Here is a 55100-nt window from a genome sequence, read left to right as displayed (position 1 = left end):
GGCGAAGGTGATGCGTATTGGCAGCATGATCCGCCAGCTGCTGGAAGAGGTTCGCGCGGCGCCGCTGGACGTGCCGAGCCGCAAACGGCTCAAAGAGATCCATTCCAGCTCCATCAAGGAGCTGGAGGACGGTCTCGCGCCGGAGCTCGTGGATGAGCTGGAGCGGCTCTCGCTGCCGTTCACCGATGACGAGAAGGGCGAGCCGCCGAGCGAGGCCGAGCTTCGGGTCGCGCATGCCCAGCTGGTCGGCTGGCTGGAAGGCTTGTTCCACGGCATCCAGACCACCCTGTTCGCGCAGCAAATGGCCGCTCGCGCTCAACTTGAACAAATGCGACGTGCTCTGCCCGGTGGCCTCAACCAGGGCCAACCCGACGATCACGGGCAGCGCGCGTCCGGCCCGTACCTCTAAATCCGCCCAGATACGGCCGCAGTCGCGGCCGTATCTGGCTTTAGTTTCGGTACAGGCGCTCCAGCACCTGGGCCACTCCGTCGTCGTTGTTCGTGCTGGTCACGTGGTCCACGGCCGCCAGGACGTCGGGATGGGCGTTGGCGACGGCATAGGAGGTTCCGGCCCAGGTCAGCATCGGCAGGTCGTTGGGCATGTCCCCGAATGCCACCACCTCTTCGGCTTTGATCTGGTTGCGTACGGTGAGCCCGGCCAATGCGGAGGCCTTTGTGATGCCGTGGGCGCTGATCTCCATCAACGCGCGTCCGCTCGAATGGGTCGCAGTTACCAAATCCCCCACAAGCGCATGAACACGCCGATAAAGCTCGTCTGGTCCCATCGATGGATGGAGTGCGAGCAATTTCGCGCAGGGGCGGGAGATCAGCGTGGGGGCGCGTACGCTCGCGACGCCGATGCGGTCCGCGTCCCAGCTGCCCAATCGAAAGGCTGATTCGTGCGCGAATCCGCCCTCGTACTCCACGGCGAACGTTAATTCGGGTATCTCGAATCGCAGCCGCCGTACCGTTTCGGCGAGGGTCGGCTGGTCGATCAGGTGGGACTCGACGATGGTCTCGGTGTGCAGGTCGTAGACGAGTGCGCCGTTCGCGCAGATGGCCAGGCCACGGTGGCGGAGCACGTCGGCGACGGCGTGCATCCAGCGGGGTGGGCGGCCGGTGACGAAGACGAGGGTGGAACCGGCTTGTTCGACGGTGGCGAAGGCGGCGGCGGTGCGCGGGGAGATGGTTCCGTCGGAGCGCAGGGCGGTGCCGTCCAGGTCTGTCGCGATCAGACGAGGAAGCTGGGATGGGCGGTGATGGAGATGCGGGCTAGCCATAACACGTTCCAGTTTGCACTGTGATGCGTCCGCGCCGTACAAGGGGATGTCAGGAGAAGAATTCTCCCCCGGACATGGAACACCCCGGGTCCGCCATAGTGTTAGATGGCATGGCGTTGTATTAGCTGTTCCCGCAAGCGCGAAACCAGTTCGACTGATATGAGCCACCCGGGGAGCTGTGCGACACACCGGGGTGCGCGAGGTGTGTACCCCAAGATTCACTTCCTTAGGGAGAGCGTTAATGGCTCAGGGAACCGTCAAGTGGTTCAACGCTGAAAAGGGCTTCGGCTTCATCGCCCCGGACGGCGGCGCGCCGGACGTGTTCGTCCACTTCTCCGCGATCTCGGGTAACGGCTACCGGAACCTGGAAGACGGCCAGCGCGTGGAGTTCGAGGTCACCGAGGGCCCCAAGGGCCCGCAGGCGTCGCAGGTACGCGCCCTCTAGAAGCCGATATTTCGCGCATTCCGGGTTTTATCGGACGCGATCGGGTGACGCTCGGTCGCCCCGACCAGGCCGTGGGGTCGCGAAATAGCGATCTAGACCACTGACACACCGAAGGCGGGCCCCCACAAGGAGCCCGCCTTCGGCGTCTAGATCGGGTACGGCAAGCGTCACGTCTTGCGCAAGCCCCGCAACAACCCGCAAGCGCCGCAACCCCCATGCAACGACCGCAAGTGGCCAACACGCAAATGGCGGCAAGCGATGTGGCGCAAGCCCCGCGAGTAGCGGCGAGCCCCGCCGCCGCAAGCCCTGCAAGATGGGAGCAAAAGCCACGTGGCTGCAACCCCACAGGTAGCCGTGCGGAGTGCTTGCCCCTACTTGAGCGGTTCCAGCACGTCCAGCCCCACATACGGCCGTAGCGCCTTGGGCACGACGACCGAACCGTCCGCCTGCTGGTGATTCTCCAGGATCGCCACGATCCAGCGTGTGGTCGCCAGCGTGCCGTTCAGTGTCGCCACATGCTGCGGACGGCCGTCGTCGTCGCGATAGCGCACTTTCAGGCGGCGCGCCTGGAACTGCGTGCAGTTGGACGTCGAAGTGAGCTCCCGGTACCGGCCCTGGGTCGGAATCCACGCCTCGCAGTCGAACTTCCTGGCTGCCGACATCCCCAGATCACCGGCCGCCGTGTCGATCACCCGGTACGGCAGTTCGACCTTGTCCAGCATCTCCTTCTCCCATGCCAGCAGCCGCCGATGTTCCTCGGACGCCTCCTCGGGACGGCAGAAGGAGAACATCTCCACCTTGTCGAACTGGTGGACGCGGATGATGCCACGGGTGTCCTTGCCGTACGACCCGGCTTCGCGGCGGAAGCAGGACGACCAGCCCGCATAGCGCGACGGAAGGGAGGTCTGATCCAGGATCTCGTCCGCGTGGTAGGCGGCGAGCGGGACCTCGGAGGTGCCGACCAGGTAGAGATCGTCCTCGGGGAGCCGGTAGATCTCGCTGTCGTGGGCGATCGTGAACCCGGTGCCCTGCATCGACTCCGGCTTGACCAGCACCGGCGTGATCATCGGCGTGAAGCCCACCTCGATGGCCTGCTGCATCGCCATGTTGAGCAGCCCGAGCTGCAGCCTGGCGCCGGCCCCGCGCAGGAAGAAGAACCGCGATCCGGAGACCTTGGCGCCACGCTCCATGTCGATGGCGCCCAGCATCTCGCCGAGTTCCAGGTGGTCGCGCGGGGTGAAATCGAACACGCGTGGCGTGCCGACCTCCTCCAGGACCACATAGTCGTCCTCGCCGCCGTGCGGGGCGCCGTCCTCGACGAGGTTGGGCACCTGCATGACCAGCTCGTCGAGCTCGCCACCGAGCTGCTCGGAGGCCACCTCGGCGGCCTTCACCTGCGCCGCCAGCTCCTTGGCCCGATCGAGCAGCGCCTGCCGCTCACCCCCCGACGCCTTGGACACCGACTTGCCGATGCTCTTCTGCTCTGCGCGCAGCGATTCGAACGAGGTCAGCGCGGCACGTCGGCGCTCGTCGAGCGAGAGCAGCGCGTCCACGATCGAGTCATCCTCGCCACGGGCACGCTGCGACGCCCGGAGCCGGTCCGGATCATCACGGAGGGTTCGCAGGTCAATCACAATCAAAGGCTACCGAGATACGGCTACCGCCCGCGCCCCATATAGACACCGCAGGCGATCTCCAAACCCGGGTCCAGACAGCTCACCGGCGCCATTTGCCTTCGTGTCAGTTCTCACCGCGGCTGCGCCAAACCAGCCGCCGTGTTTCCCATCACATGGCAGCCAGAAGATCGTCGACAGCATGAGCGGCCCGATGGCCGACTTCCACCGCGACGGCGTGACCCCGATGTCGTGGCCGGCCACCTCCAGCACGCCAGCCACGCGGGCGACCCGTGGGCGCCGTCGGCCTCCGGCGCGGTCATCGCCCTGGCCAGTTTGGCGCACAGCTCGGGATCGACGACGGGCCCCACGGACCGAGACGGGAGAAACGGAAGCGGCGGACCTCCTCGGTAGTGGAGGGCCGCCGCAGGGCGGACTTCTCGTGGACGCCTTCACCGACGATGTAGAAATCATCCCGTTTGTGCCTGTGCATCGAAGCAACTCCCCGAATCCGCGCCGATGACCGCAGCGATGAATCCGGCAATAGCCCCGTTGGCCCGGGAAATCCAAGGAAATCCGGGTAATCGAATACCCACTATCGTCGCCTTACGAGGCGACGATAGGGGTATTCAACGGCATGTCGAGTGAATACATGTTCACTGTACTTACGGAACTCGATAAATCTAGACTTGTCCGGCGCGCATTCGTGTCAGCCAGTCAGCGGCCTCGGCGAATTCGGCGTCGCCGGTGCCGGTCCTGATCTGTGTGGGGACTTGGTCGGCCCGAGGATAGCTGCCCAAGAAGCGCAGATCCCCGCAAATTCGATGCAATCCGCTAAGCGCCTCTCCGACTCGGGCGTCCGCGACATGCCCTTCACAGTCGAAATGGAAGAAATAACGGCCGATTCCATCACCAGTCGGGCGGGACTCGATCCGGCTCAGGTTGACTCCGCGCACCGCGAACTCGCTCAACATTTCCAGCAGCGCACCGGCGTGGTCATCCTTCAGAAAAGCGACCATCGACGTGCGATCCGCACCGGTCGGCTCAGGCAGCGGCCCACACGGAGAGACCTGCACGAAACGGGTGACCGTATCCGTGCGGTCCCCCACCCCCGAGGCGACCTCGGAAAGGCCGTAAAGCTCACCGGCGATGGCCGGACTGATCGCCGCGTCGTACGGAGATTCGGGGTTGGACACCTCCTGCGCGGCGGCGGCAGTCGACGAGGCGTGGATGACCACCGCTCCCGGCAGTTCGCGCTCGATGAAGTTGCGGCACTGGGTGTGCGCGGCCGGATGGGTGACCAAGCGCTTGATCTGCCGCATCTCCGTGCCCGGCCGGACCAGCAGGGAGAACTCGACCGGCAGCAGCAGTTCAGCGACGATCAGCAGCGGTTCGCCCCACGCGAACTCGTCGAGGGTCTGCGTGATGGCACCCTCCAGCGAGTTCTCCAGCGGCACGACCGCGCCATCGGCCTCTCCCCGGCGAACGGCGTCAAGTGCGGCGCCGACGTTGGCGCACGGCAGGCGCTCGGCGTCGGGCGCCAGGATTCGCAGGGCGGCCTCACAGAAGGTGCCCTCTGGGCCCAGGTACGCGAGCTTCGACATACGACCAGGTTAGCGACTCACGCAAGTGGTGTATGTGAATACTTACCGAGTCCCACGAAAAGCCTCACCCGTGTCGCGAGCCACCACCGATGCCGGTACCTGGGAGTCCTCACGAACCAGAGAGCCGGAAGGTGCTCGCGATGCCTAACCGGAGGCGCTGGCCATGACCGCGTCGAACAGCGGCGTCATAAGAATCGCGCGCTCCGGCGGACAGCATCCGCTAGCGTTCGGCGCGTCAGCGATTTCCTGGGCGTAACCAGGACCCTCCGGACGCGAGGCTGGCTTCGATCTCTGGGCCTAAACCCAGGCGGGCCGCCCGCACGGCCTGTTCCTCTTCGGGGGACAGCGGCTGCTGGCCTTTGCCGCCGCGAACCGGACGGACATAGGTCCGTGTCTCGGTACGGCCGTTGATCGAGGTCAGCACGATGCCGTCGCCCAGGCTGTTGATCAGCGCGACCGAGAACGACAGCCGCCCGGTCATCTCCTCCAGGGCGTCGTAGCGGTAGACCGCGACATCGCGGATGGCCTTGGTGTCGACGACCCCCTCCACCGCCGACCGCCGGGCCAGCACGTCGAGACACTCCTCGACCGCACCGCGCGCGTTCCGCAACGCCAGCAGGCCGATCACCACCCCGGTGACCCCGGCGACGACCCCGACAACAACCAGAACGGTAACCAGCACGCCACTGAGCGTAATGGCACGGTCAAGCCTTCGCCAACTTTCCCGCCTTCCGGTGCACGAGCACCCAGACGAGCGGGCATGATCAGGCGTTCGCGGGCTTTCCTGCCTTCCACCGCGCGATGCGCCTGACGAGTGGGCATGGTCAGGCCTTCGCGGACTCTCTCGGAGTCCGCTGCGCGAGCAGCCAGGCGGGCGGGGATAGTCAAACCGACTCATCCACCTTCCACTGCGCGATGCCCTGATGAGCGAGCATGGTCAGGCCTTCGCGAACTTTCCCGGATCCCGCGCGAGCAGCCAGACGGGCGGGACGGTCAAACCTTTGCCGACTTTTCCGATTTCTGTCGCGCGAGCACCCAGACGAGCGCGATCGCCCCCAGGCCGAACGCATTCTGGACGATCTTCCCGAGCGTAGGGCTGAGCACGGGGATCTCCCAGAGTTTGATGTAGGCCCCCCACCAGGGGATCGGGAGTACGTAGTACGCCCACACCCCCGCCGCTAGGAGTGGCCTGCGGGTGGCGAGTGCGGCGATGACGATGATGATCCAGGCGAGGTGGTGGATCCAGGCGACCGGGGAGAGTAGCACCGCCATCAGGCCGGTCAGTGCGACCGCTGTCAGGGTGTCTCCGTCGCGGTGGGCGCGGTAGGCGGCGCGGAAGCCGTACCAGCCGATGAGAGCGACGGCGGCTAGCCAGAGGATGGTGGTGAGGGTGTCGGGCCAGTACAGGCGTAGGAGCATGCCGCGGATGGACTGGTTTGTGGTGGCGGTGTTGGCGCCTAGGCGTTCGGAGTCGAGCAGGGCGGAGAACCAGAAGTCGGTGGCGTCCGACGGGATCACGATAAATGGCAGCAAAGTGAGGGCGGCCGTGGTGCCTGCCGCCGTGAAGAAGGGCTTGCGCTGCGTGGGGTCGCGCCAGGCGGTGATAGCGAGATAGATCAGGAAAACGCCGGGGGTGAGTTTCACCGCCGTCGCGATGCCGATCAGCATGCCCCGAGGCCACCATGGTCGCCGGACCACGCAGTCGAGCAGGCAGAGCGCCACCAGGAAAAGATCTACCTGGCCGAACCTGATCTGATCGCGGATCGGCATCAGATACAGGCAGGCGACGGTGACGACGCCGAACATGATCGGCACGACAACGGCAGGTGGTTTAGCACGGGTGAGCGGCGACATGACCGCCGCGCCCGTGCCAGCTGCCCCTGATGGAGGCGGGTCACCACCCGCCGATCGCATCGGAATGCCTGGTCCGAGCGAGTCCCGAAAGGCATACCAGACGGTGACCGCGAGCGTGAGGATGATCGCGACAATCCACACCCACTGCACCATCTCCCAGGAGATCAGCGCCAGCGGCACGGCCAGCATCGCCGCGACCGGCGGATAGGTGAACGGCAGCAACTGCGGCGCAGGCGTGATCACGTCATAGACCGGAAGCCCCTGCAGCAGCGCCCAGCCCCCGGTCCGATACACATCAAGATCGACCAGGCGTTGATCTTCCGGATTGCCCAGCCAGTACGCCACCAGCGGCCACGCGGCGACCACAATGATCAGTAGCGACAACGCCCAACCCCACCAGGGCCGCCGCACGCTCAGCGTTACCGGTTCGCCAGTGCTCACGACCAGGCAGGCTACCGTGGACGCTGTTCATCCGGCCCGCACCACCAGAAGAGGACCCGGCCACCGTGCCATCACCCCAGGTCACCCGAGCCCTCACCCGGCTCGCCCTCGTGGTCGCCTTCCTCCTGCTCGGTACGGCCCCCGCCACCGCCTCCACCGAACGAGCCCCAACTCCCACCTCGACACCTATCAGCGCACATACCTCAGCCTCCACCGAACGAGGTCCGACTCCCACTTCAAGCTCCACGGCACCCATCGCCGCCCTCGGCAGCGCACGTGCCGCAGGCTCCACCGAGCACGCAACCCTCAACCCCACAGCTCAGGCCACCATTTCCACTGGAGAGGGGGCTCTCACCAGCTCGCGAATCGCGGTGCCTCTCGCTGGACCCGCATTCTCTGGCGGAAAGGCGGCCGCTCCCACAGGACGTGTCGTCCTTATCGGAGTTCCCGGGCTGCAGTGGAGCGACCTGGACGAAACGCGAACACCGCGTTTGTGGGACCTGGTCGGACGTGGCGCGTCTGCCTCCCTGTCCACCCGTGCGATCCCCCCGGAGGGCCGGGGAATCACGTGCTCCGTCGCCGGATGGCTCACCGTCTCAGCCGGTCAACGCGCAGGATCGGACAACTGCGGCCTTCCGGAACCACCGACCATCGCACCCGACGGTTCCGCGAAAATCCCTGCCTGGGATGAATACCTGGCATTCCAAGAAGCAAGCTCATTCCAAGCGGAAATCGGCCTGCTCGCCCAAACAATCACCGACGCCGGCGGAACGGTCGCCGCGATCGGCCCAGGAGCCGCCCTAGCCGCCGCCGACAAATCCGGAAATATCCAGAAATATGCGCCAACGCCCGCAGACCTCCCCGACCTAACCCCTTACTCCCTCATCGCCGCAGAAGCCAACGAACTATCCCGCGCCTGGACCCAATCCCAAACCGCCACAACCCCCGAAATGTCGAGCGACCTCGACGACAACACCCGCCAAGCAGCCGCCACCGAAGCCGACAAAACAATCGGCACCATCCTCGACCGAGTCCCCCCAGACTCCACCGTCCTCATTGTCGGCCTAGCCGACGCCAGCACCACCGCCCACCTTCACGTCGCCCTCGCCCAAGGCCCGAAATTTCCCCACAAATTCCTAACCGCCACCTCCACCCGCCAAAACGCCCTAGTAACGATCACCGACACCACCGCCACCATCCTCACCGAACTCACCCTCCCCACCCCCAAGATCGGCCGCACCTGGACCACCAACGGCGACACCCCCGACACCACCGCCCAAACCATCACCCAACTCTCCGACGCCGACCTAGCCAGCCAAGTCCTCCGAGACGTCCGAGAACCGTTCTTCCTCACCCTCGTCGCCCTCCAACTGATCTTCTACGCCCTAGCGGCCATCGCCATCCGCCGCCAATCCACCCCCCACCGCCGCCGCACCCTGATCGCCACCCAAACCGTCGCCGTCCTCAGCGGCGCCATCCCGATCTCCACCTTCCTGGCCCAACTCATCCCGTGGTGGAGCGCGAGCACCCCCATGCCCGCCCTAATCACCACAATCCTCGCCACCGCCGCCCTGATCACCGCCGCCGCCTTCGCCGGCCCCTGGCGCAAGGACGTGCTCGGCCCTCTCACGACCGTCGCCGCCGTCTCCTCCCTCGCGTTGCTCATCGACGTCATGACCGGCTCCCACCTCCAGGTCAACGCCGTCACCGGCTACGAACCCGTCACCGGCGGCCGCTTCTACGGCTTCGGCAACATGGCCTTCGCCATCTACTCCACCGGCACGATTCTGGCCCTCGCTGGCCTGGCCCACGCCCTGCGCCGCCGCCCCCGCCTGGCCATCACCCTCTGCCTCGCCTACGGCCTGCTAGCGATCTTCGCCGACGGCTGGCCCAGCTGGGGCGCCGACTTCGGCGGAGTGCCCTCGTTCGTGCTCGGTTTCGCCGTCTTCATGCTGATGCTCTCCGGCCACCGCGTCTCGATCGCCAGGCTGGCCGTCATCGGCGCCGCCGGAGCCGCCCTGATCGCCGCGATCGCGACCGCCGACTGGCTCCGCCCGCCCAACCAGCGCACCCACCTCGGCGCCTTCGTCCAGCAGGTCATGGACGGCGACGGCGGCTCGGTCATCGGCCGCAAGCTGGGCGCGATGCTGAGCACCCTCGGCAACCTCCCGCTGACCCTGCTCTCCCTGGTCGCGCTGGCGTTCCTCTACCTGGTCCTGGCCCGCCCGTCCAGGGTGGGCGCGGCCGCGCTCAGCCTTGCGTACGGCTATGCCCCGGCCCTGCGCGCGGGCCTGTTCGGCGCACTCACCGCAGCTCTGGCCGGCTTCCTGATCAACGACTCGGGGATCGCGATTCCGGCGATGGCGCTGACGGTCGCGGTGCCGCTGACCCTGGCGGCGTCGGTACGCGCCCTGCGCCTCGCCACGCCCACACCCCCAGCGCCACCGTCAGCGCCAGCAGTGTCCACGGCACCAGCTGCGCCCTGACGACGTCCACGAGCCAGCCCAGATCGGGCGGTTGTTGTGCTTGCCGGGCCGGAAGGTAGGCGAAGGAGAGCACGGCCAGCCGTACCGCCATGAAGCCATCCAGAGCGGAGGCCGGTATCAGGGCGAGCAGCGCGAAGGCGAGTCCGTCATACCAGGGCAGCACATAGGGGCTCGCGAACAGCCAGGCCACCACGAAGGCCAGCGAAACCGCCACCGCGTCCTGGCCGAGCTTGCGCACCAAACCCCAAGCCAGAGCCACGAACAGGAGCAAGGAGGCGATCTGGATCCAGATGCGGTACGCGCCCGGCCCGAACAGCCCCTGCAGGCCGTACTGCACGAGTTTCCAGGGGGTCGCCAGGGAGATCGACTTGCTGGCGTTGAGGACCTGGTCGAACGCGTGCGGCCCGGCCAGCCAGTACGCGACCCCGACCGTCGCCGTCGCCACCCCGGCGAGGAGGGCAAGCCTGGGCAGGTTCCGGCGAGACTCCCACGCGGGGCCGAGCGCGACCAGTCCTACGGTGACCTTCACCGCGATGCCCAGGCCGAGCAGGATCCCTCGCCGTACGGCGAAACGCGAGCCGACCACCAGAGCGGCGACCATGAAGACGATGGCGAAGGTGTCCACGTGCATTCCGGCCGCCAGCTGGTAGACGACCAGGGGGTTGACCGTCCAGAGCAGGGCGGCGCGGCGTTGCCGTACCTGGTCTGAGCGGGTGGCGTGGTGGAGGAGCAGGGCCGTGACGATGAACGCGGCGGCGTTGATCAGGGCCAGGACGAAGACCGTCAGGCGGACGGAGCCGCCGATCCAGCTGGCGAGGGCCTGGGCGGCGGTGGCGAGCGGGCCGTAGACGCTGGGGGTGTGCGTCCATTCTTCGACCCAGGAGAGTGGGATGTCCGAAGGGACGGTTACGTAGGGGTCGAAGCCGTGGGTGACCAGATATCCGGATGCGGCGTAGTTGAGGTGGTCGGCGGAGCCGAAGGGCGGGAGGAAGGCCAGGATCGCGGCGACCGTACAGCCGGTGATCACGAGCAGGCGGGGGTGCGGGCCGTCGGCGCGCAGGCCGGTGAGGAGGCCGATCGCGCCGAGCGCGAGCGCGGCGGCGGCCAGCGCGATGACCAGGTGGCCGTCCGGGTGAATCCCCAGCGAGTACGGCGGCTGCCCGGCCGACCCCGGGAGCTCGGGAACCATGGCCGACGGGCCCAGCAGAGCGACGGTGATCGTCAGCAGCAGCGAGCCGCCGATGCACCCAAGCGAGAATTTCACTTCGGTTTGAGGGAATCCAGCGCCTTGATGACCGTGGGCTCCCTGCTGGCGAGGGCGCGGGAGACGTCGCGCAGCTGTTTGGCGCGGTGCAGCTGGGCACGCCAGTCGGTGCCGGTGGCCCGGTGCGCCATCTCGACCTCGACCTCCACCACCCGGAATCCCCGGCGCAGCAGGTCGATGGTGAGGCCGGTCTCGACGCCGAACCCCTGGGCCAACGGCCGGGCCGCCTCGAACGCGCTGCGGGTCAGGCAGCGCTGCCCGTTGAGCGGCTGGGTGGCGTCCCAGCCGGTCGCGCGTTTGATGCCTTCCTTGGCGAGCTTGACCACGATGCCATGACCGCCCAGTTTCACCCGGGTCGCGAAGATCGCGATGGTCATGTCGGCTTCGCCCGTACGGACCGGTGTGATCAGCGGGGCGGCGGCCAGCGCGGTCTCGGCCAGGTCGCCGTCCAGGAACAGCAGGTGCCGGTGCGAGGGCCGCCCTTCCGGATCGGACCGGCCCTCCTCCAGCAGGCGCACGGCCTCCGCGCCGGTCTCCATCGCGGCGGCCTTGCCGCGGTTGCGGCTGTGCCGGACCACGGTGGCGCCCGCCGCCCTGGCCAGCCGCCCGGTCTGGTCGGCCGAGCCGTCGTCGACGACCAGCACCAGATCGACTCCGGGCAGCTCGCGGGCGGCGGTCACCGTGGCGGCGATCCGTTCGCCCTCGTCCCGCGCCGAGATGATCACCGCGGTATCCGGACTTGGGACCACCTCGGTCATCCGGTCTTTTCCGCCAGGTCCGCCGGGACACTCTCGTGCACGGTGAAGACCGAGTCCAGGCCGGTCACCTGAAGGATCTTGCGGACCGCCGGGCGGGGCGCGGCGACTTCGAGCACGCCGCCCCGTTCCTTGAGCCGTTTGAGCGCGGAGAGCAGCACGTTCATGCCCGTGGAGTCGCAGAACTCGACTCCGGACATGTCGATGACCACCCGGTCGGGACCGGTCTCCTCCAGCAGTCGGGTGAACTCCGACTGCAGGCGAGGCGCGGTATATAGGTCGATTTCGCCAGCGATGGCCATGACGGCGTGGCCGGCGTGGGATCGCGTCGAGACTTTGAGCTCCACAGCGCGCACACTAGCGCCGTCCCCGCCCTGGGTCACGTTTCCTGGGAATTACCGAAGAGTCGTCCGCCCTTTGTCCCCGATTTCGGCCCCACGTAAACGCGGAGTGCGCGAAGCTTGACGCTACGACACCGGCCCGGCCGGAAGGGGGGAGGGCCCTCGCTGTTGCCGGGGCCCACATCACGCATGAACACGGAACTTCCGGAAGACCCGCTGCGCCGCCGCCTGCGGGAACGGCTGGAGCTCATCCAGGTCAGAACCGACAAGGCGACCTCGTGGCGGGAGTCGTCGGCGACGTTGCGCGCGCTCGTCAATCGTGAGGGGTATGTGCCGATCAAGGCGAAGCTGGCGGTCGAGGATCTGGATTTCCTGGCCGGGGCGCGGGAGGAAGTGCTCAGCTTCGTCGAACTCGGGCTGCGCCTGCTTGACCTGCACCAGCCTCGCGACGCGGGCGGCATCACCAGCGATACCGCGCATCCGATCCTGCGCTGCCGCAGCTGCATGTGGCGCTGGCCCTGCCCGACATTTCGCGCCATGTCGGACGCGTTCTGATCGTCAGAGTCGTGCTGTCGGCAGGCGGATCTCGAAGCGGCAGCCCGGACCCTCGTTCGCCACGGTGACCGTGCCGCCGTGCGCCTCGACCAAGCCTTTCGTGATCGCCAGACCGAGCCCGCCGCCATCGGGCCCAGGCGTGCGGGCCAGCTCGCCACGAAAGGCCACATCGAAGACCCGCGCCAGATCGTCCGCCGGAATACCCCCACACGCATCCAGGACCGACAAACTCACCATTTCCCCATCCGTCACGGCCCTGATCGATACAGAACCATCCGACGGGGTATGCCGGATCGCATTGACCAGCAGGTTGCGCAGTGCCCGCCCGATCGCCCCCGGATCGGCGTGCACCGGCAGCACGGGCTCCACCTCCGTCATCAAGTGCACACCCCGGGCCAGCGGCTCCACTCCCGCCAGCACGTCGGCGACCACGTCCCCCAGCCCCACCCGCGCCTTCGCTAGCCGGAATGAACCCGCATGGATCCGGGACAACTCGAACAGGTCGTCCACCATCCCGGACAGTCGGTCCACCTCCAGCCTGATCTGTGCGTGATAGCGCCGGATTGTGGCTGGATCGTCGACCACGCCGTCCTCCAGCGCCTCGGCCATCGCCCGCATGCCCGCCAGCGGCGTACGCAGATCGTGGCTCACCCACGAGACCAGCTCGCGCCGCGCGCTCTCCAGGGTCCGCTCCCGCTCCCGGCCGTTGCGAATTCGCGCGTACGCCTGGTCGAGCGCCTGGCTGACCTTCTCCAGCTCGGCGGGGAGCGCGATCCGGTCGGGGGCCACGTACTCGCCGGTCTCGGTGACCTCCTCGACGGCGTTGACCAGCGCCTTGCTGGCCGCCACCAGCCGCCGCGCGGTGACCAGCGCGACCCCGACGCCGACGATCGCCCCAATCGCGATGATGGTGAGCACGATGTCCCGCGGCCGCCCGTCGATGACCATCGCCATCGTGATCGCCACGACCCCCGCCAGCGTGGCCAGCACGGTGATCACCGCGACCACGCTCAGCATCACGCCGATCGACCGCCGCCGCAGCAGGCGCAGCACGCCCACCCCGAGCAGCGCGATGATCAGGCCGAACCCGGCGCTGACGGCGAGCGCCTGGAAGATCACGACAATGGCTCGTAACGGTAGCCGACACCCCAGACCGTGACGATCCTGCGCGGATCTGTGGGATCAGCCTCGATCTTCTCCCGCAACCTGCGCACATGTACGGTCACCGTGGACGAATCCCCGAACGACCAGCCCCAGACCCGGTCCAGCAGCGCGGTCCGGCTGAACGCCTGGCGGGGGTTGCGCAGCAGGTAGGCGAGCAGGTCGAACTCACGCGCGGTGAGGGTGATCTCGGCGCCGCCGAGCCGCACCTCGTGGGCACCCACGTCCACCACCAGGTCGCCGTCCCTGAGCACGCCGGTGCCGGTCGGAACCAGCGCGCCACGCGCCCGGCGCAGCACCGACTGCACTCGTAACGCCAGCTCGCGCGGGCTGAACGGCTTGGTCACGTAGTCGTCGGCACCGGTCTCCAGACCGATCACCCGGTCGATCTCCTCACCCAGCGCGGTCAGCATGATCACCGGAACCGGCCAGCGCTCACGCAGCTTCCGGCACACTTGCAGTCCGTCCATCTTCGGCAACATCAGGTCGAGCACCAGCAGATCGGGCGGATTGGCCAGCGCCCGCCGCAACGCCTCAGCGCCATCCCCGACGCATTCGACCTCATGCCCGTCCCGCTCCAGATACCGGGCCACCACCTCGGCCACAGTCGGGTCATCGTCCACAACGAGGATGCGCGCGGCGGGATTGGTGGTCACCCTCCCAGACTAGGGCTCGCTGCTTGCACCCCCGCGAACCCGTTAGAAGGCCGTAATTGATTCACGTGAAACCTCTGATCTTCTCGCGACTGTCGGTGGCAGCGCGTATTTTGAGGTCATGGCCCGAACCGCGCTGACCGTCGTCGGCATCCTTCTCGCAATCTGGCTGGTGGTCAGCTTCCTGATCCCCGCCCTGTTCGCGACGCTGAAATTCCTGCTGATCTTCGCGCTGATCGCGCTCGCCGTCGTCGTGACGATCACCCTGGTGGGCAAGAGCTCACGATGATCCTCCAGGCCCTGCTCGGACTGCTCGCCCTGCCTGCCGGCGTGGGCGTGCTGGCCGCCGTGGGCCTGCTGCTCCTCTCCTGGGCGCTCGGCCGGCTGGCCGCCGCGCCCAGGATCGTGTCCGCGTTGCTCGGGGAGAGCGTTGAAGCCGTTGTCGTACGGCTTCGCGACCCGGGCACCGCCGGACGCCCCCGCCCGAGAGCCCCATCGGGAAGCCCGGCGCTCGCCTGACCACGAGCGCCTTCGTCATGTTCAAACCCTGACGAAAGGCTTCCCACCCATGTTCGACTTCGTGCTCTCCCCTGCCTACGACCTGCTCACCGCGCTCACCGGCCTGACCGGCGCCACGCTCGCCATCATCCTGCTCACCGTCGGCGTCCGGCTGCTGCTGCTCCCGCTCGGCCTGCGCCAGGCCCGCGCCCAGCGGGCGAAGGCCCGGCTCGCCCCGGACGTGGCGAAACTCCGCAAAAAGTTCGCCCGCGATCCGCAACGTTTCCAGCGGGAACTCGGCGCCCTCTACGCCCGCGAGGGCACGTCCATGTTCGCGGGGTTCGGCGCCGGGCTCGCGCAACTCCCGTTCTTCCTGGTGATGTACCGGTTGTTCGTCTCCGCGACGATCGCCGGACAGCCGAATCTCCTACTGGCGCAAAGTACGCTTGGGGTACCACTAGGTGAACATTTCGGTGCGGTCGTCGCACATTCGGGACTGTTCGGCGTGCCTTCGCTGATCTTCCTCGGGCTGTTCGTGCTGCTCGCGCTGGTCGCCTGGCAGTCGACGCGCCTGATTCCCGAAATGCCGGACGTGCCAATGTCGAGGCTGTTTCGACTGTTGCCTTATGGAAGCGTGATCGCCGCCGGATTCCTCCCGCTCGCCGCGGGTATCTATCTCGTGATCAGCACGGCTTGGACGACCGCCGAACGTTCCCTACGGACGGTTTAGACGACCTCACGCAGCGCGCACATTCCGGTCGTCCGCGTCTGCGTATTTCGGGCAGGCTGAGGCGCGTGCAGGATCGCCCAGACCGTCGTGGACTCGCCCTCGTGCCGTACGCCCCAGCGCTCGGCCAGGTATTCCACGATGCCGAGCCCGCGGCCCCCGAGGGACGACAGCGTCGGGCGGCCGGCCCGCGGTTCCGTGGCCGCGCCGCCGTCGCTGACGGAGATCTCCACGTGGCCTTCCGCACAGGCCCACGCCACTCTGAGCTGCCCGGATGCGAGCGGGTGCGCATGCCTCAGGGCGTTGCTGAGGAGCTCGCTCATCACCAGCACGGTGTCGTCGACCGCTCCCGCGTACACCCCGGATTCGAGCAGATCGGCGCTGAGGCGTTGTCGCGCGACGGCGACACTCGCCAGTGCATACGGCAACATGATGACGCTCGACGCACTCACCTCCCCGTATTCCCGTACCGCTGAGGGCCGCTAGGGACCGCGCACCCCAGTACGACCGAAATGCCCGCTTAGCTGAGAGCGGAAACCGATCGACCATTACAGCTTGTGAACATTGGAGGATAGGTCATACGTACCGTTACCCGTCCGTTACCGCGCCGGTGAGTCCGCTCCTGTAATGGGGTTCCCCGGCGTCCACCCGGAGCACGAAACGCATCCGGGTGCCGCCGCCGGGACGGGCCAGCGCGGTCACCTCGCCGCCCTGGGCCCGGGCCAAACTCCGCACGATGTAAAGCCCGAGGCCGACCCCGCCGAACCGGCGGCGATCGCCGCTGTCGCCCTGGACGAAACGCTCGAACACCCGCTCCCGGTCGGCCGGGCGGATGCCGATGCCCTCGTCGTCCACGACCAGCACCACGCTGTCGGCCTCCGGCCAGGCCTCGACCCGGATCAGACCGCCGTCCGGGGAGTACTTGAAGGCGTTCTCCAGCAGCTGGCCGAGCAGGATGTCGGTGGCCAGCGCGTCGCCGTGCACGGCTGGCAGGTCCTCCGGGATCGTCACCTCGACCCGGTGCCGGTCGGACAGCACGGGCAGGCCGAGGGTGGCCGCGTGCACCCGTTCGGCCAGGTCGAAACGTTCCGAGCGGACCGGGGGCTCGGCCGCGCCGGCCCGGGCGCCGAGCAGCAGGTGGTCGATGAGCTGGCCGAGGGATTTGGCGCGTTCCGCGATGGTGTGCACGGCGGAGCGGCGCTCGGTGTCGGACATCTTGTCCCAGCGGGCGTCCAGGGTGCTGGCGAACCCGCGCACCACCGTGATCGGGGTGCGCAGCTCGTGGCTGGTGGTGGCCAGGAACAGGTCCTTGGCCTCCTCCAGCTCCTTGGCCCTGGTGATGTCGCGGAAGTCGACCACGATCTCGCCGGTCTCATCGATCTCGGCGCAGAGCACGTCCAGCCAGCGGCCCGAGGGGAGCTGGATGGTCAGCTTCTCGCCGGGGAGCGGCAGCGCGAACGGGGGCGGGCCGCCGATGACCTCGTCCGCGGGGAACCCGGTGAGCTCGGCGGCGGACGGGTTCCACTGGATCACGCTGCCGGTTCCGTCCAGTACGGCGATGCCGTCCGCGCTGGCGTCGAAGACCGCGCGCTCGTGGGCGCGTTGCCGTACCGCGTCCTGGTAGGCGGTGGCATTGGCCACCGCGATGCCGGCGTGGCCGGCCAGGAGTTCCAGCAGTTCGAGCTCGAGATGGCCGGGTTTGCGCTTGGCGAACAGGGCGTAGAGCGCTCCATAGGGGCGACCGCCGACGGCCGCGATGCCGACCGCGATGGTGTGCAGACCGTCGAGCTTGGCCCAGATGAGGTCCTGAAGCCCCTCGTGCCCGGTTTCCAGCATGACCGGCTTGCCGGTGCGCAGGAGCTTGCCGACCAGGCTGGATCCCAGGTCGGCGGTGGCGCCGCGGATCGAGTCGGGCAACTGGTGCGAGCCGACCAGTCTCAGCCGGTCCCCCTCGATCAGGACGAAGCCGCCCGCGTCCGCGCCGGTCAGCTCGGTGAGGCTGGCGGCGATCCGGTCCAGCACGACCGGAAGGTCCAGCTCGGCGTTGATGTCGCCGACCACGTCGGTGAGGCGGCGGACCAGACGCGCCCGGCGAACCACCCGGCTGCGCGCGGCCTCGTCCTCCTCGGTGAGGTGATAAACGCTGACATATCCGAGTAGCGTGCCGGATTCGGTACGGAGCGCGCTCGTGTCGACCTGGACGTCCAGCAGCTGGCCGTCGCGGCGGAAACGTTTGGTCCTGAGCGAGACCTGGCCGCCGTTGCGCACCCGTTCCAGCACGGCGTTGTGCTCGGCCATCAGCTCGCTCGGCACCAGCGGCGCGCGGCGGCCGAGCAGCTCCGCGGCGGGCCAGCCGAACAGCCGCTCGGCGGCCGGATTCCAGCTGAGCACGGAGAGGTCGCGGTCCAGGGCGACGATGGCGTTGGCGGCCGCGGCCACCACGGCCTTGGCCAGACCATCGTCCTCGGTGTCCCATTCGTCCCTGTGATCACTCTCCATCCCTCCATCGTGCCTGTTTTCAGGTCGTGATCTTGGTGTTTTTCATGGCTCCGCTACGCTGCTCAGGAGAGCGAGAGGAAGTGGGGCCATGTCTCAAGGGGTGTCCACGGGGGACCTCGAAGCCCTGCTTCGCGTGACCGCGCCCAACTACGTCGGGGAGACCCCGCCGGATGTCGCGTTCGGCACGGCGGAAACGCCCGTCGGCGGCGTGGTCCTGGCGGTGACGTCCCGCGGTGTCGTGGCGTGCAGCTTCGAATCAGAGCACACGGTGTTCGCCCGGATTTATCGTGACGTGGGTAGGTTCATCGGGCCTGACCCGCGTCGCCTGGATCCGGTGCGGCGCGAGCTCGACGCGTACTTCGCCGGGCGGTTGCGGGCCTTCACCGTGCCGTTCGACCTGCGCTTGGCGACACCTTTCGCGCGTACGGTGCTGCCGATGATGGTGGCCGTCGGATACGGGAGCGTCACCACGTACCAGGAGATCGCCGGGCGGATCGGGCGCCCGCAGGCGCTGCGGGCGGTGGCCAACGCGATCACCGCCAATCCGGTCTGCCTGGTCGTGCCCTGCCATCGGGCGATCGACTCCTCCGGCTCGATCGGGTCGTACGCGGGGGGCGCGCCCGCCAAAGAGCATCTTCTTCGTATGGAAGGCGTGCTGAACTAGTCACCTTGGGTTTGCGATCGTCACTTAATGTGATAGCTATGTCACGGCATGCAATCAGCAAAGTGACGAGGGGTGGCCATGGTGGCCTGCGTTTTCGCGATCGCGACGGCGATCGGCGTGGTGGCCTTGGCCGCCTTCCTTTTCCGCAAGCTCGACCGCGGATCCGACGACCGGGACCCGGGCGGCCCCACCGTCGGCCACGCCGGGGCGATGTTGTCGGCCCTGTTCCTGCTGGTCTTCGCGATCGCGATCATCGTGCCGTGGACGACGGCGGACTCGGCCCGGCAGAACACCTACACGGAGAGCCAGGCGGCTGTGGAGGCGTACTGGGCGGCCAGCGCGCTGCCGTTCCCGACCGCCGGTCTGGTCCAGACCGAGCTGCGGGACTATGTCGGGTTCGTGATCGACGAGGAGTGGCGGGTGATGGCCAAGGGCAACCTCAGCCCCGAGGGCTCCACCCGGCTGAACACGCTCCGCACCCAGGTGGCGAGCCTGGAAACGACCGCGGGTGCCACCGAGGACGCCAAGATGGCGGTGCTGGAGCAGGTGCAGAACCTGACCTCGGCGCGACGCCAGCGGGCTGCCGACGCGCAGGCCACCCCGCCCACCGGGATCCTGGTGCTGACCGTGGTGACCGGCCTGCTGGTGTTGCTGTTCCCGTTCATGGCGGGGGCCCGGCCGCGGGGGGCCACGCTGGTGCCGTTGCTGGCGATGGCGGCTTTGCTCGGGGTCGGGGTGTTCCTGACCTTTGACATCGTCCGGGTCTTCGACGGCGGCCTCGCGGTGCGGCCGGACGCGTTCTCGGCGGCGCTGCAGGAGTTCCAGCGGATCTCCGGGATCGGCTGAGATGCGGCTTCCTGTGGTGCTGGCGGGGGTGCTCGTCGGGTTGAGCGTCGCGGCGGGGCCCGCGGCTGCTTCCTCGCTGGATGGCGGGGATGAGCATGGGCTGATCGAGGTCTGCCTCGATGTGAACCTTGTGGTCAGCCTCCAGGTCGGCATCGGGATCGGGGGCTATCCCTGCCCGCCCGATCCGCACCCTCCATACCAGCCGCCCACGCCGACGCCGGAACCTTCACCGGAGCCCTCGCCGGAGTCGTATCCGACGCCCGCGCCGGAGCCGAGTCCCACCCCGGCGCGGTCGCCCGCGCCCCGGCCGTCCCCCTCTCGGACGGTCACCCCGCGGGTGGTGATCCCCGTGGTCCGGACGAGTTCGGCGACGCCGAGCCCGTCGCCGTCGAGCACTCCGACGCCTCCGAGGATCAGGAGGCAGCTGGCGGAGCCGCCGCTGAAGCGGCCCAACCCGCTGAAGTCGCCGCTCGTGCTGGTGGTGCTGGCGACCGTGATCGCCTCCGCCGCCGGTGTCGCGTTCGCGTCGATTCGCTGATGGTCTCCCGTCGCCGTACCCCGATCAGGTGCGGCGGCGGCCCACCAGCAGCGTGACCACCGCCGCGACCAGGAAGGACCCGAGCGCGGCGCTCATCCACGGCGCGGGAGTGAACCCGAGACCGGTCCTGATGCCCATCCACAGCGACTCCCACCAGGGCACCTGCGGCAACGCGCCGAGCAGCCACCAGGCGCAGAACCCGAGAGCCCACGGCAGCACCATCAGCCACCGCGACGGCGCCCGCTCCGAGACGTCCCACCGCGTGGCCCCGCCGAGCAGGAAGTAGTCGACCACCAGCACCGCGAACATCGGCACGAACACCGCGCCTATGATCCCGAGAAACGCCGCGTACGTGTCCGCGTTCACGAAGATCGCCAGCAGCGTGACGAACGCCCCGACTATCCCGGAGATGATCCGCCGGTCCACCCGGGGCATCAGGTTCTGCACCGACATCGTGGTCGAATACACGTTCACGAACGACTGATCGGTCTCCCGCAGCACCAGGATCCCGAAGAAGACGGCCCCGAACGAGGCCGCCACGAACGGATCCCAGACCTTCGCCGGATCGTTGCCGACCAGCGCCATCGCCGCGATCCCCAGGGTCAGGCAGGCCACCTGCGCGATCGTGTATCCGCCCACCACCCCGCCGAACGCGGCCCGGCCCGACCGCGAGAACCGCGAGAAGTCCGCGGCCAGCGGCACCCACGACACCGACAGCGCGATCACGTAGTCCACCGAGGGCGCGAACGCCTCCCACGACCCGCTGCCCAACTCGGGCCCGCGCTGCCAGAACACGTACCCGAAGTAGACCATCGAAACGATCACCCCGACCGTCACGTACCGCCGCAACAGCCGGACCGCCCCCAGCGGCCGGATCGTCAACGCCGTGGTGATCACGCCCCCGATGATCACCCACACCGTATCCGGCACGGTGACCCCCATCGTCCCCGCGATGGCCTGCGCCCCCTGCGCGATCACCCACAGCTCGAACGCGCCCCACCCGAGCATCTGCACGATGTTCAGCACGGTCGGCAGATACGAGAGCTTCGCCCCGAACAGCCCCCGCAGCAGGACCATCGCCGGAGCCCCCGTCCGCGTCCCCGGAACCGCCGCGAGCCCCACCATCGCCGTCCCGACCAGGCTCCCCACCACCGCCGCAGTCAACGCCGCGACAAAACTCAACGGCCGATCACCCAGCGGATTGACCAGCGCCACAGCCCCCGAGAACCCCAGCAGACTGACCCCGAGATTGGCCCAGAGCGCCCCCTGATCGAGCACCCCCAACGCCTTCGGCGGCGCCTCATCCAGAGTGAGCGGAGCCTCAACCGACTCCACGACGACACGCGCCATTGACACACGCTCCCTACGCCGGCATTACCCGGACAGGTTCATGCGGTCGGTAGCGCTGGCTACCCTCTCAGCCCGGTTACGCCCGAGCTCCCGCGGTCTGAAGTTGAAGGCACACCCGGCATCGGCCCAGCGTGCGGACCCCATGATGCCTCATAATCGGACAAAGATCTACCACGGGTTTGGGTTCGCAGATTTCGAACAACCGTCCGTAGACGTCCATGGCAGTACAGCTATGTACGGGGCGGTAGCTGTACTTTGCAGCTGTACGGGGCGACCCGTCGCACCTGGTCAGAGCGTAGGTCGAACTGCTCTGCATCGTACAGCCACAAGGTGCGCCGCGAGGGTCGGCGTAGACGCCATCCGTCTTGGACAGGTGCTTGCCGGCCGCCGCGGGGCGGCCAAATGACTGCCGCGACGGCCATCGACCCAGCAGCCGCTGCGACGGCCCCCCGCACGCCCCCCCCGAAGCCTTATCCGCGTGGTCGCATCCAGATGCCCGCCAGCCTGCTGCGCTCTCCCGATCACGCAGGCCTCGCTGTGGCGGCGTGGGCGGTCTACGAGACCTTGATGCCGCGCAAGCTGGGCGGCGGTCGCGCGGCCGCGCGCGCTCGCCGCTGCTGGGTCGGCGACGCACTAGGCGTCAGCGAGAAGACGCTCGACAGGGCGCGGCGCTCCCTGCTGGCCGATGGGGCAGGCGGGCCGTGGCTGGCCCGGTCGGCTCCGCTGGGTGCCAAGCGCGCGGTCCGGCACATGGCGCTACGGCTGCCCCGCGACACCGGCGAAGCCCACGCCGCGGTCCCGGCCTGGACGCTGGAACTGATTTCGCCCGCCTGCGATCCAGGCCGGCGCATCTCGCCGAACGTGTGGCGGCTGTACGGCTTGATCCTGCTGGTCCACCCGAGCAAGGCCGATCACCCGTTGGAAACCTCGAATCGCCACCTGGGGCAGCTGCTGAACGCCTCCGCCGACACCGGCCGTCGACGGCTTGGAGATCTCGAACGGGCGGGCCTGGTCGAGGTGACCGAACGAGCTGGAGGCCAGCTCTTGGTTCGCCCGGTTCACACCCCCAAGCAGGCCGCTGTGGCGGCTGCCACTTACGCCACACAAGGGCGCAAACGCATCATCGATCCCACGCAACCCAGGGCACTCACCCCCCGCAGATCCGGGCACTCACCCTTGGCAGATCCGGGCACTCCACAGGAGACACCTGAACTTAAGTCACCTGAACTGGAGGCACCCGGACCTCCCGCCGTAGGCGACGTGCAGGTGGATAGCCCGCTTTGAGGCCACGGCTGACGCCGGAGGATCTCCACCCGCGACGACACCGAGAACCACTCGCCAAGCCCGGGTACGCGATATGCGGCTCGCGGCACAGGTGTACCGCGCGGCGATCCCACCGGCGTTGAGGGAGCTGCTCTCCGAGCACGGCACCCGGCGGGTGCTCGCGGCCATCACCGCCGAACTCGCGGCCCGCACGCCTGCCGAGCTGGCCGACCGCATCGGCGCCCGATGGCAGCACTGGCGCTACCGCATCGAGGACATCACCGACCCCGTCGCCGTCGCGATCACGCTAACCCGCCGCGGCTACCACTGCCCCGACCTGCGCTGCGAGGACCATGTCCGCCTCGACACCGGCCAGTCCTGCCAAGCCTGCGCCGACATCGGCGCGCAGATCACGCGGAACCGGCTCACGGCGGTCCACGCAACCGACCCCGCCCTCTCCGGCAGCACCGCCCCCGTGGGCCGGCCGGCCTGCCTGCCCGACCTCGCCGACCCAGGGACATTCCTGCCCGCAGACCCCGGCGACCCGCCACGCCTGCACGTCGTCCGCGACCGGCCGCCCTGGTGCGGCAGGTGCGGCGAGACCGATCGCATGACGGAACTGCCGGACGGCATGGTCGCCCGCTGCCCGGCATGCCACCCGAACCCGCCCAATCCTCACCGGAGGATTCCATGACCGCGGCCGCCGGACGCGCCGCCCTCGACGCCGCCGACGCCACCCTCAAGCAGGCACGGCGCACCTTCGACACGGCCAGCAGCGCCTACGACCACGCCCGCCGCCAGACCCCGGACAAGCTCGCCGCCGCCCACCCCGCCTGGGCGCTGGCCGGCCACGACTGGCTCCGCGCCCTCATCGACCACGCCAAGGCCCGCGACGCCCTGATCGAGGCCCGCAGACCCGGCCTTCACCCGGAGGAACCCGCATGAAGATCCGCATCGTCGGCCTGCCCGACGCGGCCGACCACGCCGTCGAACTGCTCGGTCAGGTCTTCGACGTGATCGAGGTATCCGCGCCGTACCCGTCCCGAGGCACTGGCCGCAACGTGCGGATCTACGTCGAAGTCCGGATGCGATGAACGCCCGCCGATACACCCTCGCCGAGATCCGGCTCATGGTCACCCACATGGAGGCCTGCGAGCTGTGCGCCAAGGGCGACCAGGAGCTGCTGACCGGCCTGGCCGACGAGTCCCTGCCGCCACACGAGCTCGACGACGCGATCACCACCGCGCACTATCCGGCCTGGCTGCGCTTCGCCGGGACCGAACACCTGGCCGCCGGCTACCCCAACCCGCTGCCCTGGAGACAGGGAGAAGAGGCCACCAATGGACACCGAGGACCTGCGCAAGTTCGGCGAGTTGCTCCAGGCGGTGCGCGAGCGCCGCGAGCTGGCCGTGCCCGAGCTGTATGAGGCCGGATGGCTGCTGGGCGAGATGACCCGCTACACCGCCGCCCTGGCCGACCACATGCGCGCCCAAGTCGAGGAACTGCCGGGCCGGTACATCCTGCGTGCCGACGATGACCGCGCTCCCGAGGACCACACAGAAGACGCCCGCTATCACCTGGCGGCGATGGCCTCCGAGCTGGGCCAGGCTGGCACGCGCGAGCCTGTACCACAGCGAGATCGGACACATCGGGGTCCAGGTGAACCCCGCCGCCGGATGAAGAACCGCTCCCATCACCTCCGCGTAGAGGCCACTCAATAGCCTGAGGTCGGAATCGACGGCCAGAGAGCGGCAGATGTGACCTCACCGCAACTCGATTCACTCGGAAAACGTCAGTCTCTACCTGTATAAATAATAGAACGAAAGGCGAACGCAAAAAAGGGGATCTCAAGGCAAGTCTGGCAAAAATTTTGAAAGGAGGGCGTGATGGCTGATCGCAGCGCCATTGAATGGACTGAGGCCACATGGAATCCAACGACTGGGTGTGATCGGATATCGCTCGGTTGTGACCATTGTTACGCGCTCACTCTGGCTAAACGCTTGAAGGCGATGGGCAATCCGAAATATCAGGCAGATGGCGATCCCCGTACATCTGGCCCGGGATTCGGCCTGACGATTCACTCCGATGCGCTCCTTTTGCCGTACCGTTGGCGAACACCACGCGTAGTCTTCGTCAACTCCATGTCCGACCTATTCCACGCCCGCGTCCCCCGAGACTTCATCCATCAAGCATTCAGCGTAATGGCCGACACTCCCCGCCACACATACCAAATCCTCACCAAACGGTCCCGGCGGCTGCGGCTACTCGCCCCTGACCTACTCTGGCCAGACAATGTGTGGATGGGCGTATCGGTCGAGACGGCCGATCAGGCATTCCGGGTAGATGATTTGCGGCGGGTTCCCGCCCACATCCGATTCCTGTCGTGCGAGCCCATGCTCGGGCCGCTGGACGGACTAAACCTAGACGGGATCGGCTGGGTGATCGCTGGAGGAGAGAGCGGCCCGAGGCATCGTCGCGTCGATCCAAGTTGGATACGGAACCTGCGCGATCACTGTTTGACCCGCGGTGTGCCCTTCTTCTTCAAGCAATGGGGCGGCTACACCCCCAAGGCAGGCGGACGCGAACTCGACGGGCGAACCTGGGACGAACTTCCTTCTCTCATCGCCGGTGACGATGAGCGCAGGCGTCAGGGAACCTTGTCTGTGTCCTCTTCGGGTGTGGGGACGTAGAAGCGAATCAGGGACGCTGCTGGCCAAGGTGTCTTGGATTTGACAGGGCTCTCCCGTATCGCCAGTCCGTCTTCGGCCATTTCGTTCAGCGTGGTTCGTACCTGGGGCTCGGTGAAGCCCAGGCGCTGCGCCAGGTTCACCAGGGACTCAAACGTGCGGGCGTGACCGGCAAATGACTCGAACCCGCGGCGAAGCCGGGACAGATCGGGCTCAGGGTCGAAAAGGGTCGGCCGCTCGTATGTCCACTCGTTCGCGCTCTGCCCTCGGTGCGGATCCGTACGCCATTTGGCCTGGTTGAAGCAGGCCATGCCACGCATGTCGTGAGTGGCGAACATCAGCGAGTAGCGGGCGTGAGCGTTCTTGCTGGCGACTGAGAACGACTCGGTGAAGGTGTTTCCGGGAAGGCTCTCAATGCCTTGCCGGTAGGCCTTCAGCAGGGCCTCCTTTCGCGGACCTTCGCCGCGCACCTTCCGGGCCTCCCGCCACGCGCCGTGGCCGAAGTGGCGGTCAAGCGCGGCCTCTTTAGACGGGTCTTCGCAGAATCGATAGATCTCATCAGCGAACCAGGTGATCAGCACTTCGTCACGTGGGCGCCGCAGGCACGCTCGCACCAGTTCGAATGGGACTCCGCCCCAGTTGAACGGGTCGAGGATCCACAGGGTCGGTGTCTGCGGGTGGTACTGGTGAGCGATCGCATCCAGTTGCGCGTGCCGGGCCAGCGCTTCGCCAGCCTCCAGGACATCTAGTCGTAACTTAGTTGGTCTAGAGATCCCCTTTAGGAGGCTTTCGAGATGATCGCGTCGATCCTTACGCTTCTCGACGCAGAGCACAGACAGGTTGTTGAACCGCTCCGAGTGGAGATGTTCCAGGAACGCCTTGGCGATGACCACCGGCGACCCGTCCAGCCCGTCCTTATAGACTCCGGGTCCTGCGAACGCGTCGACGATGGTGGCGTGCTGGAAACTCTGACAAATTTTCCCCATCCAACAGTCGAGGTACCGACGGTAGATGCGGTGTTTGATGACTGTTCTGGGTTCACTGTCCCATAGCAATTCATCGGGCTGACCCACTGCCAGGCACCTCCCTCGCCATATGCTTTCTTACACAGCGATGGCTATTTGTCTAGAGGTGGGCCGGGGCAACGGGTAGTTTGAGACTAAAAGGACCCAATGGGGCAAGCTGTGCTCTTGGTCATTTTAACGGGAGCGAGGCCTGATTGCCCGTGAACAAGCTTTCGATATATGGCATCCCACTTCGAGCCCATCTGGCTCTACCTGAGGGCGGACAAGTTGTTTCGGACGATCTTTGTTGTGGGGTGGTCGGAACCGAGCACGCGTTCGCAGTCTGCGAGGGTCTGCTCGTAAAGAGAGATGGCCCGACCCAGATCTCCCGCCGACGCGTAGGCGTGGGCGAGGTTATTGCAGGTGCTCAGGGTGTGGGGGTGGTCCATGCCTAACACCCGCTCGGAGTCGGACAGTGTCTGCTCGAACAGGGGGATGGCCCGGCCCAGATCCCCCACCGCGTGGTAGGCGCCAGCCAGGTTGTTGCGGGAGAGCACGGTGTCGGGGTGCTCGCCGCCCAGCACACGCTCCCGCTCGGACAGTGTCTGCTCGTGCAGGGGGATGGCCCGGCCCAGATCCCCCGCCGCTCGGTAGGCGGTGGCCAGGTTGTTGCGGGTGTTCAGGGTGTGGGGGTGGTCACTGCCCAAAATCCGTTCGTAGTCGGACAGCGTCTGCTCATATAGGGGAATGGCCCGATTCAGATCACCCGCCACCCGGTAGGCGCCAGCCAGGTCGTTGCGGGAGGTCAGGGTTTCGAGGTGGTCGCCGCCCAGCAGGCGCTCCCGTTCGGCCAGCGTCGTCTCATACAGGGGGATGGCCTGCTCTAGCTTCCCCGCGGACTCATACGCGCCGGCCAGGTTGTTACGGGAGATCAAGGTGTCGGGGTGCTCGCCACCCAGCAGACGCTCCCGCTCGGCCAGGGCTTGCTCGAACAGGGGGATAGCCCTGGCCAGATCTCCCGCCGATTCGTAGACACTGGCGAGGTTGTTGCGGGAGGCCAGGGTGTCGGAATGGTCGCGGCCCAGTACGCGTTCACTGTCGGTCATTGTCTGCTCAAGCAGCGAGAGAGCCTGGCCCAGATCGCCCGCCGCTCGGTAGGCGTAGGCCAGATAGGTGCGGGAGTTCAGGGTATTGGGGTGGTCGCTGCCCTGCACTCGCTCACTGTCGGCCACGGTCTGGGTTAGTACCACAGCGGCGCGGGAGAGGTCGGCCAGGTCGATCAGGTATCGGCCGCACCAGCCGCGCAGGTTGATCAGGTCAGCGGGCGGATGGCCGAGTTCAGCGTTGGTGAGTTCGTGCAGGGTAGCGGTCTGTTCGATGAGCATCTCCACGGCGGAGCGGGCGGTCCAAGTGGCGGGCCCAACGGGTATCTGAGCATTGAACTGGCGTAGCAGGGCGATGGCCCGGGCCAGAATGGCGACCATCCGGTCATCGTGCGGAATGTCGTCGTGCGGGTGGCTGAGCTGGCCGGTGGGTCGGCTAGTGTGACGGGCGCGTTCGCGCAGGACCCGCTGGATGAGGCGGTGCATGAAGACAGTGCTGCCGTCCTCGCTGAAGCTGATCAGCGAGGTGTCGGCCAGATCGGCCAGCAACCGGTCCAGTTCCGCGGTGGCGGCCGGATCGGGGTCGGGGGTGCCGTACAAGATCGCACGAGGCACCCCGGCCGCACACAGCACCGACAGCAGTTCCAGCATCTCCCGGGCGCGGGGGATGTTCTCCTCGCAGGAGATGATCGACAGCAGGATCGCCTGGGCGGTCCCGTGCGGATAGCCGTCACCCGCGCTCGGCAGGTAGCCGGGCAGGGGGAACTCACGCAGCAGGGTCAGGTAGCCGGAATAGGTGAGGCGGCGGCGGGCGATGAGCGCCCCGGCCTGGGCCACCGCCAGCGGCAGGCATCCAAGTTCCTGGGCCACTGCGTCCGCGCCGGGCCCGGTGTCGCCAGTGCGCTGATGCAGAAAGGCCACCGCCTGCCCGGCCGGAAACACATCGACCTCGACAGGCGCGAACAGAGCGTGGAAGGCGCGGTTGCGGGTGGTGATCAGGATGCGGGTGGCACCGGTGGCCGGACACCACCCCCTCACGGCCTCCACGTCGACGGCGTTGTCGAAGACCAGCAGACCCGGCTGGGCGGAGGCGGCCAGGTGGTTGCGCGCCTTGAGGGCTGCGGCGCGCGCGTCATCCTCCTCGGCGTGCAGGTTCAGGCGGCGGGCCAGGGCTGCCAGGCCGGTGATGATCTGGTCCTCGCCCTGGGCGTTGATCCAGGCGATGACCGGCCATCCAGCCTGCTGGCGCTCCCAGGCGTAGGAGGCGGCCAGCATGCTCTTGCCCACCCCCGGCGTACCGGTCACCGCGTCGATCACCGCCTCTCCCTCGGCGCGAATCCGCCTCTTCAACGCCTCCAGCAGGACCGGCCGCTGCTGGAAAGCGCGCGGCCGCTGGGGGATGTCGCCCTCCACGATCTGCCCGCTACCCGGCTCAGGATCCGGCCCAGACGTCGAACCCGAGGTGGGTGTGGAAGTCTGCGGCCCGCCACGGCGGGCCTTGTGGTCGGCCTCGGCCCGGACGTAGGCCTCACGCCAGGCCGGTAATCGGTTGGAGCGGATGTCCCAGGCCCTTAGCACGGCCTGCAGGGTGCGCCAGCGGGGAAAGCTCTTGCCGTTGACCATGTCGTTCAAGGTGGCTACCGCCACACCGGTCGCCTCGGCCAACTCCAGGTAAGAGCGGCCATCGGCTCGGTGCAGGCGTTGCAGGGCTGCGTGCAGGTCAGCCCGGGTCCGGATCGCGGAAGGGTCGGCCATCACTCCTCCTCCCGCGCCCGCCGCCAGGCCGGTGTCGCGCCGCGGCCTGTTCGTTTTCGTTCGGAGCATAGATCCCGGCACGCCAGGTGACCGGCCAGCACGCCCAACTTGATCCCACCGGATGCACCCGAACGCCCGACGGTCCGATGGTTGCGCCATGACCACGACGATCCTGGCCGCCATCGGCGGCGCCACGCTGATCCTGCACACCGCCACCCGCCTGCCCGCCGCACTGACCGACCTTGTGCGCGCCTGCCTGCCCCTACTGACCGCCATCAGCGACCTGCGCGCCGCCCTACCCCGTCGCCGCCGCCCTCCGCGAGGGCGCCGCCGTTGAAGAGCTCCGCTCTCCCCCAACCCGCCCGGGCGGCAGCGCAGCCGCCACCGGCCTACTGACTCTCGACCGAGATCCTGCTCACGATGAAGGGCATGGAGATCTTGGCCCCTCTGCCGAACCGACCTTGAGAGAAGGCAGGACCCGGCATTGATCCACACAGGACTCCGGCAGTCTTCAATAAACGATCGTTTATTGAAGGTGGTCCTAGGCACAGCACCCTCCTGAGTGCTCCCACAACCGGTGGCAATGACGACTGTCTGGGTGCCACTTGATCTCTAACTCGGCAGCGCGCCAGCTGAGAGGCATGTGAAGCATGTGCATGCAGTCGCTTAATTGCCTCGCGAGAAGGGCCGGTGAGAGAGGAGACTGCTGGTTGTGACCGGGAACATCAGTTCGGAGCAGACCGAGGCAGAGGCGGACAGGTATCCGCAGGCCACTAGCCATCGTTACTACTGCCCTCATCCGGATTGCAGCGCTTTCGCCCACCAGATCAGCGGTGACCTTTGGTTCCGCCTGGAAGGCGGAGGAGACCATCCTCAGATGGAGCAGAATTGGATCGTTCATCGCTGCCAAGCTTGTCGCCAAGCAATCCTGTGGCGGTTCGAGAAGGCGGCGACCTGGGGAACAGAGGGTACCTGGACGCTGATCTTTCCGTTCAGGTCCGTAGGTCCACTAGCCAACCCTGACATGCCGACAAAGGCCCTTGAGGTCTATCTGGAGGCCCAGCGGGTGGCGCCAGTGTCTCGCCGAAGCGCGGCTGCGTTGCTGAGGCTCGCCCTTCAGATCGTTGTCGACGATCTCGTTCCAGGAAACGAGGCCATCAACAACAAGATTGGCCGCCTGGTGGAGCAGGGTCTGTTGCCGCAGATCCAGCAGTCCATGGACGTGCTTCGAGTCGTCGGCAACAACGCTGTCCATCCTGGCCAGATCGATCTGGAAGAAGACCCGGACCTCGTGGAGGCATTGTTCATGCTCGTGAATCTGGTCGTTGACCAGGTGATCAGCAGGCCTAAGCAGGCTCAGGCACTCTTTGACGCTCTCCCAGAGCAGAATCGAAGGCAGATCGCGCGCCGAGATGGCACCAATGCCTGAAGTCGTCTGGTGCCACTAGTCCAAGTTGCCCATGGCGTTGCGGTCGGCCAAGTCCGCGTTGCGTTCGGCCAGGTAGGCAGTGATGTGCGCGGCGTGTTCCTGGTGGCGCTGGCGGCGAAAAGCCAACATGAAGGTGATCACCGCGCCCACGCCGGCACCGGTGGCCAGGGCGGTCTGCAACGCGCCCTGCGTGGCGGTGGCCTGGGCCGCGGTCCATCCGGCGGAAAGCAGCCACCAGGCCACCCCGCCGCCGACCACAAGGGTGATCGGGACGATCCACCAGGCTGCGGCCTTCGGGTCCGCAGCTGCGGAGGGAGCATCACCTCTGCGGGGAGTTCGGGTAACCCCACCAGGGGATTTGCCTTGCGGCGACGGCGCGGCAGTAACGGCATGCTCTCCATTCCAGCCGCCCGCCTGGCCGCGCGAGGTCGTCGTCACCGAACCGTCCTCATAATGCGCGCCGACGCCGAACACTCCTTGATCCGGTTCACGGTGGCGTCACCCGATCGAGATGGAGATCTTGTACGTGAATCAGCGTGCACTTATTGACGTACGGATATTCAGCGGAACCTCGATGGACCATACAGTTCACGATTCCTGAAGATCCTTCACAGCGAGCACGGCAAGATCAAGATCACTTCAGAGTGCTAAGGTATCGCGATACGTCCGGGACGAAAAGGCGGCCGTGATGAGCGCTGAGGACGGTGGCCAGCGATGGACGGGGGACCGGGTCGTCGTACGCCTGGAGAGCCGTACGTGCGGCTGGTGCGGGCTCACGATGCCCTATTCCGGCCGTGGTCGGCCTCGCGAGTACTGCTCGAAGTCGTGCCGGAACCGCGCCTGGGAGGTGCGCTCAGCTCTGCGCCGGCAGCAGCGCGACGTCGCGGCCGGGACCGCCACGGTCGGCCCGGTGCGCGAGGTGGTACGCGAATTCGTCGTCGACCCGGTCGCCGATCGGGCCGGTCCGGCGCGCGTGCCGGGCACCACGGTGGAGTGGCTCACCATGCTGGGCGCGCGCGCCGAACAGTTGCACGGCGGGGAGCTGCGCCACCGCCACTGGGATCACCGCCGCCTGTGGCGGGCGCTGAGTGAAGTCGCGGCCGCGCTGGGCCAGGCCCATCCGGGGGGCCTGGAGGCTCTGGAACGCCGTCGCTGACTGGCACCCGCCAGCTCGACCGGCGGGTGTTCTCACGGGTCGCGACGCGTGTCGCCGGCCTCGTTCTTGTCGGCCGCAGACTGCGCGCGGCGGTCGAAGGCCGTGTCCGCGGAAGCGCAGTCCCGGTCCTTGTCGGCCGCGGATTGGATGCGGGCGGCTGCTTCCTTGTCCATCGGTGTGGCCTGTTTGCTGCCCATGCAGAAGGCCGTACCCAGAACGCCTGGGTGAACACGGCCACGCGTGGCCCTGACGTCCAGGTGCGCTGGTAAGGCGGACTTACCCACTATCTTGCTCCGCGGTTCCCCGTGGGTTCAGCGTGAATGAAAGTCTTCACGATGAAACCCACGGGGTTTCGATAGCTCAGGATCAAGATCAGGTTGAGTTCAACTCAACACGCCCTCGATAGGTCGCTCCAGCAGGCTTCGGGCGATGTCCGTGTTGAGCGCGGCGAGAATGTCAGTGGATGCGCGGACCTAATGTCAGTGCTCCGGCGGCTGGCGCAGATCTAATGTCAGTGGCTGGCGCCGCCCGCGGCGTGGTCTCAGAAGCCGTCGTCGGCCTCGCCGTACAACACCTCCTGGACGTGCTCCTCATCGGTGCGCGTTGGCCGTCGCCACCAGGGCGGCTCAGCGAAAGGACTTTCGGGGTCGTTGAGGTGGTCTCCGCGAGTCAGGCGCAGGCTGTACGGATACCTACTGTCGAAGGTCGGTCGTCGCGGGACCGGCTGGGACGGCGGGGGTTCGAGGCCATGTCCAGGCGGAGCGCAGGATGAAGGCCAGGAGCAGCACCTCGATTCCGATGGAGAGGCCGTAAAAGGAGGCCCAGTCCCAAGACTCCCCTACCGCGTTGACCACCGAGTAGGGGATGTAGAGCGATGCCACGACGAGGTTCGTGGCGCGGTTCACCCGGGCGGGCAGCGTCATGGAGAGCATCACCATCAGGGCCGGGATCGCCACGGACGCGAGCATCATGGTCAACAACGTCGGGCTGATGTCGAACTCAAAGACGACGCCAGCCAGGATGTCGCCGACGGCGCCAGGCTTGTAGAGGTGGAAGTAGTCGACGTAGATGTAGAGGAACATGAAGCTGGTCCATGCGGCGGCGAGCTTGGCCTGCACGGGGATCGGCGGGTTGTCGAGCAGGTTCGGCGATTTCGTTCGGATGGTCATCGGTTCTTCTTTCGAGAGGAGCGGTCCGTCCGCCGGTGTGGCGGCAGGTTTGGGCGTGCATACGCACGGGTTGGGTCGTTCTCGTCGGTCCGATCGTCAGACGGTGACGACGACCTTCCCTCGGGTATGGCCGGCCGCGACGTAGCGGAGGGCGTCGGCTGCTTCGTCGAGGGGGTAGGTGCGGTCGATGACGGGCGTGATCTGCCCGGTCGTGAGCAGTTCGGCCAGGGTGAGCAGGTCCTGGCGCTTCTCGACCGACGTGAAGGGCTTCAGCTGCTGATGGGTGATCCCGGACAGCACGCGCGCTTTGACGATCCGGCCGAGGGGGCCGAGCCAGCGGCCGCCGCGTCCGCTGTTGGGGATGAGGGTGCCGGTGGGTGTCAGCGCTCGGCGGACAGCCGCCAGCGGCTTCGCTTCCACGTTGTCGAGGATGACGTCGTAGCGCTTCTCGGTGCGGGTGAAGTCGGTTCTCGTGTAGTCAACGACGTGGTCGGCACCGAGCGACCGGACCAAGTCGACGTTGCGGGTGCTGCACACACCCGTCACCTCGGCGCCCAACGCCTTGGCGATCTGCACGGCGAAGGAGCCCACGCCGCCCGATGCTCCCGTGACCAGCACCGTCTGGCCCGGTCGAACGTTCGCGGTGTCGCGCAGTGCCTGCAACGCCGTCATGGCGGCCCGCATCGTCGCCGCCCCGGCCGGACTCGCCCCCGGCACCAGGCGTGCTCCGGCATTCGATCGCTGTTCGATTCCCACCGAAGCCTCCTCATGTCCGAGCTGCGACTCTCGCAGGCTCGTACACCGTACGTCGTACACCGTACTTCGTACGCTGTACTATGATAGTACGCTGTACGATTGTCAAGCCGTTCGAGAGCGAGGAGAACCGTGTCTGCGAGGAAACAACGCCAGGTCGCGTCAGACGCGGGGCTGAGCAAGCAGCGGGTGGTGGTCGAGGCGGTCCAACTCGCCGACCGCGAGGGGGTCGACGGGCTGAGCATGCGCCGGCTGGCTGGCGCGCTCGGCGCGGGCGCGATGTCGCTCTACTACTACGTGGCGAGCAAGGAGGAGTTGCTGGACGCCATGATCGACATCGTGTTCGAGGAGATCGAGCCCCCGCCCGAAGAGACCGACTGGCAGTCGGCGATGCGACGGCGGGCGGTATCCGCCCGACAGGTTCTCGCACGCCACCCGTGGGCGATCGGCCTGATGGAGTCGCGGACATCGCCGGGGCCCGCGACCCTCCGCCACCGCGAGGCGGTCACTGCCTGCTTGCGGAGGGCTGGCTTCCCGGTCCTGATGGCGACGCACGCCAACTGGTTGCTCGACAGCTATGTTTACGGGTTCGCCCTGCAGGAAGCCAGCCTGCCGTTCGACACCGCCGATGAGCTCGCGGACATGGCCGAGAACGTCTTCCTGCCCCAGCTTCCTCCTGACGAGTTCCCCTACCTCAACGAGTCCGCCGCGGCGCTCGTCGCTGCCGGCTACGACCCAGCGGAGGAGTTCATCTTCGGCCTCGACCTCGTCCTAGCCGCCCTCGAGCCCCTGAGAGCCTCCGCATAGCGACGCTCACGGACCGTCGCGCGGCCCTCTGCACCGCAGTTCCGATCCATAAGGGGGTTTCCTAAGACGGACGAGCAGTTTCATCACTCTCGATCCGTAGGTGCTGACCGCCATGGGTTCACCTGCACCAACGTAAAGATCAACAGCTAATCGTTGTTTTTACGCTGGAAACTACGTGCGCCTCCCAGCTCACCGGTGGTCCACTCCGGCGCTGTCCAGGGTCTGGCGTAGTGCGTCGATCAGTGCGTCTGGCGCGTCGACGAGGAGGTCGTGGGCGGCGTCGGGCACGACCCGTAGTTCGCCCCCGAACGCCGCGGCGGTCGCCGCCGCCGATTCTGCGGGCACCAGCGGGTCGAACTCGCCGACCATCACTAACCCCGAGTGCGGGTACGAGCGGAGTTCCTCGGTGAGGTCCAGGCGCTGGAACTGTGGGGTGAAATGCTCGTTGACCTCGGCGTGGTACGCCTGTCCGGCACGGACCGCGGCCAGGTCGGGCCGAGGGGCGCGCCGGCTCATGAGTGGTCCGCCCTCTCACGTCCCGCAGAGGCCGCACCACCGCCAGCGTCAACTCGCCCCGTCGATGTTCACTGTGGCTGAAACGGCTTCAACCGAGACATGATCTCTTCACCCAAGATCGTCTCTCTTCAAGTCGATCTAGAGACCATCTCGTATCGGTGCACGTGGGGGTGCAGGTACGGTGATGCCTCGTCCGGCCACGCATCAGCCCGAGGGAACCGATCGTCTATTGCTTAGGAATACGGTCCGGCGTCGCGCGCCGTGGCAGATCGACCGGGAACGACGAAGCCCGGCAAAAACGATCATCTCGATGACGTCAGGGGCCCGTCGCCTGGAGAGGAAGCGGCGGCGCTGGAGCTGGCCGATGCCGCCCGGGCTTCGCTGGGCGCTGACGGTTGCGGGAGACTGCGTCAGTACGCCCTAGGGCTTCTTGTCGGGCAGGGCTGCGTACCACGTGCCGTTATGTTCCGGTCCGGGTAGCCATGCCGGAGGATCGGACAAGCCGAGCGCCTCCTCAGCCCAGGCCAGTATGTACGCGTCCGTGGCCGCATGTGGCCGGGGTGCCCGGACGATCCCGCCCAGCAGGATCCAGTCGTGGTCGGGGAAGAGAGCGTACTGGTGGATGAGCAGGTCACTGGTGGTGTGCCAGACGTCCTCTTCGATTTGCTTCCAGGGCAACAGCCGCGTCCGCAGGAGGCTGGTGGCCCAGGCTCTCGCATGGTTCGAGCTCAGCGTGCGAGGAGCACGGCCGAGGAGGGTGCCCGCGATCATGGTCTCTCGGCCACACCACACGACCTGGCGACCTGTGCCCGGCGGAACGGTTTGCCTGCTGACAGGCGGGAAACCGGAGATCTGCGTTTCGGCATGCCGGATGTCAGCCACGGGAGTCAAGCCCTGCGCGCCGGCTGCTGAGGTGATGGAGACTTGGGTGTCGGCGGTGCGGGGATCATCACCTGAGATCACGTCCCCAGGATAACGACGGCTGTTCTCGAGGTTCAGGAACCGGCGGACAGCCGTTATCGATCAAAGGCCTGGGCGTGCTCAGCCTGACATCCCGGAGGAGGTGTAACCCTCGACGAAGCGGCGTTGCAGGGCGAGGAACAGCGCGAGCGGCGGCAGAACCATGATCAGACCGGCTGCGCTGACGAGTGCCCAGTCGGGAGAGAAGCCCTGCTGGAAGGAGTAGAGCGACAGCGAGACCGGCAGGCTCTCGCTGTCCTGGATAAACGTCACGGCCAGCAGGAACTCGTTGTACGCCTGCAGCCCCGCGATCAGACCCGCCGTGAGCACCCCCGGCCAGATCAAGGGGAAGACGATACGGATGAACAGCCGCAGCTCTCCCGCGCCGTCGAGACGCGCTGCGGCTTCGTACTCCCTGGGGACGGCGAGCAGGAAAGAGCGGATCAGCAACGTGGCGAACGGACTGTAGATGGCCCAGTAGATGACGATCAGACCGAACCTGCTGTCGTACAGCCCGAGTTTCGTCCACAGGGACAGCAGCGGCACGAGGAACAGCTGGATGGGCAGGGAACTGGCGACCAGCAGGTAGAGGATGAACAGCCCGGGTTTGGGCAGGTCGAGCCGGCCGAGCGCGTAGGCCGCGCAGCCCGAGATGACGCAGACCCCCGCCGCGGTCGATACCGCGATGATCGCGCTGTTGACCAGCCCCGCGCCCATGTTCGCGTCGGCCCAGGCCGTCGCGAAGTTCTCCCAGCGGAACTCGCCGGGCAGGCCGAGGGGATTCTCGCTGATCTCGCTCGGAGTCTTCAGCGAGGCCAGGACGAAGACCAGCATCGGGCCGAGCGCGTAGACGGCCAGGACGGTCAGGGTCAGGTAGGCGAACGGACGCCGGGTCATATCTCCCACCTCAGGCGGCGGCGCAGGTAGAGGTAGCCGCCGACGGTGGCCGCGCTGATCAGGGCCAGGATGACACCGATCGCCGAGGCGTAGCCGGCCTGCTGTTCGCTGAACGCGGCGCGGTACATCACGGTGCTGAGCACGTCGGTCGCGCCGGCGGGACCTCCTTGGGTCAGGATGTAGATGTAGTCGAAGACCAGGAACGACCAGATGACGGTCATCAGCGAGAGGAACATGAAGGTCGGGCGGATCGACGGCAGGGTGATATGCCAGAACTCCCGCCAGCTGCCCGCGCCGTCCATCTGGGCGGCCTCGTAGAGTGACGGCTCGATCGACTGCATGGCCGCCAGGAAGATCACGACCAGGAAGCCCCACCACTGCCAGTTGTTGATGAAGGCCACCGCGCCGAGGGCGAGCCGGCCGTCACCGAGGAAGTTCACGTCCTCGAGCCACGGGATGCCGAGGCCGGCGAGGGCGGGCGCGAGACCGCTGGTCGGGCTGAGGATCTGCCGCCAGATGGCGGCCGATACGACGGTCGCGATCACGTACGGGATGAAGTAGAGCAGCCGGAACAGCATCTGGCCGCGCCGGATCCTGCGACAGCAGGAACGCGCCCAGCAGCCCCATCGACATCGGCACGACCAGGAAGAAGGCCGTCCAGAGCAGGTTGTGCAGCAGGGCCCCGCGGAAGTCGGGGCTGCCGAACAGCGCCAGGTAGTTGGCGAGCCCGACGAAGTGCGCCTCGTCGAGGCCGTCCCAGTCGGTGAAGGAGTAGTAGACCGACATCAGGCCGGGCCCGGCGACGACGAGCAGGTTCACGAGCAGCAGAGGGGCGATGAACAGCCAGGCTGTCAGCCGAGCGCGGGCACGGGGCGCGCTCACGACTCGGGGGCGAACGGCTTGGGCACCGCGCCCGCCGCGAGCTCGGCGGCGAAGGTCTTCTGCAGTCCGGCGCAGAAGTCGGCCGGTGCCATCGCACCCGTGACGACCTTGTCGAACTCGGTGTAGAGATAGGTGTCCGTCTTCGGCGGGACGAAGCTCCAGCTCGCGTAGCCCAGGTTCGTGGTTTCGGGGATGGCCTTGTACAGCCGCGCGACCCGCTCGTCCATGCCGGCCGGGTAGGCGTCGGCGGAGACCTTGAGCGGCGGGGGGTTGGTGCCGGTCGTGGCGAGGAAACCGAGCATGCGCTTGGGATCGGCGATGACGTAGTCGATGAACTCGGCCGCCCCCGCCTGGTTCTCCGAACGCGCGTTGATCGACAGCGTGGTGCCGATCGCCAGCGGGAAGACCCCCGGGAGCACGCCGTCACCGAGCGAGGGCAGTGGCGCCCAGTCCCATTTCTTGCCGCCGGTGAAGAACGTGTCGGCCGAGTCGAAGCTCCACGTCCCCGTCATGTACATGGCGACCTTGCCGCTGGCCAGACCGGTGAACATGTCGGTGTCGGTGTTGGTGAAGTAGCGGTCGGCGCCGCCGCCCCACCAGCCCTTGTCGATCTGTGCCTTGAACATGGTGATGGCGTCGACGAAGACCTTGTCGTCCCACGGTCGTGCGCCGGTGAGCGCTTCGTGGATGGCCTTCGGGCCCACGGCGGCGTTGAGCACGCAGGTCAGGTACCACTCGCTCTGCGCCTTGTAGCCGCTGTTGCCCGCACCGACGGGGATCAGGCCCGCGCTCTTGGCGGCGGCGCACACGGTCTCGAATTCGGCCAGCGTGGTCGGCACCTTCCAGCCGTGCGTGGCGAAGGTGTCGGGGTTGTAGTAGAGCACCAGCGAGCCGTAGCCGACGGGCACGGAGTGGAGCTTGCCGTCGATCTTGCTGACTTCGTAGGCCCACGGCAGCAGCTTGTCCTGCCAGCCGTACTTCGTGGCGTATTCGTCGAGCGCCACGGTCTTGGAGCTCTTGGCGAAGGACAGGGCGGCCGAGGGGCCGTCGGCGTAGACGACGTCAGGGCCTTTGCCCGCCGCCACCGCGGTGTTGGTCAGGTTGCCCAGCGTCATGAGTTGCTTGACGTCCATCTTGACGCGGACGCCCTTCGCGCTCTTGTTGAAGGCGTCGACGAGGTTCTGGCGGAAGTACTTCTCGCTGTCGGGCGTGGCGAAGGCGGCCCAGTAGGTGACGTTCTTGGCGCTGGAGGACGGGGACGAGCCGCCGCACGCGGCGAGCGCCCAACCGGCGGCCACCGTGGTGCCGCTCAGCTTGAGGAAGTCACGGCGGGCGAGATTGACGGGCATGGGGGATCTCCTTACGAACGGCTAGGACGAGTCGCGGACGATGAGCCGGTGAGCGAGGACGATCTCGCGTGCCGTGTCGTCGTACTCGCCGGCCAGCCGGTCGAGAAGAAGACGCGCGCAGGTCCTGCCGATCTCGCGGGCCGGGTTGAGCACTGTGGTCAGGGCCGGGGTGATGAGGGAGGCGGCCTCGATGTCGTCATAGCCGGTGATGGCCACGTCGCCGGGGACGGACAGGCCGAGTTGCCTGGTCACGTCGAGCGCTCCGACGGCGATCAGGTCGTTGCCGCAGACCAGGGCGTCGGGGCGGGGCGAGCGGGAGAGCAGGGCTCTGGCCCCTTCCGCGCCGCCCGCCCGGGTGAACGTGCCCGAGTGGATCAGGTCGGGCAGGATCGGCCGGTCGGCCTCGCGTAGCGCCCGTTCGTAGCCCTCGAGCCTGATCTGGCTCGGGTGCGCGTGGGGCTCGCCGTTGAGGAACGCGATGCGCTGGTATCCGCGGTCGATGAGGTGGCTGACCACGTCGTGCACGCCGCTGGCGTCGTCGGCCCTGACGATGTCGCCGAACTCGGCGCGGAACCGGCCGCCCAGCCGTACGAGCTTGGTGCCGGACTTTCTGATCTTGTCGATGTCGTTGTCGGTGGCTCCGTACGTGGCCAGCACGATGCCGTCGACCCTGCGGGCCAGCACGTGCCGTACGACCTCGGGCAGGGCCCGGCTGGGCAGCGCCGCGTCGGTGACGGACAGCAGGTAGCCGCTCGACATCAGCACGTCCTGCAGCCCCGCGGCGACCAGCGGGTAGAACGGGTTGGTCAGATCGGGGACGATCAGCGCGATCGACTCGCTGCGGGCCGTGCGCAGGCTGCGGGCCGACGGGTTCGGCCGGTAGCCGAGCTCCTCGATGACCGCCTCCACCTTGGCCTTGGTACGGGCGCTTACCGGTTTGCGGCCGCTCAGCACGTGCGACACGGTCGTCACGCTGACTCCGGCAGCCGCGGCGACGGCGGCAATGTTGGGGCGCCCGCCTGCTTCCTTCATCTCGCTCCCAGAATCCAAATCGATTTGTGTCGTAGCATGGGGTTCACTACATTCTCCGGTCAAGAGGACGGTGTAACGATCCTGTTTCCAGAGGTTGTCGCAGGCAGGATCATTTTTAGGAGAAGGCGTGCGCTGCTAGCGTGTACGGCATTATGCAAAACGATGCGACTTCTGGAGCGTGAGTGACCACTCTGGACCGGTGCCGAGGCGCGCTCCTCGGCCTCGCGGTCGGCGATGCCCTCGGCGCGCCCACCGAAGGCATGACACCCGCTGAGATCCGAGCGCGCCACGGCAGGGTCACTGACTTCCTCACCGAGGACGCGGCCGGCACCGACGACACCGAGTACGCGGTCGTCTGCGCCCGGGGCCTGCTCGCCCACGGCAAGGGCATCACCCCCGATGACGTGGCCGGCGTCTGGCTGGACACGGTCGCGGCGCAGCAGGGCGGCTTCCACGGCGCCGGCTTCAGCGAGATGGTCGCCCTCGCCAATCTGCGTTCGGGGCTGCGGCCGCCGCAGAGCGGGAGCGACAGCTACGAGATGTGGAGCGACGGCGCCGCGATGCGGGTCGCCCCCGTCGGCATCCTCTGCATGGGCGACCCCGACGAGGCCGCCAGGATCGCGGCCATCGACGCGTCGGTCAGCCACGCCCGCGACGGCGTCTTCTGCGCCCAGGCGGTCGCCGCGGGCGTCGCCGCCGCGATGACCGCTCACCACCACCGCGACGTGATCAACGCGGGCGTGCGCGCGCTGCCGCCGGACTCGTGGTCGGCACGGCTGGTGGGCCGGGCACTCGACGTGACCGCAGCGGCGGGCTCACCAGACGCGGCGGAGGAAGCGCTGTACGCGGAGATCCCGCTGTTCCACTACCCCTGGGCCGATGCCGCCCCCGAGGCGGTCGCGCTGGCTTTCGGCCTGTTCGCCGCCCATCAGGGGGATTTCACCCGGGTGGTGCTGGCGGGAGTCAACATCGGCCGCGACTCCGACACCATCGCCGCCATCGCCGGCGCCATGGCGGGCGCCCTGCACGGCGCGCAGGCCATCCCCGAACGGTGGCGGGCTCAAGTGACACACGTGAGCGGACGATGCATCACCGCCACCGCTGGCACGGACCTCGTCGAACTGGCCGATCGGCTGCATGCCGCCGGCCAATCGGGTCCGGCGCTCAGAGAGGCGGCCGTCGATGCGCACTGACTTCGCCGGCACCCGGGACGCGCGGGAGGAACGTGCGGTCGGCGCCCTGCTCGGGCTGGCCGCGGGCGACGCCGCGGGACTCCCCGCGCAGTTCCACCGCAGGGCCAGATCGGCGTGGACGAGATCCGCCGGCTGGCGGCTCTCGGCCGCGCTGGACGAACAGCGGGTCTCGCGCCCGTTGCTCCCGTTCACGCTCAGCATCGGTGACGACATCCCGCTGTCTCCCACGGACGACGCCGAGACCGCGGCCGTGGCCGCGCTGGTGCTTCTCGAGGAGCCGCGACACGATTCGGCCGCGCTCTTCGCCGGATGGCGCACGCGCATGTCGGACGACGTCTGGACCGGGATGGCCGAACGCTCCGCGATCATCAACAGCGCCAGAGGTCTCACGCCGCCCGCCACCGGCAACGACAATCCCGTTCACTACTCTGACAGCGCCGTACCCGCCGCAGTGTCGATCGGCCTCTACTACGCCGGTGACCCGGCCAATGCCGCCGAGGTCGCGTGCCGCTACGCCGAGATCACCCACGCCGAGGACGGGGTCTGGGCCGCTCAGGCCATGGCTGTGGCCATCGCGTCGCTGGTCGGTGGCGCCCACCTCAGCGACGCGCTGCGAGCGGCGGCCGGCGCGATCCCTGAGGGGAGCTGGACCGCCCGCAACCTCGCCAAGGCGGCCCACGTCCGCGAGTTGGCACGTTCGGCCTTCGACGCCGTCCCCGGCCTGGTCGAGCAGCTCAGCCCGGCCGTGTACAGCCATGGAGGAGTGGCCGCCGAAACCCTGCCCGCGGCCTTCGTCCTGGCCGAACTGGCCGACGGCGACCTCGCCACGGCCCTCGGCTCGGCCGCGCTGGTCGCACGGCAGTCCGACAGCATGCCCGCCATGGTGGGCGCACTGTGCGGCGCGGCGTCCGGAGCTGCCGCCGTGCCCGACACGTGGCGCCGGCATGTCGACAAGATCGCGGGCGTCCTGATCCCCGACCTGAAGGGGCTCAGCCTCACCGCTCTCGCGGGTCGCCTGCTGGACGCGCCTGACATCGTCCGCTGACGCCCACGGCCGTACAGCTGGAGCCCCGCGTCGTGCAACGGACGCGGCCCTCTCATGCTCTAAGAGACATGCGGGACGAGGAACAGTTCGAGAAGTTCGTGGCCGGACGCGCCGATGCGCTGCTGCGCTTCGGGTACGTCCTGTCCGGTGACCCGCACGACGCCGCCGACCTCGTCCAGGAGGCGCGCTGACCTACCGCAAGGGCGACCGCATGGTGATCGTCGACCTCACGGCGATCGACTGACCAAACGCATGCTTGACGATCAGGTCGTGAGGGCGTCCAGGTAGTGGCGGACTGGGCCGAAGCTGAGTAGGCCCGTTGCGCCGCCGGCCAGTTCCGCCGCAGCGGGGAGGAGCTCTCGCCTGATCCGGCCCATCGCGGCGTGGTCTCGGACGCCGATCGCGACCTCGGCTTCGAGTGCCAGGCGGGCCTCGTAGAGCAGGTCGCGCGGCGAAGCCGGCAGTGCGTGCAGCGCGGTGGCGGCCTCCTCGGAGCTGCCTGAGGCCAGGAGCCGGAGCGCGTGCGCCCATTCGCGGCAGGTGCCCCAGTCGGCGTTCCAGTCCACCCGGTCCCGGTTGATGGAGAGCAGCGCGAGAGGCAGCAGGCCCTGCGCCATCCCGTGCATGCCGGTGGCGTTCAGGCGGGATGACGCGGAGCGGTAGGAGGCCTCGGCTTCGGCCGTACGGCCTTCGACCGCGAGGCGCAGCGCCGCGTACCACTGGGTGAAGACGCCGACCAGGGGGATTTCGTGCCATTCGGCGAAGGCGTCGGCCGCGGCGGCGTGCCGGTCGGCGGTCTCGAAGTCGGCCAGGGCGGAGTGGGCCTGCAGCAGGATCAGGTGTCCGGTGACCTCGAACCTGGGCAGGTCATGGTGGATGGCCAGCTCCAGCAGTTCCGTCCCTATGCCGATCCGTTCGGGGGCCAGCCCGGTGCGGTGGAAGGACTGCATGTAGCGGCCGTCGAGCGCGAAGGCGAGCAGCACCGGGTCCCCGGTGCGGCGGGCGAGCGCCTCGGCCTCCGCCGCCGCGTCGTTTGCTCTCGTGCTGCCGTGACCTCGGGATTCGAGGGCGATGGTGCTCTGCAGTCGGCTCCGCTCGGCGATCCTTTCCGGCGGAAGGGCGGCGAGGGTGTGCTCGGCCGCGGCCACGATCCGGCGGGAGAGGGGTTCGTCGTCGTTGGTCGTCCAGACGGCGGGGATGTCGAAGGCGCCGAGCACCTGCGCGGACAGATCCTGGTCATCCAGTTCGCCTATCGCGGTGAGGGCCTGGGCGCGGTAGGTCCTGGCGTCGTCCAGGTTCCCGGTGAGCGCCAGCGCACGTACCAGGCCCATCACGAGCGCCAGCCGTGCCCGTATGTTCTGATTCTCCCCCAGGTCGTAGGCGTTCAGCGCGTCCCGCCACAGCCGCGCCGCCAGGTGCGGCGCGAAACGCCGCTCGGCGCGCTCGGCCGCTGCCCGCGCATAACGGGCGGCACGCGCCGCGGTGGCGCGACTGCTCGCGCGCACGTAGTGGTGCGCGATGGCCTCGATGTCGTACGGCCTGAGCCGCTCGACGATCTCCGCTGTCCGAGCGTGATACTGGGCCCGGCGGCTCCGGGTCAGGTCGTCGTAGAGCGTGTCGCGAACCAGGGTGTGGGCGAAGGCCACCTTTTCGTCCCCTGGTTCCACCACGAATCCGGCCCGCGTCGCGTCCTCGACCGCGTGCAGCACGGTCTCCTCGTCGCCGGTCAACTCGGTCAGGACGGCCAGATCCACCTCCTGGCCGATCACCGCGGCCTGCCGCAGCACGTCGCGGCTCCGGTCGGGAAGGCCGGCCAGCCGGTGGCGTACGACGTCGCGGATCCCCTCGGGCACGGCCGACAGCCCGGTCACGCCCTCGGCGTCGTAGAGCCTGGCCAGTTCGCGGACGTAGAAGGGATTTCCGCCACTCCGGCCATAGATGATCTTGAGAGTGGTCGGGTCGGGTTTCCGGTGGGAGACGGCGGCGACGAGATCGGCCACTGCCTCCTCGGGCAGTCCGCCGAGATAGACCCGCGCGGGTTCGGCCCGGGCGATCCTGGCGAGTGCCGCGGCCAGCGCGGGAGTGAGGTCGGTCGAGCGGTAGGTCCCAACGATCAGGACGCGTCCCCGCGGTGGCTCGGCGGCGAGCGAGACCAGCAGGTCCAGGGTCTCCTCGCCGGCCCACTGCAGGTCGTCCAGGATCAGCAACAACGGTGCCCGCGCGGCGGCCTGCGCCACGGCCGCCGCCACATGCTGGCGCGCGGCGAACCTGTCGGCGGGGAACTCCGCGACGGCCCCGAGCGCGGCGAGGATCCGGCTCCACGGCCAGACACCGCCGTCTTCGGGGCTGGCTCCCCAGGCACTGGTCCAGCCCTCCGCCCGGAGCCGGCGGTCCAGTTCCCCGGCGAGGGCGGTCTTGCCCGCTCCCACGTCGCCCGAGATCAACGCCAGAGTGGTGGCAGGCTGCTGGAGGGCGGCCAGCTCTTCCGTACGACCGAAAAAAGGGCGTCGCGGAAGGCGCGTCTCCCGTGCGGGCAAGGTGAGATGCGGGGCTTGCGCCAAGATGTCGGCCTCCAGCCGGCGCAGTTCGGAGCCCGGATCCACGCCCAGCTCCTCGCGCAGGCTCGCCCTGGCCCGGCGGAGCACGCCGAGGGCGTCGCCTTGGCGGCCGGAGCGGTACAGCGCCAGAGCCAGCAGCCGCCAGGCGTCCTCACGGTGCGGATGCCCGCTGACCTGAGTTTCCAGGTCAGCGACCACGTCGGCGGCCAGGCCGAGCGCCAGCGCCGCCTCAGCCCGCCGCTCCCTCGCGAGAAGTTTCAGCTCGCCGAGCCGGGTGATCTCGCCGCGCGCCCAGTCCCGGTCGGCGAACTCCGCGTAGGCAGGGCCCCGCCAGAGCGCCAGTGCCCCGTCGAGGAGGGCCAGCGCCTGCTCGGGACCCAGCGCACGGGAGTCGGCGACCGCCTTCTCGAAGCGCCAGGCGTCCACGCGTTCGGCCCGCAGCGCGTAGCCCGGCGGGGCGGTGACCAGGAGCTTGGCCGGCGCGCGGCGCGGGCGGTCGGGCTCCAGGGCCCGGCGAAGCGCGGACACGAAGGTCTGCACGGTCCCGAGCGCGCCCTCGGGCGGGTCCTCCCACAGGTCACCGATCAGCCAGTCCACCGGGACCACCCGGCCCCTGGCGATCAGCAGCCGGGCCAGGACCTCCCGGTGCCGGGGCCCCTTGAGGTCGACGGGCTCCCCCTGCCCGTCGAGGGCCCGCAGCGGCCCGAGCACCCCGAACTCGATCACTTTGCCCATTCTATTCACGCTCAGTCGCCGCTGATCAGGCGTTCAGTCGCCGCGCCGATGCTGTTCCTGTCAAACGGAATGAGGAGGACATCATGATCTTCGACAGTCAGCGGATCACCGTGGCCGACGGGGTGGCGCTCAACGTCGCCGTGGGCGGCTCGGGCAGCCCGATCGTGCTGCTGCACGGCTTCCCGCAGACCCACCTGATGTGGCGGCACGTCGCGGCCGACCTGGCCGCCGACCACACCGTCATCTGCCCGGACCTGCGCGGGTACGGCGACAGCGACAAACCCGCCGATCCCGACGGCACCGCCTATTCCAAGCGAACCATGGCCGCCGACATCGTCGCGCTCGCCGCCGCCCTCGGATACGACCGATTCGCCCTGGCCGGGCACGACCGGGGCGCCCTGGTCGCCATCCGCGCCGGACTCGACCACCCCGGCGCCGTCACGCACCTGGCCTCCCTCGACGTGCTGCCCACGCTGGACATGTGGGACGTCATGCGCGGAACCTCGGCCGCCGTCGGCTTCCACCTGTTCCTGATGGCGCAGCCGCCCGGCCTGCCCGAGCAGATGATCAGCGCGAGCGCCGACGCCTTCTTCGGCCACTTCCTGGACGTGTGGACCCGCGACCCCGGCGCCATCCCGAGCGAGGTCCGCGCCGCCTACCTGAAAGCGTCCCGCGAGGCGGTCCCCTCGATCGTCGCCGACTACCGGGCCTCGGCCGGCATCGACGTCGAGCACGACCGGGCCGACCGCGAGGCTGGCTCCATCCTGCGGATGCCCGTCACCGTCCTGCAGCAGGACTGGGGCGCGATGCTCGGGTTCGACGCCGCCGCGCTCTGGCGAGTCTGGGCTCCCGAACTCGAGCACCACACCGTGACCGCCGGGCACTTCATGGCCGAGGAGGCGCCCGCCGAGGTCGTCAAGGCCCTCCGGAGCCTCCTGAGCCGCTCTAAATGACCGCGAGGGCCTTGGCGAGGCCTGGGTCGCGGCCGGCGGCCAGGTCGAGCGCGGTCATCGGGGCGTAGTGGTCGACCGGGACGCCGAGCGGACCAGTCGGTGTCGCGGTCGCCCGTCAGGGCGGACAGCTGGAGGTCGGCCCTGTCCGCGTCGCGCGCATCAGGTCCTGGGTGTAGGCGGCGAAGGTGGTGTCGTTCCTGCCGTCATTGTTCAGGCAGCGCTGCTAGGCCACGTAAGGTGGGTGGCCGGTTTCGCTGATCATGGGTTTGCCTGCGGCGGCCCAGGATTGCATGCCGCCCTCGATGTTGACGGCTTCCCAGCCGACGTGGTTGAGCCAGACGGTGGCCTGGGCCGAGCGGCCGCCGACGCGGCAGATCACGTAGACCGGCTGGCCTTGGGGGACCTCGCCGACGCGGTTCTGCAGCTCCATCAGCGGGATGTGCTGGGCGTCGGGGACATGACCGGCCCGCCACTCGTCGAGTTCGCGCACGTCGAGCAGGTGCGCGTTCTCGGGGACGGCCTGCGCGGCGATCTCGTGGAGCGTCATGCGCCCATCCTAGGGCCGTGTCAACACGAAACCCGCCGACATTTTACGTGAATCCGCTGGTCACCAGACTGGGCGGAGGGCGGCTCTGCCGCCGGAGGCGTCCACGTAGGCGCGCATGTCGGCGTGGATCTGGTCGAGGCGGTCGGGGCCGATCACGGCGGCCCAGCGGTCTTCGGCCTGGCCCCAGAGTTCGTCGGCGTGGCGGACGTAGGCGAGGCCCTTGGCAGTGAGGGCGAGGACGCGGGCGCGGCCGTCGGTGGGGTGGGGACGGCGTTCGAGGTAGTCCCAGGTCTCCAGCTCGGCGGCGATCTTGGAAGCGGCCTGCTTGGTGACGCCCAGGTGGTCGGCGAGGGCGACGGCGGTGATGTCGTCGCGGGCGAGCAGGAGGCGGAAGGTGTAGCCGTGGGCGGGGCGCAGGGGTTCGCGGCCCTCGGCAGCCAGGCGGTCGTGGATCTCGTCGTTCATGGCGCGATAGATCATCGCCAGTAGGAGCGGGATCTCACCACGGCGTCTTGACGAACTGGTCAACGCAGTTTACCTTTTCCAATGTAGTCAATCAGATTGACCATTATAGGAGGACGACATGACCACAGCCAGCCGGGCCGGCGCGCCGGTGTTCGAGCAGCCGGGGACCACGATCCACTCGCTCGCGGTGCCGTCGCGGGGGTCGAAGGAACTCGCGGTCTGGTCGCTGGAGTTCGCGCCGGGGGCGCGCTCGCCGGAGCATTCGATCGATCGGGAAGAGGTGTTCGTGGTTCAGGCCGGGCGGCTGGTGGCCACCATCGACGGCGTGGCGCACGAAGCCGAAGCGGGCGACGCTCTGATCATTCCGGTGAACACCCTGTTCTGGCTGGCCAACGGTTCCGACGCGGAGGCCGTGCGGGCGACTGTGTGCACGTCCGCAGGGATTCAGGGCACGCTCGGGGACACGGTGATCTCACCACCGTGGGCGGAATAGGGCCAACCGCGGCGTCATTTGAGGAGTTTGGACAAGCGGCGGTCGGCCAGGGGCTTGCCGCCGGTCTGGCAGGTCGGGCAGTACTGCAAGGATGAGTCCGCGAACGACACCTCCCTGATCGTGTCCCCGCAGACCTCGCATTTCTCGCCGGTACGGCCATGCACCCGCAGCCCCGACTTCTTCTCCGCCTTGAGGTCCTTGGCGGCCAGGCCATGCGCCCGCTCGACGGCGTCTCTGAGGGTGGTCACGATAGCCTCGTGCAGGTCGGCCACCTGGGCGTCGGTGAGGGTCGCCGAGATCTTGAACGGGGACATCTTGGCGACGTGCAACACCTCGTCCGAGTAGGCGTTGCCGATGCCCGCGATCACCTTCTGGTCCCGCAGCAGGCCCTTGATCTGGGTACGGACCGCGCGCAGGATCTGCCCCAGCGCCTCCGGCGTGAAGTCCGCCGACAGCGGATCAGGCCCCAAGCTGGCAACTCCGGGCACCTCATCCGGATTTTTCACGACATAGACGGCTAGGCGTTTCTGGGTTCCGGCCTCGGTGAGGTCGAAACCGGGGGCCATGCCGGAATCGTCGGGCGCGAGGCGTACCCGGACGGCGAGGGGGCCTTTGCCGGGGCGTACCGGTTTGGCGGTTGAGAGGTCGTCGCGCCAGCGGAGCCAGCCCGCGCGGGCCAGGTGGGTGACGAAGTGCAGGCCGTCGCAGTCCAGGTCGAGGAACTTGCCGTGCCGGGACACCGAGGTCACGGTCAGGCCGCCGAGCGCGCTCGCCGGGGGATTGAACGTTTTCAGGGCGTGGAAGGCGACGACCTCGACGGCCGCGATCGTACGGCCGACGGCGCGCTCGCGGAGAAACTCGGCAAGTGACTCCACCTCGGGTAGTTCCGGCATAGGACCACAGTACCGATCCTTTATCCACAGGCTGGGGATAACTTGGCCGGGTGGCAGGATAAGGATCATGGGAATTAGTGGTGAACTGCATCGGATCGGGCTTCCGCTACTGGAGGCGCAGCTGATCCATCCCACCGTGGCCGGGATCGGGCGTGGCGATCTGCCGGATGAAGTGTTCCGGAGGTGGCTGGAGCAGGACTATCTGTTCCTGCTCGACTACGTACGGGTGTTCTCGCGGCTGGCCTGGCAGGCGCCCGACGAGCATCTCGGCGATCTTGTGGATCTGGCGCATTCCACCTTTCACGATGAGTTGCGCTTGCATCGGTCGTTGTCCGCTGAGTTCGGGGCCGATCTGGCGGGGGCGGAGAAAAGGGCCGCGTGCACGGCGTACACCGCGTTTCTGCTTGATGCGGCGGCGGACTACGCGAGCGGGCTCGCGGCGCTGTATCCGTGCATGTGGGGGTATTCGATGTTGGGACGCCGCCTGGCGGCGAACCCGCCGGACGAGCCGAGGTATCGGGCGTGGGTGGAGACCTACGCCGATCCGGGGTTCGCGGCGCTGGCCGAGCGGATCGCGGTCATGATCGACGAGGCGGCGCCGGACCCCGGGCGGGCGGCCGATCTCTTCACCCGGGGCATGGCGCACGAGCTGGCCTTCTGGGACGTCTGATCAGGCCGTCAGGCCGGCCGCGCCGAAGGAGACGGCGAAGCGGCGGCACCAGATCGTGACGCTGGTCAGCGAGTCCAGGTCGGCGGAGGCCGGGATGGCGTAGTTGGCGTTGCCCTGGTTGCCCTTCAGCTCGCCTAGTTCCAGCCATTCGCCGTCGTCGAAGATCCGCCATTCGCCCTCTTTGACCGGCTGGTCGCTGAGCCAGACGCGGAGGTCGGGGCCGTCGGAGGTGTTCAGGTTCTCGATCCGGAGCACGCGCTTGCCGTCGGGGAGCTGGATCACCTTCGCGGTTCCTGATGTTTCGTGCTCATGGGTGATAAAGCTGCCCATGGACAGGACGCGCGGGGAAGCCGTCGGAGTCATCGTGTCGCTCGTCATCGGCGCCTCTGTCATGGTTTCTCCGATGGACACCGGTGGCGGTTCGTTCACCACCACCGTGGTGAACAGCCGCCAGGGCTGGAACAGGTACAGCGCGACTGCGATGCCGGCGGCGGCCACGATCCACGTGACCGGATGGCGGAGCACGATCTTCACGATGGTCCCCTCTCCGTTGCTCGTCCTGCCAGAAGAGCACGTGAAAGGCCTGATAGAAGCCGGGTTCCGCCTTACGACACTCTTACGGCGTAGGGTCGGCACCATGAGCGCTATCGCCGAAGACGTTCTGTTATTGGCCTACCGCGAGGACAAGGGCACGCCGCTGATCAGCGGGGGTGAGCTCGATCTCGCGCTCACCGGCGCGCTGCTGGCCGAACTGGCGATCGCCGACCGGATCGCGGTACAGGACAAGATGCTTGTTGTGGTGAATCCTGCTCCGGTGGGCGATGCGGAGCTGGACGCCGTGCTCACCCGGATCGTCACCGAGGACCAGAAGAAACCCCGCAAGCCTGCCTGGTTCGTGAGCAAGCTCAGCTCCGACAAGCTGCGCAAACGGCTGCTGGCTGGGCTGGCGGACCGCGGCATCCTGTCCGAGCAGCAGCGCAAGCTGCTCGGGATCTTTCCCACCAAGAGCTACCCCGAACTCGACGGCAGCCTCGAACGCGACCTCCGCCAGCGCGTGCAGAGCGTGCTCGCCGGGGCCGATCCGGACGAGCGGACCGGCGTGCTGATCGCGCTCATGCACGCCTGCCGGCTGGCCCGCAAAGCCTTCCCCGAGGCCGACAAGGAACGGATCAAGGAAATCGCCGAGGGCGCCTGGGCCGCGGACGCGGTCCGCGCCACCATCGAGGCCGTCAACGCCGCCGTGATGGCCGCGGTGATCGCCGGCGCGGTGGCCGGGGGAGCGGGCTGACCCCCGCTACTTCGTGATCACTTCCTTCGGGACCGGCTTGTCGTTCTCGAGCGCCTCGAAGAGCTTGTTGGCCTTGGAGTTGTCCCACTTGACGACGGCCTGGCCGTTGATGGTGGGCAGCGAGCCGATCGGGACCGCGGTGGTCACCGGGTTGCCCTTCATGGCCAGACCCAGCGAAAGCAGGTCAAAGACTCCCGTACCCGGAGAGACCGCGACGGACTCGGCGGCGCTGAGGGCCAGCGGGACGGAGGAGAACGGGTTGATGAGGGTGCCGGGGCTGGCCGCCTTCTTCACCACGGCGGAGAAGAACTGGCGCTGCCGCTCGGTCCGGTCGAAGTCCGGGATCGCGCCGGTCTTGCGGGTGCGGACATAGCCGAGGGCGGTGCCGCCGTCCATGACCTGGCAGCCCTTCTTCAGGTCGATTCCGGCCTTCTCATCCTCGATGTTCTCCTTGACGCAGATCTCCACGCCGCCGATCGCGTCGACGATTCCGACGAAGCCCCCGAAACCGATCTCCATGTAGTGGTCGACGCGGATGCCGGTGACCTCTTCGACGGTTCTGGTGAGGAGTTTGGGGCCGCCGAAGGCGTACGCGGCGTTGAGCTTGTCGCTGCCGTGGCCGTTGACCGGGAGGTAGCTGTCGCGCGGCAGGCTGACCAGGGTGGGGCGGCCGTCGCCGGCGGGGACGTGCAGGAGCATCATCGTGTCGGTGCGCTTGCCGACCGCCTTGCCGGTGGCGAGCTTCTTGCGCTCGGCGGCCGAGAGCCCGGCGCGGCTGTCGGAGCCGACCAGGAGCCAGTCCGCGCCCGGGGTTTCGGCCGGGCGGCCGTCGTAGTCGGTGAAGGCCTCGACGCTGTTCATCTTTGAGCTGATCCAGAAATATCCGGCTACTCCGGCGATGAGTAGAAGCACCAGGAAGATGGCCAGGCCAATCAGGATCTTCCGGCCGATCCGCCGGGGTTTGCGCGGGGCTTTGGGCTGGCCCGCATCGTACGAGGGACTGGCGAAGGGCTTGACCGGGCTGCTACCCGAGCGCTCCTTGCCGTACACCTTGGAACGGCCGCGCGGGGTGGTCGGCGCCGATCTGACCTCGTTGTCCATTACGGGCAGCGGAGGAGGCGGCGGTGGCGGTGGCGGAAACGCGGGCTGGCCTCCCGCGCGCCGCCTGATCGCGCGAGTCGGGTCGTCATCCTGTGTCACGGTCCAGAACCCCCACTTTGCCAACTGCCGCCACTACCTTGACGGTACGTCGCCGCACATCGCGACCGCAGACCTGTGCCCAAGGTTTTCTTATGGAAAAGTACACATCCGGGAAGCATGAAACACCATCGGCCGCTGAGCCGTTACGGTGGAAGACCCTAGTTGGAAGGACCGACGTGTCCGATTCGGACCCTTGCAGTACCTGCCCGTGCCTCGGCACGGGCCATAACGCAGCCATGGGACCAGCTCGATGAGCATCACCCTCGGCCTGCTAGCTGTTCTCCTGCTCACGCTGGCGACGGGATTCTTCGTCGCCCAGGAATTCGCGTTCGTCGCCGCGGACCGCACGATCCTCCGCGAACGCGCCGAATCCGACCCCGCCGCTGCCCGCGCCCTCGCGGTCACCGGCCGGCTCTCGTTCATGCTCTCCGGCGCCCAGCTGGGCATCACCGTGACCACGCTGCTCGTCGGCTTCCTGGCCCAGCCCGCGATCGCCGACGTGCTCCGCGCCCCGCTCACCGACCTGGGGCTCCCGTCCGGCGTCGTGCCCGGCGTGAGCGTCGCGGCCGGCGTGGCCATCGCGACCATCGTCCAGATGATCCTGGGCGAGCTCGCCCCCAAGAACCTCGGCATCGCCCGCCCCGAGCAGGTGGCCATCAGCCTGGGCCGCCCCACGCTGATCTACCTCAAGGTGGCCGGCCCGGTGATCCGCCTCTTCGACTCCGCGGCCACCCGGCTGGTACGGCTGGCCGGCATCGAACCCGTCGAGGAGCTGGAACACGGCGCCACGCCGGAGGAGCTCTCCCGCATCGTGGCCGAATCCAGCGCCGCCGGCGAGCTGCCGCCGCGCCTGGCCGAACTGCTGGAGCGCGCGCTCGAATTCGGGGACCGTACCGCCTGGGACGTCATGGTGCCCCGCCCGCGCGTGGTCTCCCTCCGCGCCGAACGGCCGGTCTCCGACCTGATCGACGCGGTACGCGAACACGGCCACTCCCGCTACCCCGTGCTCGGCGACGGCGGCGACGACGTCGTCGGCATCACCGACCTGATGGAGTACGTCGCCTCCCCCGCGGCCGCCCGCATCGCGGACATCACCCGCGCGCCCCTGCTCGTCCCCGACACGCTTCCGGTCACCGAACTGCTCAAGCGCATGGACGGCGACACCGTCGCCTGCGTCATCGACGAGTACGGCGGCCTGGCCGGCATCGTCACCATGGAAGACCTGGCCGAGGAACTGGTCGGCGAACTCGTCGACGAGAACGACCCCGAGCCACTGGGCGTGAAGGTCAACGCCGACGGCTCCTGGGACGTGCCCGGCACCCTCCGCATCGACGAGGTCGAACGCGCCACCAGCGTCGAGCTGCCCGAAGGCGACAGCTACGAGACCATCGGCGGCCTGGTCCTGTCCGGCCTCGGCCGAATGGCCGAACCAGGCGACACCGTCACCGTCGCCACCACCCCCGAACCCGACCTGGAAGACGAATCCCCACCCGCTCAGGCCCTCCTCACCGTCCTCAAGGTCCACCGCCGCGTCCCCGAATGGGTACGGCTCTCGCTGAGCGTCCCCGCCCCCACCGAATCCCCCGAAAACCCTCCAAGCACAGGTTCCGGCATGGACTACGCCCCCGAACTCTTCTCCGCCCTGTTCCAGGGGAGACCCGCATGAACAGGCATCCAGCCTCGGCCCGTGGGATACCCACATGAGGCGGCACCTGACCGGCCGTAGTCCGCAGGATGCCCACATGGGGCCGCGCCTGTCTGGCCGTGGTCTGCGGTGCGCTTGGGTGGACAGCGGCCGCGGCCTGGATGGCTCCCGCTATATCGGTTCTTCCCCGGCTATTGCTCAGGGGAGGCGGTCATGGACAGCCTGACGGCGATTCTGCTTGGGCTGGTTTTGCTGGTGCTGAACGGGTTCTTCGTCGCGGCGGAGTTCGCGGTGATCTCGGCGAAGCGGCATCGGCTGGAGGAGGCGGCGGGCGGGCGGATGGCCCGGATGGCGGCCCGGGCGGCCGTGCGTGGCAGCCGGCAGCTGTCGTTGATGCTGGCGGGCGCTCAGCTGGGTATCACGCTCTGCTCGCTGGGGCTCGGCATGGTCACCGAACCGGCCATCCACCACCTGCTCGAACCGCTCCTCGGTGCGCTGCCCGAAGGCTTGCAGACGGCGCTGTCCTACATCGTCGCCCTGGCGATCGTGACCTTCCTGCACCTGGTGGTAGGCGAGATGGCCCCCAAGTCCTTCGCCCTGACCCACCCCGAACGATCCGCCCTGGCCCTGGCGATCCCGTTCCGCGGCTTCGTCTGGCTTGTCCGCCCCATCCTGGCCGCCCTCAACGGCCTAACCAACGGCCTGCTCCGCCTCTGTGGCGTACGCCCCCGCGACGAACTCGCCACCACCAGAACGCCGCACCAACTCGCCGTCCTGGTCGCCGAATCCGGTCGTATGGGCATGCTCGACCGCAACGAACACGATCTCCTCACCCGGGCCCTACGCGTCCAGAACCAGCCCGTGGAACGCCTGATGATCCCCCTCTCCCAGACCACCACCATCCCCGCCGACGCCCCCGCCCACGTGATCCACCAGACCGCCACCACCACCGGCCAACTCCGCATGCTGGTCATGGACGACAACTCCATCCTGGGCGTCCTCCACATCCGCGACACCCTGATCCACCCCAATCAGCCTCCTTCGGCCCTAGCCACCCCCACCCCCCGAATCCCCCACAC

61 protein-coding genes and 1 riboswitch (1 of these 62 running past the window's edge) are annotated in these 55100 nt (G+C 68.0%); of the genes, 29 read left to right on the top strand and 32 right to left on the bottom strand.

The genetic code is table 11. The annotated features are described in order from the left end of the window. Positions 1–409: the 3' portion of a bacterial proteasome activator family protein gene (locus Aple_RS40340; protein WP_155350044.1), read on the top strand. 116 nt of this gene lie to the left of the window's left edge; the window shows 409 of its 525 coding nt (coding positions 117–525); its start codon lies off the left edge, out of view; the stop codon is at positions 407–409. A gap of 40 nt (positions 410–449) precedes the next feature. Here Aple_RS40340 and Aple_RS40335 read toward each other — a convergent pair whose 3' ends face one another. Next, the gene (locus Aple_RS40335; RefSeq protein ID WP_155350043.1) at positions 450–1280 is read right to left on the bottom strand and encodes an HAD family hydrolase; all 831 of its coding nucleotides are present in this window, start codon (positions 1278–1280) and stop codon (positions 450–452) included. A gap of 241 nt (positions 1281–1521) precedes the next feature. On the opposite strand from Aple_RS40335, the gene Aple_RS40330 reads away from it, so the two are divergent. Further along, complete coding sequence (locus tag Aple_RS40330; protein ID WP_155350042.1) at positions 1522–1725, top strand: cold-shock protein; 204 nt, start codon at positions 1522–1524, stop codon at positions 1723–1725. A 371-nt stretch (positions 1726–2096) separates the two neighbouring features. On the opposite strand, the gene serS is transcribed toward Aple_RS40330, so the two are convergent. The 7 genes from serS to Aple_RS40295 form a co-directional block, all read right to left on the bottom strand. Beyond that, on the bottom strand, positions 2097–3359 hold the full coding sequence (serS, locus tag Aple_RS40325; protein ID WP_155350041.1) for a serine--tRNA ligase: 1263 nt from the start codon (positions 3357–3359) through the stop codon (positions 2097–2099). A 662-nt stretch (positions 3360–4021) separates the two neighbouring features. Beyond that, entirely contained in the window at positions 4022–4942 is a 921-nt protein-coding gene (pheA, locus tag Aple_RS40320; RefSeq protein WP_155350040.1) for a prephenate dehydratase, read from the bottom strand. Between the two features lie 235 nt (positions 4943–5177). Then, entirely contained in the window at positions 5178–5624 is a 447-nt protein-coding gene (locus Aple_RS40315; protein WP_246265086.1) for a DUF4446 family protein, read from the bottom strand. Between the two features lie 311 nt (positions 5625–5935). Next, positions 5936–7237, bottom strand: coding sequence for a glycosyltransferase 87 family protein (locus Aple_RS40310; RefSeq protein WP_155350038.1), 1302 nt, complete (start codon positions 7235–7237; stop codon positions 5936–5938). Between the two features lie 2331 nt (positions 7238–9568). Next, on the bottom strand, positions 9569–10987 hold the full coding sequence (locus tag Aple_RS40305) for an MptA/MptB family glycosyltransferase (protein ID WP_246265085.1): 1419 nt from the start codon (positions 10985–10987) through the stop codon (positions 9569–9571). After that, positions 10984–11745 (bottom strand): glycosyltransferase family 2 protein, encoded by a 762-nt coding sequence (locus Aple_RS40300; RefSeq protein WP_155350037.1) that lies wholly within the window; start codon positions 11743–11745, stop codon positions 10984–10986. The genes Aple_RS40305 and Aple_RS40300 overlap by 4 nt, the downstream gene beginning before the upstream one ends. Next, entirely contained in the window at positions 11742–12089 is a 348-nt protein-coding gene (locus Aple_RS40295) for an STAS domain-containing protein (RefSeq protein WP_155350036.1), read from the bottom strand. Before Aple_RS40295 ends, Aple_RS40300 begins: the two co-directional genes overlap by 4 nt. Positions 12090–12272: 183 nt before the next feature. Between Aple_RS40295 and Aple_RS40290 the strand changes: the two genes are divergently transcribed. Beyond that, positions 12273–12638, top strand: a complete 366-nt coding sequence (locus Aple_RS40290; RefSeq protein ID WP_155350035.1) for a hypothetical protein — start codon at positions 12273–12275, stop codon at positions 12636–12638. A 3-nt stretch (positions 12639–12641) separates the two neighbouring features. Here the strand turns inward: Aple_RS40290 and Aple_RS40285 are convergent, their stop codons facing one another. Further along, positions 12642–13757: a sensor histidine kinase gene (locus tag Aple_RS40285; RefSeq protein WP_246265084.1), complete on the bottom strand. Its 1116-nt coding sequence runs from the start codon at positions 13755–13757 to the stop codon at positions 12642–12644. Continuing rightward, positions 13754–14455 carry a response regulator transcription factor gene (locus Aple_RS40280; protein WP_155350034.1) on the bottom strand — a complete coding sequence of 234 codons (702 nt, stop codon included), beginning with the start codon at positions 14453–14455 and terminating at the stop codon, positions 13754–13756. The genes Aple_RS40285 and Aple_RS40280 overlap by 4 nt, the downstream gene beginning before the upstream one ends. A 118-nt stretch (positions 14456–14573) precedes the next feature. Between Aple_RS40280 and Aple_RS52460 the strand changes: the two genes are divergently transcribed. From Aple_RS52460 to Aple_RS40270, 3 genes are read left to right on the top strand one after another with little or no spacing between them, the layout of a single operon-like run. Further along, on the top strand, positions 14574–14741 hold the full coding sequence (locus Aple_RS52460) for a hypothetical protein (protein WP_170317242.1): 168 nt from the start codon (positions 14574–14576) through the stop codon (positions 14739–14741). Beyond that, the gene (locus Aple_RS40275; RefSeq protein WP_155350033.1) at positions 14738–14971 is read left to right on the top strand and encodes a DUF6412 domain-containing protein; all 234 of its coding nucleotides are present in this window, start codon (positions 14738–14740) and stop codon (positions 14969–14971) included. Before Aple_RS52460 ends, Aple_RS40275 begins: the two co-directional genes overlap by 4 nt. Before the next feature lie 49 nt (positions 14972–15020). Then, entirely contained in the window at positions 15021–15680 is a 660-nt protein-coding gene (locus Aple_RS40270; RefSeq protein ID WP_155350032.1) for a YidC/Oxa1 family membrane protein insertase, read from the top strand. On the opposite strand, the gene Aple_RS40265 is transcribed toward Aple_RS40270, so the two are convergent. Next, a complete protein-coding gene (locus Aple_RS40265; protein WP_246265083.1) occupies positions 15677–16129 on the bottom strand; it encodes an ATP-binding protein in 453 nt (150 codons plus the stop codon). The genes Aple_RS40270 and Aple_RS40265 overlap by 4 nt on opposite strands. A gap of 136 nt (positions 16130–16265) precedes the next feature. Further along, positions 16266–18176 (bottom strand): PAS domain S-box protein, encoded by a 1911-nt coding sequence (locus Aple_RS40260; protein ID WP_155350031.1) that lies wholly within the window; start codon positions 18174–18176, stop codon positions 16266–16268. Between the two features lie 88 nt (positions 18177–18264). Here Aple_RS40260 and Aple_RS40255 point away from each other — a divergent pair, with 88 nt between their 5' ends. The 3 genes from Aple_RS40255 to Aple_RS55830 all read left to right on the top strand — a co-directional run bounded on the left by Aple_RS40255 (position 18265) and on the right by Aple_RS55830 (position 20224). Beyond that, the gene (locus Aple_RS40255; protein WP_246265082.1) at positions 18265–18840 is read left to right on the top strand and encodes a methylated-DNA--[protein]-cysteine S-methyltransferase; all 576 of its coding nucleotides are present in this window, start codon (positions 18265–18267) and stop codon (positions 18838–18840) included. A gap of 78 nt (positions 18841–18918) precedes the next feature. Beyond that, the gene (locus tag Aple_RS40250; RefSeq protein WP_155350030.1) at positions 18919–19686 is read left to right on the top strand and encodes a bestrophin-like domain; all 768 of its coding nucleotides are present in this window, start codon (positions 18919–18921) and stop codon (positions 19684–19686) included. Between the two features lies 1 nt (position 19687). After that, positions 19688–20224, top strand: coding sequence for a hypothetical protein (locus Aple_RS55830; RefSeq protein ID WP_155350029.1), 537 nt, complete (start codon positions 19688–19690; stop codon positions 20222–20224). A 24-nt stretch (positions 20225–20248) separates the two neighbouring features. Here the strand turns inward: Aple_RS55830 and Aple_RS40240 are convergent, their stop codons facing one another. Next, positions 20249–21574: a purine-cytosine permease family protein gene (locus Aple_RS40240; RefSeq protein WP_155350028.1), complete on the bottom strand. Its 1326-nt coding sequence runs from the start codon at positions 21572–21574 to the stop codon at positions 20249–20251. Then, positions 21567–21678: riboswitch (TPP riboswitch) on the bottom strand. (Overlaps the previous gene by 8 nt.) 388 nt (positions 21679–22066) lie before the next feature. Between Aple_RS40240 and Aple_RS40235 the strand changes: the two genes are divergently transcribed. The 7 genes from Aple_RS40235 to Aple_RS40210 all read left to right on the top strand — a co-directional run bounded on the left by Aple_RS40235 (position 22067) and on the right by Aple_RS40210 (position 25527). Continuing rightward, positions 22067–22858 carry a hypothetical protein gene (locus tag Aple_RS40235; protein ID WP_155350027.1) on the top strand — a complete coding sequence of 264 codons (792 nt, stop codon included), beginning with the start codon at positions 22067–22069 and terminating at the stop codon, positions 22856–22858. 73 nt (positions 22859–22931) lie between these two features. Next, complete coding sequence (locus tag Aple_RS40230) at positions 22932–23531, top strand: hypothetical protein (RefSeq protein ID WP_155350026.1); 600 nt, start codon at positions 22932–22934, stop codon at positions 23529–23531. Further along, on the top strand, positions 23528–23782 hold the full coding sequence (locus Aple_RS40225) for a hypothetical protein (RefSeq protein WP_155350025.1): 255 nt from the start codon (positions 23528–23530) through the stop codon (positions 23780–23782). Before Aple_RS40230 ends, Aple_RS40225 begins: the two co-directional genes overlap by 4 nt. After that, positions 23779–23931: a hypothetical protein gene (locus tag Aple_RS40220; protein ID WP_155350024.1), complete on the top strand. Its 153-nt coding sequence runs from the start codon at positions 23779–23781 to the stop codon at positions 23929–23931. Before Aple_RS40225 ends, Aple_RS40220 begins: the two co-directional genes overlap by 4 nt. Then, a complete protein-coding gene (locus tag Aple_RS52455; RefSeq protein WP_170321914.1) occupies positions 23928–24263 on the top strand; it encodes a hypothetical protein in 336 nt (111 codons plus the stop codon). The genes Aple_RS40220 and Aple_RS52455 overlap by 4 nt, the downstream gene beginning before the upstream one ends. After that, the gene (locus Aple_RS40215; protein ID WP_155350023.1) at positions 24178–24558 is read left to right on the top strand and encodes a hypothetical protein; all 381 of its coding nucleotides are present in this window, start codon (positions 24178–24180) and stop codon (positions 24556–24558) included. The genes Aple_RS52455 and Aple_RS40215 overlap by 86 nt, the downstream gene beginning before the upstream one ends. A gap of 165 nt (positions 24559–24723) precedes the next feature. Further along, positions 24724–25527 carry a DUF5131 family protein gene (locus Aple_RS40210; RefSeq protein ID WP_155350022.1) on the top strand — a complete coding sequence of 268 codons (804 nt, stop codon included), beginning with the start codon at positions 24724–24726 and terminating at the stop codon, positions 25525–25527. Here Aple_RS40210 and tcmP read toward each other — a convergent pair. Further along, positions 25485–26597, bottom strand: coding sequence for a three-Cys-motif partner protein TcmP (gene tcmP, locus Aple_RS40205; RefSeq protein WP_170321913.1), 1113 nt, complete (start codon positions 26595–26597; stop codon positions 25485–25487). The genes Aple_RS40210 and tcmP overlap by 43 nt on opposite strands. A 200-nt stretch (positions 26598–26797) precedes the next feature. After that, positions 26798–29386, bottom strand: coding sequence for a helix-turn-helix domain-containing protein (locus Aple_RS40200; RefSeq protein WP_170321912.1), 2589 nt, complete (start codon positions 29384–29386; stop codon positions 26798–26800). Between the two features lie 157 nt (positions 29387–29543). On the opposite strand from Aple_RS40200, the gene Aple_RS52450 reads away from it, so the two are divergent. Both Aple_RS52450 and Aple_RS40195 read left to right on the top strand, forming a co-directional pair. Next, positions 29544–29723, top strand: coding sequence for a hypothetical protein (locus Aple_RS52450; RefSeq protein WP_170321911.1), 180 nt, complete (start codon positions 29544–29546; stop codon positions 29721–29723). A 375-nt stretch (positions 29724–30098) separates the two neighbouring features. Beyond that, entirely contained in the window at positions 30099–30815 is a 717-nt protein-coding gene (locus Aple_RS40195) for a DUF4145 domain-containing protein (protein WP_155350019.1), read from the top strand. 15 nt (positions 30816–30830) lie between these two features. Here Aple_RS40195 and Aple_RS40190 read toward each other — a convergent pair whose 3' ends face one another. Beyond that, positions 30831–31253 carry a hypothetical protein gene (locus Aple_RS40190; protein WP_155350018.1) on the bottom strand — a complete coding sequence of 141 codons (423 nt, stop codon included), beginning with the start codon at positions 31251–31253 and terminating at the stop codon, positions 30831–30833. A gap of 250 nt (positions 31254–31503) precedes the next feature. On the opposite strand from Aple_RS40190, the gene Aple_RS52915 reads away from it, so the two are divergent. Further along, positions 31504–31971, top strand: coding sequence for a hypothetical protein (locus Aple_RS52915; RefSeq protein ID WP_174889938.1), 468 nt, complete (start codon positions 31504–31506; stop codon positions 31969–31971). A 32-nt stretch (positions 31972–32003) separates the two neighbouring features. Here the strand turns inward: Aple_RS52915 and Aple_RS52445 are convergent, their stop codons facing one another. From Aple_RS52445 to Aple_RS40175, 3 genes are all read right to left on the bottom strand, one after another. Then, positions 32004–32168: a hypothetical protein gene (locus Aple_RS52445; protein ID WP_170321910.1), complete on the bottom strand. Its 165-nt coding sequence runs from the start codon at positions 32166–32168 to the stop codon at positions 32004–32006. Positions 32169–32663: 495 nt separating this feature from the next. Then, a complete protein-coding gene (locus Aple_RS40180; RefSeq protein ID WP_155350017.1) occupies positions 32664–33140 on the bottom strand; it encodes a DUF6326 family protein in 477 nt (158 codons plus the stop codon). 96 nt (positions 33141–33236) lie between these two features. Then, positions 33237–33896: an NAD(P)-dependent alcohol dehydrogenase gene (locus Aple_RS40175; RefSeq protein WP_218038747.1), complete on the bottom strand. Its 660-nt coding sequence runs from the start codon at positions 33894–33896 to the stop codon at positions 33237–33239. 129 nt (positions 33897–34025) lie between these two features. Here Aple_RS40175 and Aple_RS40170 point away from each other — a divergent pair, with 129 nt between their 5' ends. Then, a complete protein-coding gene (locus tag Aple_RS40170) occupies positions 34026–34700 on the top strand; it encodes a TetR/AcrR family transcriptional regulator C-terminal domain-containing protein (protein ID WP_155350016.1) in 675 nt (224 codons plus the stop codon). Positions 34701–34889: 189 nt separating this feature from the next. Here the strand turns inward: Aple_RS40170 and Aple_RS40165 are convergent, their stop codons facing one another. From Aple_RS40165 to Aple_RS40140, 7 genes are all read right to left on the bottom strand, one after another. Continuing rightward, complete coding sequence (locus Aple_RS40165) at positions 34890–35216, bottom strand: alpha/beta fold hydrolase (RefSeq protein ID WP_155350015.1); 327 nt, start codon at positions 35214–35216, stop codon at positions 34890–34892. A 420-nt stretch (positions 35217–35636) separates the two neighbouring features. Further along, a complete protein-coding gene (locus Aple_RS40160) occupies positions 35637–36179 on the bottom strand; it encodes a hypothetical protein (RefSeq protein WP_155350014.1) in 543 nt (180 codons plus the stop codon). 78 nt (positions 36180–36257) lie between these two features. Next, entirely contained in the window at positions 36258–37073 is an 816-nt protein-coding gene (locus tag Aple_RS40155) for a carbohydrate ABC transporter permease (RefSeq protein ID WP_155350013.1), read from the bottom strand. Then, positions 37070–37615 (bottom strand): carbohydrate ABC transporter permease, encoded by a 546-nt coding sequence (locus Aple_RS40150; protein WP_246265089.1) that lies wholly within the window; start codon positions 37613–37615, stop codon positions 37070–37072. The genes Aple_RS40155 and Aple_RS40150 overlap by 4 nt, the downstream gene beginning before the upstream one ends. Continuing rightward, positions 37497–37955, bottom strand: a complete 459-nt coding sequence (locus Aple_RS55080) for a carbohydrate ABC transporter permease (RefSeq protein WP_246265081.1) — start codon at positions 37953–37955, stop codon at positions 37497–37499. Before Aple_RS55080 ends, Aple_RS40150 begins: the two co-directional genes overlap by 119 nt. Then, a complete protein-coding gene (locus tag Aple_RS40145; RefSeq protein ID WP_155350012.1) occupies positions 37952–39304 on the bottom strand; it encodes an ABC transporter substrate-binding protein in 1353 nt (450 codons plus the stop codon). Before Aple_RS40145 ends, Aple_RS55080 begins: the two co-directional genes overlap by 4 nt. Positions 39305–39325: 21 nt before the next feature. Further along, positions 39326–40336: a LacI family DNA-binding transcriptional regulator gene (locus Aple_RS40140; RefSeq protein WP_155350011.1), complete on the bottom strand. Its 1011-nt coding sequence runs from the start codon at positions 40334–40336 to the stop codon at positions 39326–39328. Positions 40337–40518: 182 nt separating this feature from the next. Between Aple_RS40140 and Aple_RS40135 the strand changes: the two genes are divergently transcribed. The 3 genes from Aple_RS40135 (at position 40519) to Aple_RS55825 (ending at position 42765) form a co-directional block, all read left to right on the top strand. Next, entirely contained in the window at positions 40519–41529 is a 1011-nt protein-coding gene (locus Aple_RS40135) for an ADP-ribosylglycohydrolase family protein (RefSeq protein ID WP_155350010.1), read from the top strand. Beyond that, positions 41519–42574 (top strand): ADP-ribosylglycohydrolase family protein, encoded by a 1056-nt coding sequence (locus Aple_RS40130; RefSeq protein ID WP_170321909.1) that lies wholly within the window; start codon positions 41519–41521, stop codon positions 42572–42574. The genes Aple_RS40135 and Aple_RS40130 overlap by 11 nt, the downstream gene beginning before the upstream one ends. Positions 42575–42642: 68 nt before the next feature. Beyond that, positions 42643–42765, top strand: a complete 123-nt coding sequence (locus tag Aple_RS55825) for a SigE family RNA polymerase sigma factor (RefSeq protein WP_281361662.1) — start codon at positions 42643–42645, stop codon at positions 42763–42765. A 72-nt stretch (positions 42766–42837) separates the two neighbouring features. Here the strand turns inward: Aple_RS55825 and Aple_RS40120 are convergent, their stop codons facing one another. Further along, complete coding sequence (locus Aple_RS40120; protein WP_155350008.1) at positions 42838–45867, bottom strand: ATP-binding protein; 3030 nt, start codon at positions 45865–45867, stop codon at positions 42838–42840. Positions 45868–45950: 83 nt separating this feature from the next. Here Aple_RS40120 and Aple_RS40115 point away from each other — a divergent pair, with 83 nt between their 5' ends. After that, positions 45951–46820 (top strand): alpha/beta fold hydrolase, encoded by an 870-nt coding sequence (locus tag Aple_RS40115; RefSeq protein WP_155350007.1) that lies wholly within the window; start codon positions 45951–45953, stop codon positions 46818–46820. A gap of 223 nt (positions 46821–47043) precedes the next feature. Here Aple_RS40115 and Aple_RS40110 read toward each other — a convergent pair whose 3' ends face one another. Next, a complete protein-coding gene (locus Aple_RS40110) occupies positions 47044–47367 on the bottom strand; it encodes a rhodanese-like domain-containing protein (protein ID WP_155350006.1) in 324 nt (107 codons plus the stop codon). A 60-nt stretch (positions 47368–47427) separates the two neighbouring features. Next, positions 47428–47832, bottom strand: coding sequence for a MarR family winged helix-turn-helix transcriptional regulator (locus Aple_RS40105; RefSeq protein WP_218038745.1), 405 nt, complete (start codon positions 47830–47832; stop codon positions 47428–47430). Between the two features lie 118 nt (positions 47833–47950). Here Aple_RS40105 and Aple_RS40100 point away from each other — a divergent pair, with 118 nt between their 5' ends. After that, positions 47951–48325 carry a cupin domain-containing protein gene (locus tag Aple_RS40100; protein WP_155350004.1) on the top strand — a complete coding sequence of 125 codons (375 nt, stop codon included), beginning with the start codon at positions 47951–47953 and terminating at the stop codon, positions 48323–48325. Between the two features lie 14 nt (positions 48326–48339). Here the strand turns inward: Aple_RS40100 and Aple_RS40095 are convergent, their stop codons facing one another. Further along, entirely contained in the window at positions 48340–49218 is an 879-nt protein-coding gene (locus tag Aple_RS40095) for an Fpg/Nei family DNA glycosylase (RefSeq protein ID WP_155350003.1), read from the bottom strand. A 67-nt stretch (positions 49219–49285) separates the two neighbouring features. Between Aple_RS40095 and Aple_RS40090 the strand changes: the two genes are divergently transcribed. Continuing rightward, positions 49286–49888 carry a TenA family protein gene (locus Aple_RS40090; protein ID WP_155350002.1) on the top strand — a complete coding sequence of 201 codons (603 nt, stop codon included), beginning with the start codon at positions 49286–49288 and terminating at the stop codon, positions 49886–49888. On the opposite strand, the gene Aple_RS40085 is transcribed toward Aple_RS40090, so the two are convergent. Continuing rightward, complete coding sequence (locus tag Aple_RS40085; RefSeq protein ID WP_246265080.1) at positions 49889–50422, bottom strand: DM13 domain-containing protein; 534 nt, start codon at positions 50420–50422, stop codon at positions 49889–49891. A 103-nt stretch (positions 50423–50525) separates the two neighbouring features. On the opposite strand from Aple_RS40085, the gene Aple_RS40080 reads away from it, so the two are divergent. Then, the gene (locus tag Aple_RS40080; protein WP_155350001.1) at positions 50526–51176 is read left to right on the top strand and encodes a GOLPH3/VPS74 family protein; all 651 of its coding nucleotides are present in this window, start codon (positions 50526–50528) and stop codon (positions 51174–51176) included. A gap of 6 nt (positions 51177–51182) precedes the next feature. Here the strand turns inward: Aple_RS40080 and Aple_RS40075 are convergent, their stop codons facing one another. Further along, positions 51183–52277 carry an LCP family protein gene (locus Aple_RS40075; RefSeq protein WP_155350000.1) on the bottom strand — a complete coding sequence of 365 codons (1095 nt, stop codon included), beginning with the start codon at positions 52275–52277 and terminating at the stop codon, positions 51183–51185. A gap of 349 nt (positions 52278–52626) precedes the next feature. Here Aple_RS40075 and Aple_RS40070 point away from each other — a divergent pair, with 349 nt between their 5' ends. Both Aple_RS40070 and Aple_RS40065 read left to right on the top strand, forming a co-directional pair. Beyond that, positions 52627–54042, top strand: coding sequence for a hemolysin family protein (locus Aple_RS40070; RefSeq protein WP_155349999.1), 1416 nt, complete (start codon positions 52627–52629; stop codon positions 54040–54042). Between the two features lie 192 nt (positions 54043–54234). Beyond that, a partial coding sequence (locus tag Aple_RS40065) for a CNNM domain-containing protein (protein ID WP_155349998.1) occupies positions 54235–55100 on the top strand: 866 nt, incomplete at its 3' end.

It is taken from the genome of Acrocarpospora pleiomorpha (assembly GCF_009687885.1).
Classification (GTDB): Bacteria; Actinomycetota; Actinomycetes; order Streptosporangiales; family Streptosporangiaceae; genus Acrocarpospora; species Acrocarpospora pleiomorpha.
Note: the sequence above shows the minus strand (reverse complement) of the source record. Positions and strands in the feature narration are given on the sequence as shown.

What these genes read in the sequence shown, in the direction of transcription:
- Aple_RS40335 (WP_155350043.1), bottom strand. Translation starts at nt 1,280, where the DNA reads ATGGCTAGCCCGCATCTCCATCACCGCCCATCCCAGCTTCCTCGTCTG.
- Aple_RS40330 (WP_155350042.1), top strand. Translation starts at nt 1,522, where the DNA reads ATGGCTCAGGGAACCGTCAAGTGGTTCAACGCTGAAAAGGGCTTCGGC.
- pheA (WP_155350040.1), bottom strand. Translation starts at nt 4,942, where the DNA reads ATGTCGAAGCTCGCGTACCTGGGCCCAGAGGGCACCTTCTGTGAGGCC.
- Aple_RS40300 (WP_155350037.1), bottom strand. Translation starts at nt 11,745, where the DNA reads ATGACCGAGGTGGTCCCAAGTCCGGATACCGCGGTGATCATCTCGGCG.
- Aple_RS40290 (WP_155350035.1), top strand. Translation starts at nt 12,273, where the DNA reads ATGAACACGGAACTTCCGGAAGACCCGCTGCGCCGCCGCCTGCGGGAA.
- Aple_RS52460 (WP_170317242.1), top strand. Translation starts at nt 14,574, where the DNA reads ATGGCCCGAACCGCGCTGACCGTCGTCGGCATCCTTCTCGCAATCTGG.
- Aple_RS40275 (WP_155350033.1), top strand. Translation starts at nt 14,738, where the DNA reads ATGATCCTCCAGGCCCTGCTCGGACTGCTCGCCCTGCCTGCCGGCGTG.
- Aple_RS40270 (WP_155350032.1), top strand. Translation starts at nt 15,021, where the DNA reads ATGTTCGACTTCGTGCTCTCCCCTGCCTACGACCTGCTCACCGCGCTC.
- Aple_RS40260 (WP_155350031.1), bottom strand. Translation starts at nt 18,176, where the DNA reads ATGGAGAGTGATCACAGGGACGAATGGGACACCGAGGACGATGGTCTG.
- Aple_RS40255 (WP_246265082.1), top strand. Translation starts at nt 18,265, where the DNA reads ATGTCTCAAGGGGTGTCCACGGGGGACCTCGAAGCCCTGCTTCGCGTG.
- Aple_RS40250 (WP_155350030.1), top strand. Translation starts at nt 18,919, where the DNA reads ATGGTGGCCTGCGTTTTCGCGATCGCGACGGCGATCGGCGTGGTGGCC.
- Aple_RS55830 (WP_155350029.1), top strand. Translation starts at nt 19,688, where the DNA reads ATGCGGCTTCCTGTGGTGCTGGCGGGGGTGCTCGTCGGGTTGAGCGTC.
- Aple_RS40240 (WP_155350028.1), bottom strand. Translation starts at nt 21,574, where the DNA reads ATGGCGCGTGTCGTCGTGGAGTCGGTTGAGGCTCCGCTCACTCTGGAT.
- Aple_RS40235 (WP_155350027.1), top strand. Translation starts at nt 22,067, where the DNA reads ATGCCCGCCAGCCTGCTGCGCTCTCCCGATCACGCAGGCCTCGCTGTG.
- Aple_RS40230 (WP_155350026.1), top strand. Translation starts at nt 22,932, where the DNA reads ATGCGGCTCGCGGCACAGGTGTACCGCGCGGCGATCCCACCGGCGTTG.
- Aple_RS40225 (WP_155350025.1), top strand. Translation starts at nt 23,528, where the DNA reads ATGACCGCGGCCGCCGGACGCGCCGCCCTCGACGCCGCCGACGCCACC.
- Aple_RS40220 (WP_155350024.1), top strand. Translation starts at nt 23,779, where the DNA reads ATGAAGATCCGCATCGTCGGCCTGCCCGACGCGGCCGACCACGCCGTC.
- Aple_RS52455 (WP_170321914.1), top strand. Translation starts at nt 23,928, where the DNA reads ATGAACGCCCGCCGATACACCCTCGCCGAGATCCGGCTCATGGTCACC.
- Aple_RS40215 (WP_155350023.1), top strand. Translation starts at nt 24,178, where the DNA reads ATGGACACCGAGGACCTGCGCAAGTTCGGCGAGTTGCTCCAGGCGGTG.
- Aple_RS40210 (WP_155350022.1), top strand. Translation starts at nt 24,724, where the DNA reads ATGGCTGATCGCAGCGCCATTGAATGGACTGAGGCCACATGGAATCCA.
- Aple_RS40200 (WP_170321912.1), bottom strand. Translation starts at nt 29,386, where the DNA reads ATGGCCGACCCTTCCGCGATCCGGACCCGGGCTGACCTGCACGCAGCC.
- Aple_RS52450 (WP_170321911.1), top strand. Translation starts at nt 29,544, where the DNA reads ATGACCACGACGATCCTGGCCGCCATCGGCGGCGCCACGCTGATCCTG.
- Aple_RS52915 (WP_174889938.1), top strand. Translation starts at nt 31,504, where the DNA reads ATGAGCGCTGAGGACGGTGGCCAGCGATGGACGGGGGACCGGGTCGTC.
- Aple_RS52445 (WP_170321910.1), bottom strand. Translation starts at nt 32,168, where the DNA reads ATGGGCAGCAAACAGGCCACACCGATGGACAAGGAAGCAGCCGCCCGC.
- Aple_RS40180 (WP_155350017.1), bottom strand. Translation starts at nt 33,140, where the DNA reads ATGACCATCCGAACGAAATCGCCGAACCTGCTCGACAACCCGCCGATC.
- Aple_RS40165 (WP_155350015.1), bottom strand. Translation starts at nt 35,216, where the DNA reads ATGAGCCGGCGCGCCCCTCGGCCCGACCTGGCCGCGGTCCGTGCCGGA.
- Aple_RS40155 (WP_155350013.1), bottom strand. Translation starts at nt 37,073, where the DNA reads ATGACCCGGCGTCCGTTCGCCTACCTGACCCTGACCGTCCTGGCCGTC.
- Aple_RS40145 (WP_155350012.1), bottom strand. Translation starts at nt 39,304, where the DNA reads ATGCCCGTCAATCTCGCCCGCCGTGACTTCCTCAAGCTGAGCGGCACC.
- Aple_RS40140 (WP_155350011.1), bottom strand. Translation starts at nt 40,336, where the DNA reads ATGAAGGAAGCAGGCGGGCGCCCCAACATTGCCGCCGTCGCCGCGGCT.
- Aple_RS40130 (WP_170321909.1), top strand. Translation starts at nt 41,519, where the DNA reads ATGCGCACTGACTTCGCCGGCACCCGGGACGCGCGGGAGGAACGTGCG.
- Aple_RS55825 (WP_281361662.1), top strand. Translation starts at nt 42,643, where the DNA reads ATGCGGGACGAGGAACAGTTCGAGAAGTTCGTGGCCGGACGCGCCGAT.
- Aple_RS40120 (WP_155350008.1), bottom strand. Translation starts at nt 45,867, where the DNA reads ATGGGCAAAGTGATCGAGTTCGGGGTGCTCGGGCCGCTGCGGGCCCTC.
- Aple_RS40115 (WP_155350007.1), top strand. Translation starts at nt 45,951, where the DNA reads ATGATCTTCGACAGTCAGCGGATCACCGTGGCCGACGGGGTGGCGCTC.
- Aple_RS40110 (WP_155350006.1), bottom strand. Translation starts at nt 47,367, where the DNA reads ATGACGCTCCACGAGATCGCCGCGCAGGCCGTCCCCGAGAACGCGCAC.
- Aple_RS40105 (WP_218038745.1), bottom strand. Translation starts at nt 47,832, where the DNA reads ATGAACGACGAGATCCACGACCGCCTGGCTGCCGAGGGCCGCGAACCC.
- Aple_RS40100 (WP_155350004.1), top strand. Translation starts at nt 47,951, where the DNA reads ATGACCACAGCCAGCCGGGCCGGCGCGCCGGTGTTCGAGCAGCCGGGG.
- Aple_RS40095 (WP_155350003.1), bottom strand. Translation starts at nt 49,218, where the DNA reads ATGCCGGAACTACCCGAGGTGGAGTCACTTGCCGAGTTTCTCCGCGAG.
- Aple_RS40090 (WP_155350002.1), top strand. Translation starts at nt 49,286, where the DNA reads ATGGGAATTAGTGGTGAACTGCATCGGATCGGGCTTCCGCTACTGGAG.
- Aple_RS40080 (WP_155350001.1), top strand. Translation starts at nt 50,526, where the DNA reads ATGAGCGCTATCGCCGAAGACGTTCTGTTATTGGCCTACCGCGAGGAC.
- Aple_RS40075 (WP_155350000.1), bottom strand. Translation starts at nt 52,277, where the DNA reads ATGGACAACGAGGTCAGATCGGCGCCGACCACCCCGCGCGGCCGTTCC.
- Aple_RS40070 (WP_155349999.1), top strand. Translation starts at nt 52,627, where the DNA reads ATGAGCATCACCCTCGGCCTGCTAGCTGTTCTCCTGCTCACGCTGGCG.